The following is a 56,586-nucleotide window of genomic DNA, read 5'->3' as shown; positions in this document are numbered from 1 at the left end:
GTGCTTTTAAATTTAGTTGTATTTACGGGGCTATATAAGCGATGCTTCAGTTGTTTCTTCTCCCTATAAAAATATCAGCAGAAAGAGCAGGTGCCATAATAATACAATAGGGGTTTATACAGAAACGTAAGCCTCTATTGCATTTTACACCTAAGAAAGCTCTATCTTATATGCCCCGCTGTTGTGAAATGAAGCTCCCGGCGCTGGCTAAGAAACGATAAAGTTATACTTGCTTTATACAAAACAGCCTACTGCAACTATTGTGGTGGGCGGTTGTTGTGTTTATATTTAACAGTGGCTTTAATATATTTGGAAGCTCTTTAGTAAAAAATAAAGCTACACCTATCCTCAATCTACTAAAGCAATATTTAGTTTACAGCGATCCTAATAGTTATTTAGGTCAATAGTAGAGTTGATACATTCTGTACTTTTGGCCTTTTTATTACTTGTTTATAATCTTATTTAGCTCATCTAAGATTATCATACCGTGTTGCCTATAAAACTGAACGACAAGTTTATTAATATCAGAAACGCCATTATCATGCTTACTAAACTCTTCATAGAATTTGGTGTACCAGTCATTGATAACTTTTGGAGCCTCTAATTCCCATTTTCCTATGATATTAGCCATTATTTGTAACCCTTGATTAGCAGACTCTATTTGCATAATAAAGGGAAAAATGTAATGAGCTGCTTGGCGAACCAAAGCCAAAGATAGATTCTTATTGGGCTTTTTCCTCTGGTAAAAAAGACTCATGTTTACCATTGTACCTGCAGAATCTAGCATAAAAGCATTTGGATTAATCATAACTAACTGTTGATTGATTTTAAAGGCTTCTATGTAAAGCTTTTCAGCCGCATCCAGCGCTGTGGTTTTCTCTGTTGCATTTTCTATTTGGCGAGCTAGACTGCTTAGTGTATTCGCTAAGTTTGGTAAGAATTGTTTATTGGAGCGGGTTAATCTTCTATAAATCTTTAAGGCTCTTGAGAAAGGTTCCCCAGCGTCTGCAGCCTTGTCTTGTAGCATTTTCGAATTGCCTATGTCATGCAGCATCGCTGCCATACCTGGTAGAAAATCCTTTGATAAGCCCCTATAAATATTTAAGGCTTCATCATAGGCCTCTTCTGCTGCTGTAAAGTCTCCCTTTTGTGAAAGTAAATTACCTAAGTTATGAAGTGCTTCTGCTAAGCCTGGGTGAAAAGTTTCTGGTAGTCTTCTATAATTTTCTATTGCTAATTTAAACGCCTTTTCTGCATCTATAAATTCCTGTGTCGAAGGATTACCCAATTTTGAGAGAGTAATACCCAATTCATTCGATATTAATGCAACATCCGGTAGGAATTCTTGGCTAGTGAGAGCTAAGGAGCTATAGATTATTGATGCTTCTATAAATAATGGCAATGCTTCCTGTAACTGATTATGTTGATACAAGAACCTTGCAAAGGCAGAAAGGTTTCTACCGTTACGTGCGGCAGATAAAGACCTTTGATAGTAATCCCTTGTCTTTTCGAAACGATCAAGAAGAGTAAAATCAATCGAGGTAAGATAAGCCTTTATGAGAAACTCGTTTGCTTTATCATTTAGCTTTACATCATTTTCGCTAATTGAATTAGATAACCTTTCTTTCTGCTTAAGAAGTGCGTTTAGCTCTTCATCCATCTTTTCAGCATCTAATATTGCTCTAGCCTCGTCAAGCTTTCCTGCTTCAAAGTGTTGATTTACAAGACGTAATCGTCCAGTCGTATTGTCTGAGAAGTGTTGGTACTCATCCAAAATCTTTTTAATCCCACTTATAAAATCATCTAATTCCTTTTGAATTTGAGTACGCTCAGAATCAACCTCAATTAATTTTGTTATAAAATATGAAACTTCAGGATGACTTCGTTTTTGTTCCTGTAATTTCTCAAACTCAATATTAAGCTTATCAAGTTTAATCTTGCGGCTTTCATACTCTGCAGAGGAATAGTAAATATTAGTAATATTGCCGCTGTTGTCTCCAAAGGTTACAGATCCATTTACATTAGAGATAGGAGCTTGATTAAAGTTTTTCCTATTGTCGTTCATTACGAGATAGTATTGTTATCACCGAAAGTCACATGCCCATTTATGTCTTTGATAGTACCTGTATTCACATTTTTACTGTTATTAACACTGTGAACTTCGCCTTTTGCATCCTTAACCAACTTTGCAAGTTCAGGCACTAACTTTCTGTTCTCAGCAAGAATATTCTCAAGTACAACTTCCAACCGCCCTTGTAAGCGCGTATCATTGGGCTTTGCCTGCAAATCTTCTAAATCTTTTTGTTTATTTTGAGAAGCAAATTTGTCTTTTAGCCAGATGAATAGGTTCTTACCCGCTTCTCCTGCAAAACCTTTTCCACCCTGTATAAGATAAGGGACTAAAGTTGCTACTGTACCTGATGCTAATGCTGCAATTTCAACCATATTGATTTCCTTATTTTATACAAGATATTAAGATATTCCAATACAAACAAGTACAATTATCCTACAACTCCTAGACCCATTTGAAACCAAAAACGCCTGCCCCGGCAAACCGGAAGCAGGCGTTTATACTTGGAGCTATACTTTATACTTAAGCCGCTGGCTTCAGCGTGAAGGTACGCTCTACACTGTTGAAGGGGCCAGGCAGCACGTTGCCGTTGTTGTCTACCAGCTCTAACTTTATGGTATTTTCGCCCATCGGCAGGCCTTCCATGATGTAAGGCAACCACCTGTCGAGCATAAACTCGGTGCCATTGATGGTGGCGCGCACTTTGTTGCCTTCCGGCGACAGCTCGGTATTTACCAGGTAGAAGTCCAGCATCACACGCGCTGTATCAGCGCCCGTATACTCGCCTTTGGGGCGGCTGTAAAACATGAGGGCAGCGCTTGTGTCAAAATCCAGGTGCTGTTGCGGGTTACCTACTGTTATAACGCGCAGATCGTAGGCTTCCGGATGCTTCAGGCTCTCGTGGTAAGAGCGCGACAGGAACGAAAGAATAACGTGCTCGCCCTCCGGCATCGCTTTTGAAAAAGTGGTATTATAGTGCGCGGTGTAGGGCTGGTTATCCACGATGTTATGAATGTGCTGCCCCTGCTTCGAGTTGGCCATGTGCTCCGCATGGGAGGCATCCGTCATCTGGGTAAGCTCGTAGTTTTGCAGCTCGTATACAAATTTTACCGAATCGCCTGTTACAGTACTTCCCGCAGCTGGTTCTACCAGCGTCAGCTGTGCATCCGGAAATTTGGGAGAATCATCAAAAGCATATACCCGCAAGCCATTCTTGCTCATCACCTCTCCGGCTGGTGTTGGAGCATTTGCAGTGCTGGCGGTAGCAGTAGAGTCCTGTGCGGTGGTGGCGTCCTGGTTTCCGGCCTGCTGATTGGAATTACAGGCTGTAAAGCCCAGCATCAGGGCCGAAGCCAGGAACAAATACGTTTTTTTCATCGAATTAGGATTTAGTTAGCAATGCAGCTAAGTTAGCGATTTTATTTTTACGTATATTGCCAACTACGTGCAGATTACAAAAAAACACAGCTATTACAATATGAGCGAGATTTTGTTTGAGGAGGTTCCTTCGCTGGATTTGGCAGATTTTACCTCGGGCGATGCCGAACGGCGGGCCCGTTTTGTGCAGCAACTGAGTGATGCGTATCAGAACATCGGCTTTATTGCACTGCGCAACCACGGCCTGGACGATGAGCTGACGCAAAGGCTGTATGCGGCTACCAGAAAGTTTTTTGCCTTGCCCGACGAGGTGAAGCAAAAGTATGAAGTGCCGGAACTGGCAGGCCAGCGCGGCTATGTGGGCAAGGGCAAAGAGCATGCAAAGGGCCGCAACACCGGCGACCTGAAAGAGTTTTACCACGTGGGGCAAAACGTAACCGACAACGACCCCATTAAAGATGAATATCCGGAAAATATTTTTCCTGCAGAAGTACCAGAGTTCGAAGAAGTAACCCTGGAGGCATACCGTAAACTCGAAGCAGCGGGCAAGCAAGTGCTTAAGGCAATTGCCATTAACCTGGGCCTGGACGAAAACTATTTTGATGAGAAGGTGCACAACGGCAACAGCATCCTGCGGCCCATCCACTACTTCCCTATCGAAGATCCGGATAGTGTGCCGGCTGATGCGGTGCGTGCGGCCGAGCACGGCGACATAAACCTGATTACGCTGCTGATGGGTGCCAGCGCCGACGGTCTGCAGGTACTCCGCCGCGACGGTAAATGGATTCCGATTACGGCGCTGCCCGAGCAGGTGGTGGTAAACGTGGGCGATATGCTGGCGCGCCTGACCAACAACAAGCTTAAATCTACCATCCACCGGGTGGTAAACCCGCCGCGTGAGCTGATGCATACTTCGCGTTACTCTATTCCGTTTTTTATGCACCCGCGCTCCGAAATGGACCTGACCTGCCTGGAAAGCTGCATCGACGCCCAAAACCCGAAAGCCTACCCCGACGCTACCGCAGGCGAATACCTGAACGAGCGCCTGGTAGAGCTTGGCCTGAAAAAAGCTTAATTTTCCGTATTTGGTGTTTCGAATTTGGTGTTTAGAAGCGTGGCTATTTAACTCATTTGCGATGTATAAGAGAAACCCACCCCTAACCCCTCCCAAGAGGGGAATTCTTAAAAGAGTGATCACAATTCCCCTCTTGGGAGGGGTTAGGGGTGGGTAAATACCTTTGAAGGCATCATCACGTAAGTAAATCGCAATTTAGGCTATTTACCTATAGATTCTGGAGTTATTTGCATTAAGCTGCCAGTATTAGTGGCCTGCTACAGAAAAACAATAGAGAAAGTATGATTTATTTTGCCTGCTTACCTAAAAGGGAGAGATAGCTTTTAACTGTCGCTCCCTTTTATACTTTTAAGCCATGAGCCTGCGCCATTACATCTTCCTGAAAGACGTGTTAATGCTCGCCCTCACTGCATTCGGGGGGCCGCAGGCGCATATTGCCATGATGCTGAAGCTGCTGGTGGACAAGCGCGGCTACGTAACCGAGCAGGAACTGATTGAGCTGAATGCTCTCTGCCAGATATTACCCGGCCCCACCTCCACACAAACCATCACAGCCATAGGGTATAAAATCGGCGGCCCTAACCTGGCATACCTTGCCCTGCTGGTCTGGATTCTGCCAGCCGCTACGCTTATGGCCATCGCAGGTGTAGGTATTTCTTACCTCGAGGAAAACAATATTTCGCTGCAGTTCCTGCGGTACATTCAGCCCATGGCGGTCGGGTTTGTGGCTTATGCCGCTTACATGATAAGTTCTAAGGTAGTGCATACCAAAACGGCGGTAAGCCTGCTGGTCATCTCGGCCATACTTGCTTATTTCTTTCACTCGCCCTGGGTATTCCCTGTTTTGCTACTGGCCGGTGGCGCCGTCACGGCCCTGCGTTTCCGGCAGCACCCCGAAGAGAAAGACAAAAAGCTGGACGTGCAGTGGGCTAATTTTATACTGTATGTAGCAGTGTTTGTAGCGGCGGCGCTAGTAGGAGCATTTACTTCTTCGTTACCTGTCAGGTTGTTCGAAAACTTTTACCGCAACGGCAGCCTGGTGTTTGGCGGCGGACAGGTACTCGTCCCACTGATGTATACCGAGTTTGTGGACTTTAAAAACTATCTTACAGGCGAGGAGTTTTTGTCGGGGTATGCGCTGGTGCAGGCGCTGCCGGGGCCCACATTCTCCTTCTGTACGTTTATCGGCAACCTGGCTATGCGCCGGTTCGGAATTCCGGGACAATTACTGGGCTCTTTTGTGGCCACGGTGGGCATCTTTCTGCCGGGCACGTTCCTCATTTTCTTTGTGATTCGCTTCTGGGATGAGCTGAAGAAGTATAGAGTCGTGCGTGCATCTCTGGAAGGCATCAGCGCCGTGAGTTCAGGTATGGTAACGGCCGCTGCCATCCAGTTGTATCACCCTATCGAAAACACACCACTAAATTTCGGCATTGTCGTCGCGACGTTCTGCCTGCTCATGTTCACCAAAGTTCCGGCCCCACTGCTTATACTTACAGGTTTGCTGTTAGGCTTTGTATTGTAGGAAGATAGTCTCTTTGTGAAATAACTGGTTCCTGGCTGATGTCGTTGAAAAGCTTTAATTCAAATATGTCTCAGCGGCCTGGACGAATGATGTACCGGCAGTACTTCTATCCTGTCTTCGCCTCGGATTTCATAGATGATTCTGTAATTTCCTTCTATCAATTCTCTGACCTTTTCGTCATTCTTTTCAGGCACTATTCTTCCTGCTTTTGGCATCGTCTTCAACACATTCGCTTTGTTGAAAAGTTTTAACACAATGGAAGAAGCATAGTTCTCCGAATATCTGCTGCTGTATTCAGCTATACTGGTTAAATCATCTATGGCACGTTCTGCCCATACTATTTTAACCATTTCTCCAGCTTCTGTTTGGCTTCTTCTTCAGTATAAAGCTGGCCTGCCTGTATTTGTTGTTGCCCTTCCTCAATTTTCTGCAAAACCATCAATCTTTCGATTAACTCATCTACAGAAAACTCTTCCGGCATATCTTGTATGGTCTCTAACAATTGGGTCTTCTTCATCGTTTTGTGGATTGTTTTATAACAAGATAGGGCATTTATTTTTTAATCTCCTATTTCTTGGGTACTACCAGCTATCTCGTGTATACAAACCGACAGTGTAGAAGGGTGAAGTATGCACTTTGTTAGAACATCTAACTTTTAGCTTTTCTTTTTATCAGGGTTCTGCCTGTTTTCCTCCTGCAGATAGCTTTGTAGCGCTGCTAATTGTTTGCTGGCCCGTTTGTTCCAGATTATTTGAGCCATTTAGAATTTCTTCTTTTCATTTCTTCATGAGACACCCAGGCAGATTCGTCACCAATTTCACTCTCACTGACCAACACCTCCCGTTTCTGTTCTTCAGTCAACCCCTCCCACAGGTTTCCTTCTTTATGCTCCCTCCTGCTGGAAAGAATCATGAAGATGTCTTCCAACAACTTCTCGTCGTTAGTTGTATCAATTAACTTATGAAAATCCTCTTTTATAGCTGTCATACCTAGGTTTTTTAAAATATACGAAGAAGTTCAATTTCTATTTGAATTCAGTTTTGTCTGTGTTAATGTACTGGTCATAGCCGAAGCATGACTACTATACTTTGCTGCATAGTGTAGTTTTTATCTCAGAAATGGAGTAGCCGGAATATATCTACTTTTCAAACCGCCCTGGTTTCTTTTTACATTTACTATGATTAGGCTGATATTGAATAAATAAAGCAACGCAATAAGAAGTGCCTGTATTGAGAATTTGCTAACCAGACTTGAAACGATTCTCATTACTGATATATCGAATATCAAGTATTTGCCTCCATTGAAGATAAATACTAAAGTATATAACAGAAGCACAAAGGTTATTTCAAAGCTAATCAGCTTTTTCCCTGAATCATCTACCAACTTGATTTTGTCTTTTTTTAGTATCCACATCACCAGCGGAATTATCACACCCAACAAAGGGTGGAAAAGAAACCCTAGTCCGGCCAAGTTTAATAAAACTAAATAACTTCTATCTTCGGTAGGTGCCCATTCCAGAATTTCATCCGGATTAACACTCAAGGCTTGTGTTAATTTTCTTAAAGAATCGCCATGCGGCACCGTTTCGCCATTCTCAATTCTTTGAACTGTCCGTAAGCTTAAGGTTGATTCTTCTGCTAATTGTTCCTGGGAGAAACCTTTCCTTTTTCTTAAGGCTTTAATCTTCGATGCTAAATTCTTTTTATCCATTTCATTTTCTTTAAAGTTCATGGGCAAAGATATTTTACAGTTCTTTTAGTTCTTGTGTCACTCTCACGTCATGTTTATGACATTTGTGCCGAAATTTTTTATGCTATACAACTCATATATAAATTGGGCGAAGTACCTATATAAAAATAACTTAAAGTACTAGCAGATGCTGTCATTCCCGGAGAATCTTGTTGGCGGGCGTCAGTAAGGATTATTAAGCCGATATAAAATTCGCTAACAATATCCTTGCAGGATGACAAAATAGGTTAATTCTGCACAGATACTTATTCCATTTACTTACCTAATATAACAGATAAATGGAATATTTCTCCAGCTTATTGTTATATGTGTAGAAGTGATTTATTGTAAAACAAAAAAGGCTGCCCCAAACAGAACAGCCTCTTCTCCATATTACAAATCTCTACTTCAATATACTTAATAAATACTCGCCGTAGCCGCTTTTGCGCAGCGGTTCGGCTACACGTTGTAGCTGTGCTGCATCGATATAGCCCATGCGGTACGCCACTTCCTCTATGGCACCAATCTTTAGTCCCTGGCGCTCCTCAATTACCTGCACAAACGTGGCAGCCTGCATCAGCGACTGGATGGTGCCAGTATCGAGCCAGGCGGTACCACGGTTCATGATGCTTACTTTTAGTTTGCCGCTCTGCAGATAGGCTTTGTTTACATCCGTAATTTCATACTCGCCACGCGGGCTTGGCTGCAGGCTTTTAGCAATGGCTACCACGTCGTTGTCGTAGAAGTAGAGGCCCGGCACCGCGTAGTTTGATTTGGGCTGTGCGGGTTTTTCCTCAATCGAAATGGCCTTGTTGTTTCCGTCGAACTCCACCACACCGTAGCGCTCGGGGTCGTTTACGTGATAGGCGTATACCACACCGCCGTCCGGGTTGTTGTTGGCCTGCAGCAGTTCGCTCATACCTGAGCCATAAAAAATATTATCGCCCAGTATAAGCGCCGCTTTGTCGCTGCCAATAAATTCTTCGCCAATCACAAAGGCCTGTGCCAGTCCGTTGGGTACTTGCTGCACGGCATAGCTGAAGTTGCAGCCAATCTGGCTGCCATCGCCCAGCAGGCGCTCAAACATCGGCAGGTCATGCGGCGTGGAGATAACCAGAATATCCCGAATACCGGACAGCATCAGCGTTGACAGCGGGTAATAAATCATCGGCTTGTCGTACACCGGCATCATTTGCTTGCTCACAGCCAGTGTAAGCGGGTGCAAACGGGTGCCGGAGCCGCCGGCAAGTATAATTCCTTTCATTGTCGTTGATCGTTTTTCGTTGTTCGTTCCCCGCCCGGCAATTCCTCCCCGAACAACCCGTAGTTCATAACTGCCGCTTTTCAGCGGCTAACGTATTGCTGCTCGTAATAGCTTTGGTAATTGCCGGATGTAACGTTCTCCAGCCATTCGGTGTTTTGCAGGTACCAGTCTACCGTTTTGCTCAGGCCTTCCTCAAATGTAACAGATGGTTCCCAGCCCAGCTCATTCATCAGTTTGGATGAGTCTATCGCATACCTTAAATCATGGCCGGCACGGTCTTTCACAAAGGTGATGAGCTGGCGTGAGCGCCCCTGCGGACGTCCCAGTTTTTCATCCATCAGGTCGCAGAGCAGCTCAATCAGCTCTAGGTTCTTCCACTCGTTTACGCCGCCGATGTTGTAGGTTTCGCCCACTTTGCCTTCGTGGAAGATAACGTCGATGGCGCGGGCATGGTCGGGCACGTAAAGCCAGTCGCGCACGTTTTCGCCTTTGCCATACACCGGCACCGGCTTTTCATTTCTGATGTTGTTAATAGCCAGTGGAATCAGTTTCTCCGGGAAGTGGTTCGGCCCATAGTTGTTGGAGCAGTTCGATATTTTGACCGGTAAGCCATAAGTGTGATACCAGGCACGCACAAAATGATCGGAACTTGCTTTAGAAGCCGAATAAGGTGAGCGCGGATCGTATGCTGTCTCCTCAGTGAACATACCTTCTGCACCCAAAGAGCCATACACCTCGTCGGTAGAAACATGGTAAAACAGGTGGTCTTGTAAATTGCTGGCCCAGTGGCGGCGTGCAGTATTCAATAGGTTTACCGTACCGATCACATTGGTATACACAAAGGCAAGCGGGTCTGAAATCGAGCGATCCACGTGCGACTCTGCTGCCAGGTGAATAACGGCATCAAAATTATACTTACTGAAAGTCTCATCCAGGTAAGCCGCGTCCACAATGTCGCCCTTCAGGAAAGTATAGTTTTCCCGATCCGCCACATCTGCCAGGTTTGCCAGATTACCGGCATAGGTGAGCTTGTCGAGGTTGAAGATCTGGTAACTTGGGTACTTGTTCACAAACAAGCGCACCACATGCGAGCCAATGAACCCGGCACCCCCCGTAATTAATATTTTCATGCTATAGTATAAATTTCATGCTGTAAAAAGGCACAAGTGTCAGGATGATAGACACAAGACTCTTTAAGTATAGCGCCTTATTTATGATTTTGAATCATTAAAGTATAAAGTTCTCCTTTGTTGATTGCTTCTCTGCTGGTGCGAGCTTGCAGCTCGTACCTTTACATCTACAGGAAAAAGTACGAGCTACAAGCTCGCACCAGCAAAACGGAAGACTTTACTGTAATAACCTCAAGTTGGTACAATCCAAATTTTAACTGCTGATTCAAATAAACTGCTTCCGTTAGCGCTTTTCCAGAGACATTTGCCAGTCCCAGGCGCTTTTCATGGCTTCTTCGAGGGTGCTGGTGGTTTTAAAACCCAGTTCCTGCGTAGCTTTGGTTACATCCGCATAAATTTTAGGCACATCGCCGGCGCGGCGCTCCCCGATTTTATAGTTCAGTTTCTGGCCGGTGGCGCGCTCAAAAGCATGTACTGCCTCCAGCACCGTGTTGCCCCTGCCGGTGCCCACGTTAAAGAACTCTAAATCCGGCACCTTGTTTTGCAGCAGCCTTTCCACAGCTACCACGTGCGCTTTGGCCAAATCCACCACATGCACATAATCGCGCACGTTGGTACCATCCGGCGTGTCGTAATCGTTGCCGAAAATGGTCAGTTCCTTACGGATGCCCGCAGCCGTTTGCGTAATGAAAGGTACCAGGTTGCTTGGTATGCCCAATGGCAGCTCCCCGATTTTAGCAGATGGGTGCGCGCCGATAGGATTAAAGTAACGCAGCGCAATGCTCTTCATGCTGCTGCCGCTGTTGGCCAGATCCGTGAGAATCTCCTCACATATTTTCTTGGTATTGCCGTAAGGCGAGTTGGCCTTCTGCACCGGCGTCTGCTCGGTTACGGGTAACTTTTCAGGTATGCCGTATACCGTGCAGGAGGAGGAAAACACTAAGTTAAAAACCTTGAATTCCTGCATCACCTGCAGCAATGTTACCAGCGAGCCTACGTTGTTGTGATAGTATTTTAATGGTTCCGACACCGATTCACCCACTGCTTTGTAGGCTGCAAAATGAATCACACCGGCAATGTTCTGCTCCTGCTCAAACACCTTCCGCAGCGCAGCAGCATCCGTGCAGTCTACGCGGTGGCACGGCACCTCGCGGCCAAGTATAGCGGCAATGCCCTGCAGGGCGCTTTCCTCGGAATTCGAGAAGTTATCTACAATTACAGGTTCGTATCCTGCCTGCACTAATTCCACAACCGTGTGGGAGCCGATATAGCCCGCACCGCCGGTAACCAATATTTTTTCGTTTGCCAATGTTCTGTAAGTTAATTCCTTCTTAATTTATTTGATTTTTTAGACACGCATCAAGTATAATATACTTGATACTGACTTATCTTCCTCTTTAAAGCATATTCCTGTAGCTTATACCTCCGTGTCCGGAAAGCTGCTTTATCTAGCTGCACCACAAAGTTAAATGTTTGTATCAGACGTGCAACTTGCTTTTATTCAATTGCTTTTGCTGCTTACTACCTGGTGGCGCGTACAATGCGGTCTTTCCCGGACAGATCCTGTACCACTGTCGCCTCCGCAAACCCGGCTTGCAGCAGCAGTGCCTGTACCTGCCCGCCGTAGCGCTCGTTTATTTCGAAGTATAATTTACCACCTTCCTTTAAAAGCTGCAGGCCTGCTTCGGTTATTCTTTTGTAATATTTAAGCCCATCCGTATCGGGCACAAAAAGCGCCAGGTGTGGCTCATAAGCCAACACGTTAGGGCGCATCAGTTGCTTTTCTTCTTCCAGCACATACGGCGGATTGCTGGTAATGATGTCCAGCGAACCTGGTTTTATACGTTGCACCGGCTCAAAAATATTCTGCTGCAGCCATGTTACCGAGAGTTTATACTTGGCCGCGTTAGCCCTTGCCACCTCCAGCGCTCCTTCCGATATCTCTAGCCCGTACACGTCAGCATCTTCCAGATTGGCCGCCAGTGCCAGCGGAATACAGCCGCTTCCGGTACAAATGTCCAGCACCCGCAATCCTGATTGCCCTTTGTGTTCTTTCAGCGCCAGGTCCACCAGTTCCTCCGTCTCCGGCCTTGGTATAAGCACACGCGCATCTACGAGCAAATCCAGCCCGTAAAAATGCGCCTCCCCTAGTACATATTGCACAGGCTCCTGCTGCTGCAGCCGTTTTACTGCCTGTCGCACCTGTATTTCCTGCTCCGCTGTTACCGGCTCCTGCCAACCCAAGCGCAGTTGCATACGTGATTTTTGCAGCACATGCTCCAGCACCAGTTGCGCCACCGCGCCGTCTTCCGGCGCCGGGTATGCCTCACTTATACTCTGGCGGATGTACTGCTGCATTTCCTGCACGGTGGCCATAGCTATACTTTCGGTTGGATTTTAGATATCTTTGCAAAAGTAGCTTTTTGCGTTACGAGTTCCGAATGCTGCGTTACGAGTTGTTTATCTGCAGTCAGGCAAAGATAAAGCGGCAATTTATACATTTTGTCATCCTGTAAGGATCTTGTGGGTTGCCTAACAATCACTCACAAGATCCTTACAGGATGACAAAAAAACAGCCCATACTATTCTTCCTGGGAAAAGAGATTAATGACTTGATTCTATCTTAGAACTTTCTAACTCTCTAACTTTCTAAATCTTTAACTCCCGAACATGGCTGACGAACTATACATGCGGCGTGCGCTGGAACTGGCAAGGCTGGGCAGTGGCTATACCAGTCCTAACCCGATGGTGGGCTGCGTGGTGGTACACGATGGCCGAATCATTGGCGAAGGTTGGCACTGGCAGTATGGCGGCCCCCATGCCGAGGTAAATGCCATTGCTTCTGTAGAAAATAAAAGCTTGCTGCCCCAAAGCCGGGTATACGTTACGCTGGAGCCTTGTTCGCACTTTGGCAAAACACCGCCCTGTGCCGATTTACTCATCAGCAGCGGCGTGCGCGATGTGGTTATCTGCAACACCGATCCAAACCCGCTGGTGGCAGGGCGCGGCATCAAAAAGCTGCAGGAGGCAGGCGCGCAGGTAAAAGTGGGCGTGCTGGAGCAGGAAGGCCTGGAACTGAACAAGCGCTTCTTTACTTTCCATACTTTAAAGCGGCCCTTTATACTTTTGAAGTGGGCCGAAACGGCGGATGGCTTTGTGGCTGCTGACAACTATAAGCCGGTACAGATTAGCGGAAGCCTGGCGCAGCGGCTCGTACACAAGTATCGCGCCGAAGAGCAGGCCATTCTGGTGGGTACCCGCACGGCCCTGGCTGATAACCCGCGCCTGAACACACGCCTGTGGAGCGGCAGAAACCCGTTGCGCCTCGTTATCGACAGGCAGTTGCAACTCCCTCCACATCTGCACCTGTTCGACCAAAGCCAGCCAACGGTGGTGTATACTTACAAAAAGCCAGTCGATCGGGAGAACTTATACTTTGTGCAGCTACACGAAAACGAGCCGCTGCTGCCGCAATTGATGCAGGATCTGCACCGGCGGCAGGTGCTGTCGGTACTGGTTGAAGGCGGTACTTTTTTGCTGGAAAGCCTGCTGCAGGCTGGCCTTTGGGACGAAGCCATACTACTTAAGAGCAAGTATAAGATGCTTGGCAGCGGCATTAAAGCGCCCACGATAGCAGGCGGGCAGCTTCTGGGCATACACGATTTGAACACCGACTGGCTGCAACATTATCGTAAATTGTCTGTTGCTCTGGCGAGCGAAGCATAAATTAAGTAAAGCAGCAGAAGTAAACGTTCATTGCTATACTTTAAGTTTAAAGCCTTGAGCAGGCTTTTCGCCTCGCTGGCGAGGCCCGGGGTAGGGCCCCTCGATAAAGAGATAAACCACCCCGCCTGCGGCACCCCTCCTTGAAAAAGGAGGGGAGTGCAAAAGAAGATTGCTTTTATTCTGTTGATTTATCTAACACATCAGCACATTAAACAATTAGCACTTTATCCAAACTCAGTTATTCAAAATTAAACTCATGGCCGAATCGCTTATTATAGATGTAAACCTCAGCAAAGGGGAGAAGTATAAAGCCCTGCTTCCGCAAATCGAAGCGCTGGTTACCGGTGAAACCGATCTGATTGCTAACCTCTCGAACCTGGTAGCTGCCCTGAAACAAGGGATGGGCTTCTTCTGGGTGGGCGTATACTTCAGCAAGGAGGGGCAATTGGTGCTGGGGCCTTTTCAGGGGCCGGTGGCCTGCACGCGCATTCCGTACCACAAAGGCGTGTGCGGCGCCTGCTATACCCGACAGGAAACCATACTGGTACCCGATGTAGACGCCTTTCCGGGGCACATCGCCTGCGCCAGCGAATCCAAATCTGAAATCGTGGTGCCTGTTATCAAAAACCGAGAAGTAAAACTGGTACTGGATGTGGACAGCGATCAGCTTAACGATTTCGACGAAACAGACCAGCTATACCTGGAGCAACTGATGCAGTTGGTAGCAAGCTGGTACTAGGGTAAGATAGTAGATGTTGGATTTTAGACACTAGACTTTATCCTGTATTGAAGTCATCATCTGCCAGCTTTCTGCTAATTCCCGCTGCCGCAAGTTTTCAACTTGTGGCTATACTTGAGGCAAGCTTTCAGCTTGCATAAACTACTCTTTAGCAGTTATACTTTCGCCAGTTAAAAGCTGACTTCATTTAAACCACAAGTTGAAAACTTGCGGTAGGTAAACAAAAGGCCGCTGCAAGTATAAACTGCAGCGGCCTTTTGTGTGCTTTAAGTCTTCAGCTTTGAAGTAGCAATATTTTCACACAAAAAGTCTAACGTCTAAAATCCAGCGTCTAATGTCTTATTGTTTTACCCGAACAACGTAGGTGGGGCTGTCTTGAGCTGGGCAATTACGGTTTGACCGCCTTTTGTTTTCTGGCCTAGTTGCACCTTAATGTCGGTGTCAAGCGGCACAAATACGTCTACTCGGGAGCCAAACTTGATAAAGCCGAACTCCTCGCCCTGGCTCACCTCGTCACCCTCGCTTACGTACCACACAATGCGCCGTGCCATGGCCCCGGCAATCTGCCGGAAAAGCACTTCGGGCCCGGCTGTAGACTCTACCACGACGGAGGTGCGCTCGTTCTGCGTGCTCGATTTGGGGTGCCAGGCTACAAAGTAGTTTCCCGGATGGTACTTGAAATAAGTAACAATGCCTGAAATGGGGTTGCGCGTCACGTGCACGTTTATCGGCGACATGAAAATGGAGATTTGCTTGCGCTTGTCTTTAAAGTATTCTGTTTCCTCTACTTCCTCAATCACCACCACTTTGCCGTCGGCCGGAGCTACCAGCAGGTCTTCGTGCAAAAGTAAATTCCGGTAAGGACTCCTGAAAAACTGCAGAATCAGCAGGAAAAGTATCGCAGAAACAGCTGAGAAAATTTTATTAAAGGTATTATTTACCGCGTTGAAATTGTAGAGCAACAGATTGAGCACTATCAAAATCAGCAACGTAAAAAATAGAATCTTTCTTCCTTCTTTATGAATCTTCATCAGTCTTTTTGATTGGCCGCAGGTACTAATGTAACTTATAATAGCCCATCCGGTTACACAGATGGGCTATTATCCTGCTCCAAAAGTATAGAAACTTTTGCTTACTCTTATAAAAAATGTTGATTAGAAGCCTCCACGGTACTTATAAGTCATCGCTACTTTGTCGATAGCCACGATGTAGGCGGCAATGCGCATGGGTACTTCATACTTCTGCGAAGCGGCATACACCCGCTCAAAAGCTTCTTTCATGTAGCGTTCCGCACGGTCGTTTACGCGCTGCAGGGTCCATTTAAAGCCCATGCGGTTCTGCACCCACTCAAAGTATGACACGGTAACGCCACCCGAATTTGCCAGAATATCCGGCACCACCATAATGCCTTTTTCGTTGATGATGTTGTCGGCTTTATAAGAAGTCGGGCCGTTAGCGCCTTCCACGATCAGCCTTGCCTGTATTTTATCTACGTTGTGGATGGTGATAACATCTTCCACAGCGGCCGGCACCAACACATCTACATTGGCTGTCAGCAGGTCGTCGCTGTCCATCATCTCCGCACCCTGAAACCCCTGCAGGCGGCCGTTGTTATTGTTTTTATACCGGATAGCCTCTTCAATGTCGATGCCGTTGTCGTTCCAGTAAGCGCCGCTAACATCGCTCACGCCCAGGATCTTTACGCCACGCTCGGCCATCAGTTTGGCTGCCCAAGCGCCCACATTGCCAAATCCCTGCACTACTGCTGTCGATTTAGACGGGTCCATGCCCAGTTTGTCCATAGCAGCCAGCGCCGATACCATCACACCCCGGCCAGTTGCTTCTACGCGGCCCAGCGAGCCGCCCAGCACCAGCGGCTTGCCTGTTACTACGGCATGTACCGTAGAGCCCTTGGTTTTAGAATATTCGTCCATCAGCCAGGCCATTTCGCGCGGGCCGGTGCCCATGTCCGGGGCCGGTATATCCTGGTCCGGGCCGAAGATATCCACCAAAGAAGAAGTATAAGCCCTGGTTAAACGCTCAATTTCGCCCGAAGACATTGAATACGGGTCACAGATAATTCCGCCTTTGGCGCCGCCGTAGGGGATATCCACTACAGCACATTTCCAGGTCATCCAGGCAGCCAGCGCCTTTACCTCATCCAGAAACACATCCGGCGCATAGCGGATACCGCCTTTTGAAGGGCCCAGAATGGTAGAGTGAATCACGCGATAGCCTTCAAACACACGCACTTTGCCATCATCCATTGTAACGGGCACATTCACAATTACCTGACGGGTAGGGGACTTGAGCACATTGTACGTTTCCTCGTCCAGCCCCAGCACTTCGGCGGCAATATTGAAGCGCGACATCATCGATTCGAAAGGATTTTCCCTGTCCTTTATCGGCGCAGGCTCTTTGTATAACATCTCTTGCTATATAATAATTAGAAGTGAGTAATTAATCAGGCGGCAAAGTTGGGCATTATACTTGCAACCTCCTAAAAGCGGCAGACAAAAGTTTTTAGAATATTTTCAGGAAAGCGACAATGAAAGGAATAGCCATCAGCAGGCTGTCGAAGCGGTCGAGAATGCCGCCGTGGCCGGGCAGCAGCGTACCCGAGTCCTTCACGCCCAGGCTGCGTTTCAGCAGCGATTCAGTTAAGTCGCCCAGCACGCCGAAGACAGCCACCAACAGCGCGATGCCTATCCACTGGTATAAAGCCAGATCCGTAAAAAACAGCGACAGCACATAGCCCACCGCCATAGCCAGCAAGGTGCCGCCCGCCCATCCTTCCCAGGTTTTGCCCGGCGAGATGCGCTCAAACAGTTTGTGTTTACCAAAGCTTTTGCCGAAAATATACCCACCAATATCCGATGCCCAGATAAGCAGCATAACGCCAAGTATAGGTTGCCAGTCGTAGGTGCCTTTTAGAAAGCCCAGCAGGTGCAGCAACCCGAACGGACCCGCCACATAAACCACCCCCATCCAGGTGAAAGCAATGTTGGTAAAAGGCTGCGGTTGTTTGCGGTAGAGTTCCAGAATAAAAGCCAGGAAAAGCACCGGCAGCGACAGGTAAAGCAGTTCGCCCGGCATCAGGTCTTTTTCAATCAGGAAAACAGACACAAAGAAAAGAGCTCCCAGCCCCAGTCCCAGCCCACGGTTTGGCCTGATGCCCTGCACCCGCACCAGCCTGTAAAATTCGGCAATGCCCAGCAGGGTGAGCCCCAGGAACAGCAGAAAATACGTCCACTCGTTAAACCAAATCCCCCCTATAAAAACGGCGGCACCCAATACGCCGATAATGGTTCGCTGCTGTAAGTTGCTGAAGGTGGAGATGTGTTTGCTCATGTAAAGGGTTGTGTTTCCGGACGGTATTTAAGAGAATAAGGTTGATACTTATAGTTGAGTTACATACATCCTTGGAGAGAAATCTTTCGGTTTATACTTGCTTATACCTCATCTTCTTTTTCCTGTGGCACTTCTACCGCGGCCATTCCTTCGGGGCGCACCGGCACTGCCAGGAAACGCTGGTACAGGAAGTATAACACTGCCGCGCTCAGGACCAACGACAGCACAATGGAATACCACGGCATCGGCTCGGTGCTCTCCACATCAAAATTCGTCATTTGCCCGGTCTGCTGCAGGTATAGCAAAAACACCGTAAAACCGTTGTTCACAAAGTGAGCCACCATGGGCACCACAATGCGGCCCGACCAGAAGTATAAATAGCCGAACAGGGCGCCCAATACAACGCGCGGTACAAAGCCGAAAAACTGTACATGTATGGCCGCAAATATCAGCGCTGCCAGCCAAACAGCCACATGCATGTTGCCTGCCCAGCGGTGCAATTGCCGTTGCAACACCCCCCTGAAAACCAGTTCTTCGCCAATGGCCGGAATAACCGCAATTACCAGCAGGCCCACCAGCAACTGCGGCAGCGTACCGAAATTAGCAAGCAGTTTGGTCATCTGCCCGGCCTGGTCCTCTTCTGCACGCGCCCAATCTTCAAAGCCCTGCATAAATTCCGGAAAATGAATGCCGGCGTTCCAGTTGATGATAAGCGAGTTCAGGGGCATAATCAGCACAACCACCAGGCCACTGAGCAGCACCAGGGCAAGCGCCGGGCGCTCTTTCCAGCTCAGGTACGGGCCAAGATCAAAATTCATCGTGCGCAGCAGAAACAACGGCGCGACAATAAACATAAAGAAGGAGGTGATGCCCTGGTAAAACATCAGAGCGGCCGCAGCATCAGGCGCATCGGTGGGGTTGGCCAGCGCCTCGGCCAGCTCAAATATACTTATCCCATAGAGGTACTCGCCCAATACACTATAGAAGAAAGAGGCAATGAAGGCACCTCCTATCATAAAGGCAATCAGCAGCAAAAGCACCACAAACGGGTGCATGTCCTTCGGGATGAAACCTTTCATAGGGCGATTTAGGTTTAATTGACGTAAATTTACGCGAAAAAATAGATTTTACTTTGGTAAAGATAGCGAACATAGACTTAGGAGAGTTTCCGTTGCTGCTGGCACCCATGGAGGACGTGAGTGATCCGCCGTTCCGGAAGGTGTGTAAAGCCAACGGTGCCGATTTGATGTACACGGAGTTTATTTCGTCGGAAGGCCTGATACGCGATGCCGCCAAGAGCGTCCAAAAGCTCGATATATTTGATTACGAGCGTCCGATTGGTATTCAGATTTTTGGCTCAGAGATAGATTCGATGCGTGAAGCAGCTATAGTTTCATCACAGGCGGGGCCGGATTTGATCGACATCAACTATGGCTGCCCGGTGAAGAATGTAGCCTGCAAAGGAGCCGGCGCTGCCCTGCTGCGCGACATACCCAAAATGGTGCAGATGACGTCAGAAATTGTGAAAGCCACGCACCTGCCGGTAACCGTGAAAACGCGCCTGGGCTGGGACGATAATACCAAAAACATAGTAGAAACCGCCGAGCGCCTGCAGGACATTGGCATACAGGCGCTGAGTATACATGGCCGCACGCGCGTGCAGATGTACAAAGGTGAAGCTGACTGGCGCCTGATTGCGGAAGTTAAAAACAACCCGCGCATGAAAATCCCGATTTTCGGCAACGGTGATATCGACACGCCGCAGAAGGCCCAGGAGTACCGCAACAGGTATGGCGTGGATGGCATCATGATTGGCCGTGCCAGCATCGGTTACCCGTGGATTTTTAACGAGATAAAGCACTTTATAGCCACAGGCGAAACGCTGCCCGGGCCGTCGCTGGAGGAACGTGTGGATGTTTGCCGTCAGCACTTTTCGCACTCGCTGGAGTGGAAGGGCGACAAGCTCGGCATTTTTGAAATGCGCCGCCACTACACCAATTATTTCAGAGGCTTATCGCACTTCAAGCCCCTGCGCATGCGCCTGGTGCAATCCGAAGACATCAACGAGATCTACGACACGCTGGAGGAAATAGCCCAGACCATGAGTTACGAAGCGGTGTAGATTAGTTAGAAAGTTGGGAAGTTAAAGGGTTAGAGAGTTAAACTGCTTCACAAGACCTCGCAGCGTGCGCAGCTCCTGCGAGTGTCTGAAACTGCTGGCGATTTACCTAATGTTTTAGCTTTCTACTTTTAATTTCTTAGCTCCTGAAGCTTTACTTTTGCCCTGGCGCAAACCATACCATCTACTTTATACCTTTACCGCTATCAAAACTGCCACCACGCCTGTACAGGAAAAGAAGCCAAATGCTATACTTCCCTGGTTCCTGATCATCATCCTGACGCTCATCTGGGGCACTTCTTTTATTCTGATGAAAAAGGGGCTGGTTGTGTACTCTTCGGATGAGTTGGGAGCGCTGCGTATGGTAATTGCCTGCGCCGCGCTGCTGCCTTTCGCTTTTAAGGGTCTGAAAACCGTAGAACCCTACCGCTGGAAGTATTTGCTGGGGAGCGGTTTGCTGGGTAATTTTTTCCCGGCTTTCCTGTTTGCGTATGCCGAAACGCGCCTGGCCAGCGGCCTTGCCGGGGTGCTGAACTCACTCACGGCGCTGTTCACGCTGCTGATTGGCGCCATGTTTTTCCGGCAATCTATCACCTGGATGCGCATGCTTGGTATTTTTATCGGTATTGCAGGCACCATTCTGCTCATTTTTTCGGGCAACGGCAGCACTGATTTCAATAACAAGTACTATGGTTTATACATTGTGCTTGCCACGGTTTGCTATGGCGCCAGCGTAAACATCATCAAGCACCGGCTGCAGAACATGAAGCCGCTCTACGTATCGAGCCTGGCGCTGCTGACGGTAGGGCCTCCTGCGCTGCTCTACCTGTTCACTACCAGCTTTCTTTACAAGTTGCAACACGTGCCGGGCGCCTGGGAAGCGCTGTTATACATTGCCATACTTGCCGTGTTCGGCACTGCCATCGCCCTGATCCTTTTCAACAAACTGATTCATATTTCTACCACCATTTTTGCCAGTTCCATCACCTACCTTGTTCCGATTGTAGCGCTGCTGTGGGGCGTGCTGGACGGCGAAAGTATCCAGTTCTGGCATTATGCAGGCATGTTGGTGATACTGGCCGGCGTTTTTGTAGTGAACAGGGCCAGGTAAAATCTACAACTTACTCCAACATTGCCTCGTCCGCTACAATGTAAGTTTATAAAAATCGTGCACGATGCTGCGGGCTCCGTAGCTTTCCTTGTTGCTGATAAGTCCTTCGTTCAGGTACTGCCCCTGCTGCTCCGTAGAAATGCCAAAGTCGAAGTATGGCTTGTGCGGGTATACGTCCGTTAGCAGGTAATTCACCAGAGCATCCAGTGCCGCTGCCTCGCGCCCGGCCGGTGTGGTGCCGATGTACTGGCAGTGCGCTACGGTTTCTGTTTCATACATAATTATCCCCGCCAGCATTGCCTCTTCTGCAAAGGCCGCATACAGCCTGATGTTCCGGGGGAACAGCGAAGCCAGCTGCGTGATTTCTGCTGCCGTATGTACCGGTGCGGCTTTATACTTTGTTTGCAGCAGTTCCTGTTCCATCTGCATAAAATCAGCAAAGGCCATACTTTGTTGCAACTTGAGCGTGCCGGTTCCGGAATGTTTCAGTTTGCGTTGCCGCAGCTTGTTGTAAGGCAGCCGGTTGGCTGGCATAATTACAGATCCTGCATCGCGGCGGTAAAGGATGGCGCCACACCTGAAAAGCGCATACAAGTCCTCTTCGGCGGGTAACCGGTGATAAATGTGCGGAATGGTTTTATATCTGATTTCTGTAAAGCCCAGTTGCCGGAAGTATAACTGCATCGCCTCAAATACCCCTAGCATCGTTGTGGCCTTCATACTTTCGCTGCTGATGATGCCGCCATAGGTCAGGCCGCCGTGAGAGTGAATTTTGCTCCCCTCCTCATTTGCCGGCAGCAGCGCCACCAATTTCCCTTTCCGGTAGAACAGCAGCGAGTGGTCTGTAAACCGATGTGCGTGGTATTCCATATAATCGCGGCGCAGCAGGAAAGTACCGTTTTTGGAGCCGCGCACGAAATTATCCCAAGTGGTTTTATACTTTGCGCTATACTTTACTATCTCCACCATTGACAAGGACTTTAGAATTATGGGATGAGTAGGGTCAGGTAGCGGCGCATTAAACATGCTACGGCACAACTCGGAACTCAGAACTCACCGTTACCTGTTCAGCACAATCCGGAAGGTGGTGCCTTTGCCGGGTTCCGACCACTTTACGTACAACCGGCCATTGTGATAATTGTCGATAATGCGCTTGGCCAATGCCAATCCCAGGCCCCAGCCGCGCTTTTTAGTCGTGTAGCCAGGCAAGAAAACAGTATCCATTTTGCTTTTCGAAAGACCTTTACCTGTGTCGGTAATGTCCAGGGCTATACTTGCTTTGCCCAGCAGGTGCAGTTGCAGGGTTATACTTCCGCGGCCCTCCATGGCGTCTACGGCATTTTTACAGATATTCTCAATCACCCAGTCAAACAGCGGCACGTTTACTTTGGCTGTAATATCCGGCGAGAAATCTGACTTAACAGTAAAAATTACTTTGCTGGAAATACGGTTCTGCAGGTAACTGATGGCATTTTCGGTTACCTGCAGGATGTTTTCGTCGCGGAGTGCCGGCACCGAGCCAATGTTGGAGAAGCGCTCTGTAATTACTTCCAGCCGGCGGATGTCTTTGCCAAACTCCTCCAGGATAGGCTCATCCACAAACTTGGGACTGGCTTTGATGTACTCGTACCAGGCCATCAGGGAGGAAAGCGGCGTGCCCAGCTGGTGCGCCGTTTCTTTGGCCAGGCCCACCCATACCCTGTTTTGTTCGGCGCGGCGCGAGTAACTGAAGGCAAAGTAAGCCATCAGGGCAAAGCAGGCAATTACGATGAGCTGCACATAAGGGTAAAAGCGCAGCTGTGCGAGCAGCGCCGAGTCTTTATAAAACACATAGTTCACCGAACCTTCGGCCCAGGGTACCTCTATGGGGGCGTGCTGCGCCTTCATTTTTTTTATTTCCTGCTGAAGCAGCTCATTTGCTCTTTCCTCCGTAATGTTTTCGGGCAGATTGATGTTCTTAGAATCGAGGATGTTCTCGTGCTCATCGGTCAGGATGACGGGCACGGTGTGGTTAGACGAGAGGATTTCTTCTTCAATAAAAACGATGTTATCGTCGCTGGGCGCGTTAATCATGTAGCGCAGGCCCTTGGCATAGAGTTGCACCAGTTCCTGCTCCCGCTCCGACAACTTGCCTACGAGCACGTTGGTATAAGTAATAGTGGCGGCGCCGATGACGAGGGCAATGATAACAACAACAAGCTTTATTCTGTTCTTCTGAGAATAGATAGGAATCATGCAGTGTACACGTAATTTATTTTAAATTAGTATAAATTAAACATTAAGGGCAAGTAAGTTTTATTTTAAAAATTAGAGGAGTAAATTTGCACCTCTAGAATAACGAACGTTATTATGCTTCAGAACTTTAAAGCAATCAGCCTCTCGTACAGAAAAGCGCCGCTGGATATCAGGGAGTTGATTGCCTTAGACGAAAATTCCTGCAGGCTGTTTCTACAGACACTCAAAAGCTTTATTCAGGCTTCTGATATACTGGTTCTTTCTACCTGCAACCGCACCGAAGTATACTACAACGCCGACCTCGATTACAGCGCCGACATTGTAAAGCTGCTGGGCATTACCAAAGGCATCCAAAATATTACCCAATACCTGGATTACTTCACTATTCTGAACGAGCACGACGATGCCGTACAACATTTATTTGAAGTAGCAATGGGGCTGGAGTCGCAGGTGGTGGGCGACATGCAGATTTCTAACCAGGTAAAGCAAGCCTACCAGTGGGCGGCCGACAACGAAACTGCCGGCCCGTTTCTGCACCGCCTGATGCACACGATTTTCTTTACCAACAAGCGCGTGGTGCAGGAAACATCTTTTCGCGACGGGGCTGCCTCTACTTCTTATGCAGCCATCGAGCTGATAGCGGCCTTAACCGCAGATATTACCGACCCCAGTATACTGGTAGTGGGCCTGGGCGAGATAGGCGCCGACGTGTGCCGCAATTTAAAAGACAGCGGGTATAAGAACGTAAAAATCACCAACCGCACTTTAACCAAGGCAAAAGTACTGGCCGAGGAATGCGACATGGAGGTGCTTCCGTTTGAAGACATGGTACAGGGCCTGAAAGAAGCGGATGTAGTTATCTCTTCTGTAGCGCGCGAAACGCCTTTCTTCACTAAAGAAATGATACAGCGCCTGAACGTACTGACCTTTAAGTTTTTTATAGACCTGTCGGTGCCGCGCAGCGTGGAAGCAGAGGCGGAAAGTATACCGGGCGTGTTGGTTTACAACATCGACTCTATTCAGAGCAAAGCCTCTGAAGCCCTGCAACGCCGCATCAGCGCCATCCCGAGAGTAAAAGAAATTATTGCAGAATCGATCGAGCAGTTTAACGACTGGTCTAAAGAGATGATGGTATCGCCTACCATACACAAGCTGAAGAATGCGCTGGAGACCATCCGCCAGGAAGAAATAGCGCGTTACGTTAAAAAGTTGGGCCCGCAGGAAGCAAAACTCGTTGAAAGCATTACCAAGTCGATGATGCAAAAGGTAATCAAGCTGCCGGTGCTGCAACTAAAGGCTGCCTGCAAGCGCGGAGAAGCCGAAACACTGATTGATTTGCTGAACGACCTTTTTGATCTGGAAAGTCAGCCGGCCACAACAGAGTAATTTCCACATACTTATTTTTATAAGCCGGCGGCCCTGTTCTGATAAAGTCTTCAGAACAGGGCCGCTGGCTTTTCTGCAGCACCACCCATAGTATAAGCGCTATCGCTATAGTATGCCTGCTCTATTTATACTTGCAATCAGCGTAAGTACCCTGTTCCTTCCCGTAAGTTCCACAGCCTTTACCTGGCAGAAGCATGTACGAAGGTATAAGTATGAACCTAATACCCATTTGCAACAGGGAAGACGTTCAGGCTCTTTAACCTTTATTGAAGTATGGATTAATACGCCTGCTTCATCTCAACTAAGTATAAGCGCTTGTTCAGAAGCGCCCGGGCTATGACATCAGGCAACAGGAATCTAAAGAACTTCTGCTTTGTATTTTGCTTATTTCTTAAGTTGCCTGCATGCAAATTTGCGGGTGGCGATGCCCAGTGGTAAAGCGTCGTTAGAGGCTGTTATTTATATCACTCTTTCGCTCACATTGCCCTAAAAAGAGATGCGAAAAAATCAGGTGAACGACTGTATTTTCTTAGTGAAAAAACCGAACCCGAAATCCCCGGCGGCACTTTGAAGCGCAAAAACGGAGATTTCGGGTTCGGTTAGAGCTTTACTTTAAAGCCTGCCGGCAGGGTCCGGCACTAAATATCAATGCAACACTCTTCCAGGCAATCGATCACATCTATCAGCTTGGGGATAGCCAGCGAATAATAAATCTTGGTTCCAACCTTAAAGGAAGAGAGCACACCCTTGTCCTTCAGGGTGATGAGGTGCTGCGAGGCAATGGCCTGCGGCAAATCGAGGTATTTATAGATTTCGGTTACCGTCATTTTGTCCTCTTTGCCGAGTAAGTCCACGATAGCCAGCCTTTTAGGGTGCGCCAGCACCTTGAGCATGGCCGCCGCCTTATCTATTTTCTTTGATTCAATTCTTGATAATAAACTTTTCATACTTAAATAAATTATACCTTACAGTTTCTACATACATTAACAACCCTATTCATAATAACGTATATACGGCCTCTGCATTATTTGGCTGAACAGGGTTCAGAACAAATATTTATCTTAGCAGCATGGATACATATCATGTACTCGGCATCATGTCCGGCACTTCCCTCGATGGCACAGACATAGCGCTATGTGGATTTACGTATAAAGATAATAATTGGATATATGATATACTACATGCTACTACATTCGCATATAGTGATAATTGGATTGAATCTCTCCGGGGAGCCGAAACTACAACGGCCCGGCAGCTGGTAAAATTAGACCACACATACGGTACTTACCTGGGTCAACAGGTAAAAAATTTCTTAGAAAAGCAGCCAGTCCAGCCCGACTTTATTGCCTCTCACGGCCATACTATTTTCCACCAGCCGGAGCAGCATATTTCGTTTCAGCTCGGCAACGGCGCCTACCTCGCGGCAGCCGCACAACTGCCCGTCGTCTGCGATTTCCGTACGCTCGATATTGCCCTGGGCGGACAGGGCGCCCCGCTGGTGCCCATCGGTGACGAGTTGTTGTTTGGCCAGTATGACTTCTGCATCAATCTCGGCGGCATTGCCAACGTGTCCTATAGCCAGGGCGGCAAGCGCCTTGCTTTTGATATCGCAACCTGCAATATGCTGCTGAACCACCTGGCCAACAGCATGGGCCAGCCTTATGACGAAGGTGGACGGGTGGCACGCTCGGGCAAGCTGCTACCTGGCCTGCTGGCAGCGCTGAATGCGCCCTTATACTTTGCGCAGGCGCCGCCGAAATCGCTGGGCAAAGAATGGGTACTGGATAATAGCCTCCAAAGTATAGAGAGTTATGCCGGGACCATCGAAGACAAGCTACACACGGTTTGCCATCACATTGCTATGCAGATTCAGCAGGCATTACCGTTGCTGCACCGGCAACAGCACCGCGTGCTGCTGACGGGCGGCGGCGCTTTTAACACGTATCTGGTAGAGCTGATGCAATGCTATCTCGGCGACGCATTTGAGGTGGAGGTACCTGAGCCGGAGGTCGTAAGCTTTAAAGAGGCCCTTATTTTTGCCTTTCTGGGCGTGCTGCGCTGGCGCGGAGAGCATAACTGCCTTCGTTCGGTTACGGGCGCGGCGCACGACAACACAGGTGGCGCTATTTACCTGCCCTAGTTTATACTTCGCCTGCACGCTCTGAGGTATTTTCGTACCTTTGCCCCGGTTTTAATCAGCACGCAAAGGATGAAAGGATTACGCAGGCAATGTGAGAGAAACGCCCCGGGATTGTTTTTAAACGGAATGATGCCAAAGGCTGGGTTGTTACCAGCCCGCTGCGCATCGGCGCGCTCCGTTATACCTGATTTTGTTGCCGGTTGCGGCATGGCACGCGTGCTTGCTTACCTGATAGAGAATGACGTAGAGATGACAGACGAGGCTATTTCCTCCGATATTTCCTGCACCATGAAGCAGGCACCCGAGAAGGCGTATACACAAAATGCGCTGAAAACAGAGTTCACTAAAACATCTTTTGAAATCGCGCCTGGCCAGTTGCTCTAATTCCGTTTGTATATGCTTTGGAGAGATATCCTGAACTATGAATTCCTGGACAACACCGTAACCAATTACCTCTGGTTTGCGGGCATCCTGCTGTTCGGCTTTCTTTTTAAAACGATGCTGTCCCGGCTGCTGTCCGGGCTTATGTTCCGGCTGGTAAAGCGGTTTTCGCAGGAAGGCAACCTGCCTATTTTCCGGCGGCTGTTGCTGCAACCGCTGGAGGTGCTGCTGTTTCTGGTATTTCTATACTTTGCTTTCAAAGCGCTGGATTATCCCCTCGACCCCACAGAAGCTGCCCGGCAGAAGGACCATTTCCTGAGAACACTCACCTTCCGCACTTACCAGGTGTTTGTGATTATTGCTTTAACCTGGGTGGTGCTGCGCCTGATTGATTTTGCAGGTCATATCTTCAACCTCCGCGCCGAACACACCTCCTCCAAACTCGACGACCAACTGGTGCCTTTTTTCAAGGATTTCTCTAAAGTTCTGATCGTGCTTTTGTCGTTTATGGTGATGCTGGGCACTGTGTTCGGCGTAAACGTGGCTGGGTTGGTAGCCGGTCTGGGCGTGGGAGGTCTGGCCATTGCCTTTGCCGCCAAAGAAAGTATAGAAAACCTGCTGGCCTCATTTACCATCTTCTTGGATCAGCCTTTTGTGGTAGGTGATCTGGTGCAGGTGGCCGACATAACGGGTACCGTTGAGAAAATCGGCTTCCGGAGTACGCGTATGCGCACACTGGAAAAAAGCTTTGTGACCCTGCCCAACAAGTTTATGATAGACAAAGCCCTCAACAACCTGTCGTTGCGGACATTCAGGCGGGCAGACTTCACTATCAGTCTTACCTACAACACCACCTCTGCCCAAATGCGCGCTATTATCCGGGAGATGCAGGCATACATCGATCAGCACCCGCGCACCAACCAGGATGGCCGCATCCGGTTTAAAGCTCTGAGCGCATCTTCAAAAGATATTATGGTGTTATACTTTGTGGCTACTATGGACTGGGACGAGTACATTGATGTGAAGGAGGAAATAAACTATAAGATTGTGGAAATTGTGGAGCGGAACGGCGCCGCATTTGCCCTCCCAAGCCAGACGGTATACCTGCAGCAGCCGGCTTCGCCGGAGGCAGGCAGGAAAGGCCAGCCCCTTCAAACATCTTTCCCGGGAACTGACGTCCGGTAAGCGCAATAAAAAAGCCGGAGAAGCCCCGGCTTTTTTTCACCCTTATATTTTCAGATTTATTTAAATTCCATTCTTCACCTTAGGGCAGCTAAATAGCTATACATCAGGCTTTACCTCTTCTAAAGCTACATTACTTATGCTTGCAGCCTTGATATCATAAACGGGCAAGGCCGCGTATGGTTCTCTGGCAATTCTGAGATTTCAGATATAAGTATAAAATTATTCCGTAGACACACTAATATTGAAAGTTAAGCTCTTATGTGCTTTTTTCAATTATAACTGGGAAAGGTATATGCAGGGAAGCAGCAGCCATACCTGCATGTGAATTGGCCTTTGAAATGCCGGCAAAGCTGCTCTCTTTTCCGGGAAAAAGATGATATACGCTGCTGCTTTATACCTGCTCTTATACAAGGATACCTGCTCTCTGAAAGGCATTTCACACCCCTCCAGCAGGTATGCTTGTCTTAATCAAAGTCAAAATACTCTCCTTCCTGCAACTCTACTTTCTTCTCTTTCTGCTTTGGCTTTTTGCCGTGCAGCAAATCTTTGAGTTCCTGCCCTTCCTGTTTCAGGTCAGTTTTTATTTTCCGGCGCACCCGCTCGTTATCATAGGCCAGTTTAAAGTTGTTTTCTTTTCCTTTTAAGGTCAGGAACAGCATACTGTTGCCCGCATCAGGGTCATCGGCTACCACGCCATACACCGCGTCTTTATCGGGACGGCTGCTGCCGAACAGCGGCAACTTTATCTTGTAATCCATGTCCTGATCGAAAGTATGGGTGCCGGAAACAGATAGCACCGGAACGGATGCCAGGCTGGACCGGATATCCATTTCCGGAATATAAATGGTGCGCCGCTGAATCCAGAAGCTGTTGTGCAGTTCCGCAAAGCGCATGTTTGCCAGTTCATTCCGCTTCACAAAAGCCGACATTTTCTGCATCGGCGCAAAATTGATAAGCTGTCCGTTCCGCACAGTAGCCACTATTTCGGCCTGCAGCAGGTCTGTCTTGGGGTTCAGCTGGCTGTCGAGATATACATCGGATGTAATATTGGCGGTGAGCTGCCCGCGCAGGTGGCGATCTTCTATAAAGTCCTGGTGAAAATTCTCGAACACGTAAAACAGGCTGTCCACGCTCATGTTGCTGAGCCGCGCGGCTGTGCTGACTTTAATCTGGTTACGGGTGCGGGCATCCACAGAGCCGCGCACGGCAAAGTGGCCCCCGATGGCGTTAAATGAAATGTTAGGGGATGTTATCACTTGGTTGCGCAGCTTTACCTCTCCCTGTATGTCTTTACCCAGGAACCGCCTGAAGCGCATGCGTTTGATATTGGCGCTCAGATCGAAAGCAATGTTAGGCGATATGATAAAGCGATAGTCGGAGCCGCTGCCTTTTCGGGCTGTTTCCGGCGTATTCAGTTCTTCGCGCAGCAACTGGTCAAAATTAAGATAGTTGCTGTTGAAATCGGCCTCTACCAGCAAACGTTGCCTGTCGAGCAGCAGCCAGGCCATCATGTTCCTGAACATGCCGTTGATAACAAAATCCGACTCGCCCAGCTTGCCTTTGAAATCAGATACCGCCACATCGTTGCTCTTGAACATAAGGTTGCCATTGAGCCTGGAGACGGGCAAAGGCACTTCCTGCAGCGCCAGCGATACGTTGTGCAGCGTAATATCGCCGGTGGTGCGCACAGTGCTGTTGCCGGGCCGCGCCTTAAACTCGTTCAGGTTGCCCGAAAAAGCAATCCGCACATCTGCCAGGCCGCTGCCCTTTGGTATCTCTTTCAGCTTGGCCAGCTCCAGCACGTAGCTCACATCCAGCATTCCCTGTACATCAAATGCAATGCTGGGGTTTTGGAAGTTGCCATACTTCAGGTTGCCCGAGAATCTGCGCCCGTTCAATACACCGCTCAGTTTTTTCAGTTCCAGCACCGAGGTAGCGGCGCTGTGGGCACTGCCATTGGTAAAAGTGCCGGTCAGGTTTATTTTATCCACGCGCTGTTTGGCATCCGGATGGAAAAAGGAGGCATTGCGCGCACCAAAGTTAACGGAGATCAGCGGGTTCTTTTTGGCCGAAGTTTCGCCCTTAATGGTCCCGTTGAAGTAAATGTCGCCTTCGCTACGGTATTGGCGCATATCCTGCGTCAGGGTTTGTGGCAGCAGCGACAGCAATGATTGTATACTTGTATTTTTTCCGGTGAAGCTTAAATCAAGTATGGCAGGGCCACTGTAGCCGATGGTGCCACCCACCTCATAAGCAGCGTCTTCTACCTGCACCACTGATGGCTGCAGTTGTATGGTTTGTGCCTGCCGATCTATGGTCAGGGCAGAAGCGACAGTAACATTCTTTCCCTTGAAGTATTCGCTATCGCCGATTTTTATCGTATAGATGGTGGTATTACCGCTTGCCTCAACGTCTATACTTTCGGGCGTAATGCCCAGCCCCGCCTGCAGTGCATGCGCCTCCACTTCATACCTTTGCTTCAGCTGCCGGTCATCGTAGTGCACCCTAACGTCTTTCAGATGTATTTCCTCCAGGTCGAATGCAAAACCGGCGTCCTCGGTAGCTGTAGTGTCTTCGGCTATAATCAGGTAATTTACCTGCCCGTCCGGCAGCACCTTCACGTACACTTCGCCCTTTTCCATGTATAGCTGCTTCACGGTATATTTGCCGCGCAGCATATCCAACAGGCTGAAGGTAAAGTATAATCTGTCTGCCTTTGCCAGCGGTGCCTTGCTATCCGGCAGGCCTTCGTGCACGTTCACCTTGTCCAGCGATACCGCCACATTAGGAAACTTCTCAAACAGCGACAGCGAAATCTGCCCCACCTCTACTTTGGTTTTGATGTGCTTGTTTGCCTCCGTTACAAAAAGGGCAATAATTTTATCCTGATACGTGTGCGCTAAGGCCAATGCCACACCTGCAACAGCCAGCGGAATGGCAATTGCATAAAATAGCATTTTTTTAACAACTCTTTTCTTCACCAATCGAACGTTCAGATATTAAGCAACTTATAGAACCTAAAGGTACAGCCATAATAACAGGTGTACAAGCAGGCAGCAGGCAGAAAAAAAATTTGTCAAATATTTTTGAAATGTTTTGCGGTTAAAAAAATATGCCCCATATTTGCATCATCAAACGGGGTCATAAGGCCTCTGAGATTAAAAACCGGGGTGTTAGCTCAGCTGGTTCAGAGCACCTGCCTTACAAGCAGGGGGTCACTGGTTCGAACCCAGTACGCCCCACGAAAGGACAACTGCAAAGTTGTCCTTTTTTTATGTCTATTCCTGAAGCATCGTTGTTTTCTCCGCACTTTATACCTATAGTACCTGCCATACTTAGCAAACGCCACCAGCCCGCCAATAGTATAAACAACCCGTTGCCATACTTGCGCTGATGCCTTTTATCGCTTTGTAGCCTTATTGCGCCGCTGCTTACTCTATCGCCTTTATTTTCTTCAGAATTGCTTTCGTTATCTTCTTTCTGCAACCCGAAAAATCAGGATTGTCTGTTGTTACTTTTTTTGTCAGCCTTGTTGCGAAAAAGTAGACATTATCTTTCCTTTCCACATATCCCACCCACCAGGCTATATCTTGCCCGTCTTTTTTCGTCCAGCCGGTTTTGTCTCTTAGAATGTAGTTATCTGTTGTTTCCGAAACCATCATCTTCTTCACAATCCTGTAAGTCCGGCTTGAGAAGGGAAGCTTTTCTTCGTAAAATGCCTTTAAAAACGCAACCTGGTCGACGGGTGAAACAGCAAATGCGCCATAGTTCCAGAAGTCATCTCCTGTTTCGGAAAGATCTCCGTTGCCATAGTTGCATGCTGTCAGATAGCGTTTATAGTCTTTTCTTCCAATTCTTCGGGCCAGTTCTACATAGTACCAGATAGTTGAATTTTTATAGGCATTTTTGAGATCGGTATCTTTGTTCCAGGCATTCATTTCCGCGCCAAAAAAGGTTCTTTCAACGCCATCCCATCTAAAAACTTCGTGCTCGTCTTTCACCTTATCCAGCTCCAGGGCAATGCAGGAATTGATTATTTTGAAAGTAGAGGCCGGCAACATTTCCTTTTCAGCATCTGCGGTGTCGCTGAATAGCCATGTCCGGTTTTTGTAATCATAGATAGAAATGCTCCCCTCCACATGGCAGTCTTTAAAAGGTTGCTGCAGATCAACCTGTCCGGAAGATATTAACGGGGAGAAAAATGCCAGAATGGCGATGATGGTCATTTTCATACTTGCGGAATTTCTCAGGACAGCACGCGATGCGCTTATGCGCACGCTCTCAGAAAGCGGCTGTTATACCTTAAAGGCAGGAAGAATCAGGCTCAGCGCGGACTGGTAAAAACAACTATCGCTTCACCTGGCTTTGTAGGATAAACTCCTCATGCAGCTTTAGCACCTGTGGGATGAGCAGTTGGTGATCATCATTGTAGATAACGTGCTGGGATCTGGCTATCTTCTCTTCTTCCTCCAGTTGCCTGGCCATGATGGACCTGATATCCTTTTCGGTGCGGTGCGCATCGCGTTGCAACAGGCGCCTGATACGCAGTGCCAGCGGTGCGGATACAGCTATAATCTGGTCCATCTGCCTCCAGGATTCCGATTCATACATCAGCGCGGCTTCCTTCAGCACGTATGGCCTGCCGGCGTGCAGAGCGGCCCACTCTGTAAAATCGCGGCCCACGTGCGGATGCACCAGGGCATTTAGCTGTGCTAGCCGCTCCGGATCATTAAAAACAATGCCGGTCAGGTATACCCGATCCAGTTCGCCGGCTTGGGTAAAGGCACCTGGCCCGTATGCAGCCCGTAACTCCTGCTGCAAGGCTGCATCATGTTGCATCACCCATTTAGCCCGCGCATCAGCATCGTATACCGGCACACCTAAAAGGGCAAACATGCGGCAGACGACTGTTTTACCTACGCCTATACCACCCGTTATACCTATCTTCAGCATGGCAGACTTATTGTAAGGTTGCCTTTACCTGCTCCGGCAGCAGTGTTATGTGTCGCACTCCCGGCGGCTTCTGCACCAGTTCCGGTGCCAGTGTAGAATCCTTGGGGTTATACTTGCTATAGTCCAGCACAGCCTTAAAGGCATCACGGTTTAACAGGGCAGCAGAGTCTTCGAGCAACTGGTAGCGCACCAGCAGGAATGGCGGCTGCAGGCTCACTTTTTTGCCGGCAGGCACATTAATCAGTTCCGGCACCAGTTGGCGCTCTTCCTGCAACAGGTTTTTAACATTTACGCTTACCATTGCCTGCGAAATGTTAGCTGTCACAAGGGGCCGGTCGCCATAGTTAATGGGCACACTTACCTGGGATGATTCTGTGAGTTCCTGGTTGGGAAGCCGCAGCAGAAACGGAGATGGCAGGCTGTCTACCACAGAAGATGGCCCTACAAACGTAATAGAATCCGGTGTGATGGTAACGGGCCCCACCTGCGCATGGCGGTCCGCCACAATTTTCTGCTGCGGGTCCAGCTTTAAGGCAACAGTACGTTTTATCCGCTCATCAAAATTAAAGCGCACCGTATCTGTTGTCACGAAGTTAAGCTGCAGGCCATTCAAGGCATTTACCAGCGCGGGGCGCAGGGCCGAGCCGAGCAGGTAATTGTTGCTTGGCAGGTTGCGGATGTATATCTCAGCGGGCTGCACCTCAAAACGGAGCGATTTGCGCAGCAGTTTCCAGCCTTTACCGGTTACGTTTATTGTTACTTCCTCGGGCAGCGGCTGTACCGGAACCAGTTTTTTGTTGTTGTAGATAAACCGGATAGGGTACGTAGTTTGCGTGGAATAGCTTTTGTTGAGCGCATTGAGCAGCCAAAAGGTAGACGCCGCCACAAAGCAAAGCAGTACTACACGCCAGTACTGCTTTGTTCGGGGCCTGAATGGCCTCAATAACCATAAGACTATATTTTTTGCTTTCTCAAACGGCAAAGTCGCAGATCTTAATTCACCTTAACTGTGGCTTCCATAGATATAGAAGATTTATCGAACGTCAGGCGAACGCCTTTGTCCACCTCTACTACTATTGTGTCATCTTCTATGGCCAGCAGTTTGCCGTGCAACCCGCCGATAGTTACCACATTCATCCCTTTCACTAACTCCTCGCGGAACTTCTTCTGGTCACGCGCTTTTTTCTGTTGCGGCCTGATCATAAAGAAATAAAATACAAGGATGATGGCACCAAACATGAGTACCTGTGGCAGAACGCCGCCGCCTGAGGCAGCCTGGAGAAAAATAGTTTGCATGGTTATGTATGTATACCCTAAAAGCTTTCAGTCTTAATTTTGTCTTACAGGGCCTTCTGGGCCGGCATTTGGCACACCGCTTGACTCTACCACACCTTTCATCGATATTTTGGTAAGGTTAGGCTGCGTATTGGCACGCACGGTAACTGTAGGATATTGCTGCCCCATTTTACCGGCGCTGTTAAATTTAACGTTAATGCTGCCTGTTTCGCCGGGAGCAATAGGCTCTGTTGGCGGTTCCGGCACAGTGCAGCCGCAAGACGCAGAAGCATTCTCTATAATCAGCGGCGACTTGCCTGTATTGGTAAACGTGAAAACGTGCTCTATCACTTCGCCCTGCTTTATTGTTCCAAAATCATACTCCGGATTCTCGAAGGTGATAACGGGTGCGTTCTCAGACGACATTGCTTCGCTCGCCGACACTACATTCGGGTTATCAACGGCAGGCGCTGCTTCTGTAGCAGCGGTAGCATCAGCAGTTGTGGTATCAGTTTGACTATTGTTGCTGTCGCAGCTTGTAATAAATAGCGCCATGGCAAAACCGGCAGCTAGGATAAAATTCTTTTTCATGTTTAAAACTCTTTTACTGTTCAACATTATAGTTTTGAGATAATGTGCTGTGCAAATGCCATAGTGCCGGCATGTCCGCCCAGGTCGCCTGTGCATTCTTCTTTATTTGCCAGTGTGGCGTGCAGGGCTGCTTCGATGCGGTTTGCGTCTTCTTTCAGCCCGATGTGGTGCAGCATCATAATAGCAGACTGCAGCAAGGCCGTTGGATTAGCGATGCCTTTGCCGGCAATGTCCGGGGCTGAGCCGTGTACGGCTTCAAAAATGGCCATTTCGTCGCCGATGTTGGCGCCGGCCACCACGCCAAGTCCGCCCACCAGACCTGCACACAAATCAGACAGGATATCGCCAAACAGGTTAGTGGTTACCACCACGTCAAACTGCTCCGGCTTTGTAACCAGTTGCATGCACATGTTGTCGATGATCTTGTCTTCGTACGTGATGTGCGGGTACTCACTGGCAATTTCGCCGGCTATACGCAGGAACAGGGCGCCGGCGCTTTTCAGGATATTGGCTTTGTGTACGGCTGTTACTTTTTTGCACTGGTGCCTGTCGGCATACGCAAAGGCCGCACGCAGGATGTTTTCGCAGCCAACGCGCGTCAGGCGTGCCACAGAGTCTGAAATCTGGTGGTGTTCGTCCCACATTTCAAGGCCGGCGTAAAGGCCTTCCGTATTTTCGCGGAAGAGCACCAGGTTTACATTGTCGAAGCGCGTGGAAACACCCTTGATCGTTTTAGCAGGTCTTATGTTGGCGTACAGATCATACATCTGCCGCAACTGCACATTTATACTTTTAAACCCTTTACCCACCGGCGTAGTGATAGGGCCTTTGAGGGCAACTTTATTCTTTTCGAGCGAGGCCAGCAGCGTAGCCGGTATCAACTCGCCCATGGTATCGAATGTAGTTTGTCCAGCGTTTTCTACTTCCCAAACCACAGGTACGCCGGCGGCACTAAAAATTGCTTTTACTGCTTCTGTTATTTCCGGGCCTATCCCGTCTCCGGGAATAAGGGTAACTTGTTTCATGCTTTATATCTCTTTCCGGCTGTTGATTTCTTTTATCAGAGAGTCAACGTCGCCTAATAATTTTTCCGCCTTGTCTTTCGCATCCTGTATCACGCGCTGCCCTTCTGTTTTAGCCGAAGACAGCGAACTGTCGCGGCCATCCATCAGTTGCTCCGTCAGGTCAGAAAGGGTATCGCGGTACTTCTCCAGGCGGTAGCTTAGCCAGTTGCGCGTTTCTCTTCCTTTTTCGGGGGCAAACAGGATGCCGGCAACAGCACCTGCGGCTGCGCCAGATAAAAAGAACAGTACGTTGCTTGTCTTATTGCTCATAGGTTACGGATATGTCGGATATAAATTTTCTTTTTACAGTAATTTTCCGGGCCAGCCAATTTTCCCCGGGCCTTACTTGTTGTCAATCAGGCCGCGGCCTGATTTGCGGATGTCGCCTTTGGTGGTGAGCTCCTGTGCCATCTTGTCGAGCACGCCGTTCACAAACTGCTTGCTTTTAGGCGTGCTGTACAGCTTGGAGATTTCGATATACTCGTTGATGGTAACCTTTACAGGTATGCTGCGAAAGATATGCATTTCGCAAAGCGCCATTTTAAGTATAATCTTGTCGAGCATGGCCACGCGTTCCACGTCCCAGTTCTGTACGCTGGCGGCTACCAGGGCCTCATACTTCTCATCGTCTTTGATGGTCTGGTGGTAAAGCTCCTCAAAAAAGGCTTTATCGTCTTCCCAGTTTGCCGAGAGATCCAACAGTTGCTGGTCTTCAGCCACCTCCTCACCAAAAATTTTGATGGTTTTGTTTACCAGGCTCTTCACAATGGCTTTGTTCTCTACCCAGTTCAGATCCTGCTCTTCAAACAAAGATTGTAAGTTTTTTTCTTTAAAGATAATGTTTTTGAAAATATGTTTCACTATCTCAAAGTCGTCCTCCAGTGTGGGCGCGGGCAGCGCCAGGTAATTCAGGAAAGCGTCGTCCTGCTTGAGGATGTTCCTGTAAACGGCCCGTATTTCGCTGATATCTGATCCCCAACTGATGTTGCGCCGGATAATGTGCTGCTGGTACGATTTATTCTGGAGCAGGTGCTGCACCACACGGTTGCGCAGGAAACGTTTTACGTCAGGGCCTGTGGCTACGGTAAAACGCTTTTCTTTCTTTTCTTCCTCCTCCGCTATCAGGCCGGTCAGCACTTCCAGTATCTGCAGGGTACCCAAGTAATGGTCATAGATGCGCTCTACGGCGCCCAGCATCTGGTTGCCGTAAGTAAGGTAATCTTTTTTAAGGAGGTTCTGGTAATAAACAATGGCCCTGTTTACCGCGTCAATTATTTCCTTGTCGTTTTCCTCTGTTTCAAACTGGCGGGTTTCGTACCATTCCTTAAACAGGATGGTGGCGATTTGTTTACGGCCTTCCAGCAGTCTTTTGTCCTGCACCTCCATCGAGTTGAGATCGGGTGCGAAATGGTCGCTAATCTGGTCTAACGCCAGCAGATAATCAGAACTTTCGGCCTGCATGTAGGCATAAATGGCTTGCATGGCCTTGATTCGTAGTGTTCTGCGGTTGAGCATATTCTTATGTTAAAGAGCGTATTGTTATCTGGTAATTTTAAAAAGCGCCTGCGGCACCGGCATTTTATACTATACTTTATACTTTGCGATGTTATCACATAAGTATAAAGACACAATCAATTTATACTTTCCGTTATCTTTCGATTCCTGAAAGCTGCAGTGCCCTGCCTTCTTTCCGGCAACAGGTAACACCGGCGGCGGAAGCAGATTTCAGGCCACAAAGTTACAACTTATACTTTCTTACTCCACGCTTTCTCAGCGTAACAAAGAGAAAATACAGCGACAGATACTTTACCTGCATCCCTGATGCAAGCAACCTGCGCTAAACACAACAAGTATAAGCGGCAGCCGGCACACGTATAAGCTGCTTAATGACAGTCCTTTCTATACTTCTGATGTCTTATTTCAAGTCCCTGTCTTCTGCCGCCCGGCTGTTTATACTATAAAACAGAATGCAAAACAGGTTGTTTATAGTTCCGGTATGGCTGAACAAAGCAAAAGTGCTGCAGTTGGTGCAGCACTTTTGCTTATCATGCATCAAGTATAATTTGCTTAGTACGTAGCGTGTATCCTGGCTATGCTTGCAATACGTTTTTCGGCTAGTTTGGTAGCGGCTAACTGGGTATAAATTCCTTCCTTTTCGGCCAGGTTAAAAATATCCAGTGTGTAGCCGTAAATGCGCTCTGTCTGGGCATAAGCGCTCTCGCGGTTGTACCCGTTCAGCTCCGAGTATACGTTAATCAAACCACCTGCATTTATCAGGAAATCGGGAGCGTAGTAAATCCCCAGATCGATCAGTGCCGGGCCGTGCACCTCCTCGTTGCGCAACTGGTTGTTGGCGCTGCCTGCAATTACCCTGCATTTCAGGCGGCTCAGGGTTTCGTCGTTGATGGTACCGCCCAGCGCGCACGGTGCGTAAATATCCACATCCAGGTCGTAGATATCGTCCATGCCCACTACTTTAGTAGCGCTATACTTGGACGATACTTCCTTCAGGCGGTCTTCGTAAATATCGGTGATATAGATTTGCGCGTTTTCTTTGGCCAGCAGCTCTACCAGGTAGCCCCCCACGTGGCCCACACCCTGCACCGAAATTTTCCGGCCGGCCAGCGAATCCGTACCGAAGGCTTTTTTAGCTGCGGCTTTCATTCCCATATAGGTACCGTAAGCCGTTACAGGCGACGGATCGCCGCTGCCGCCCATCGACTCCGGAAGGCCCGCTACATGCTCGGTTTCCATGTGGATGAACTCCATGTCTTTGGTTGTGGTGCCTACATCTTCAGCCGTAATGTATGCCCCGTTCAGGTTTTTGATGAAGCGCCCGTAGCGGCGCAGCAGGGCCTCGCTTTTATCTTTTTTGGCGTCGCCGATGATAACGGCTTTGCCGCCGCCCAGGTTCAGTCCGGAAATGGCCGCTTTGTAAGTCATGCCCCTGGATAAACGCAGCACATCGTCCAGCGCCTCTGCTTCAGAGGCATAAGACCACATGCGCGTGCCACCCAGGGCCGGGCCAAGCACTGTGTTGTGAATGCCAATGATAGCCTTCAGACCAGTTTCTTTGTCGTGGCAGAAAACAATCTTCTCGTGATCGTGTTCTGATATCTGATCAAAGACTGACTTGTCTTTCTTCACTTCTACTTCTTTAAATTCGACCATTTATGCTATTAGATTAGGTGTTATATTGTATTTATGCAAGGTGAGCAATAGCTCACTTTCCGTTTCGAGCTGCAAAATTAATTCTTTTTTTGATTAATTCAATTTGTACTTTGTAACTTCACGTAAAAGTCCCCGAGGCCTTTATATTACCCTGTGAAATCACTACGCTACCTTAACAAATACCTGCTCAAGTATAAGTACAGGCTCCTGTGGGGCATTGTGTTTACCATTATTTCCAATATTTTTCAGATACTGCCGGCCCAGATCGTGCGCCATGCCTTTAACCTGATAAAGGAGGGTATCGGTCTGCATAACCTGTATGAGGGCCTCCGTCAGCAGGAGCTGGTGTATGACCTCTTCTCGAAGAGCATCCTGGTGTACGGCGTTGTAATTCTGCTGATGGCCCTGCTGCGCGGCGTGTTCCTGTTTTTTGTACGCCAGACAATTATCGTGATGAGCCGCCTGATCGAAAACGATCTTAAAAACGAAATTTACGCCCACTATCAAACCTTACCGCTCAGCTTTTACCGCAAAAACAACACCGGCGACCTGATGGCGCGCATTTCTGAAGACGTGAGCCGTGTGCGCATGTATGTGGGTCCGGCTATTATGTATGGCATCAACCTGGTGGTGCTTTTCCTGATGGTGATCCCCTATATGCTGGCCGTAAACGTGAAGCTCACCATGTATACCCTGATTCCGCTGCCTATACTCGCGGTCAGCATTTACTATGTCAACAACATCATCCAACGCAAATCAGATGAAATACAGCGCAGCCTGTCGGGTATTACCACGTTTGTGCAGGAAGCTTTTTCAGGAATAAGGGTGCTTAAATCGTTTGTGCGCGAAGACGATTCGCACAACAACTTTACCACAGCCAGCAATACCTACCGGGACAAATCGCTGGAACTGAACTTTGTAAATTCGCTGTTTTTTCCGCTGGTACTGTTTATGGTGGGCCTGAGCACGATTATCACTATTTACATTGGCGGCCAGGAAGTTATCAACGGCAGCATCACCACGGGTAATATCGCCGAATTTATCATTTACGTGAACATGCTGACCTGGCCCGTTACCTCGCTGGGCTGGACAGCCAGCCTGGTACAGCGGGCAGCAGCTTCGCAGGAGCGCATCAACGAATTTCTGCACACCAAAACCGAGATTATCTCCCGCCAGAACATCAGCAAACCGATTGAAGGCGACATCGTGTTTGAGAACGTTGATTTTGTATACCCTGACACCAACATCCACGCCCTCCGCAATGTATCTTTCAGCATCAGGCACGGCGAAACGCTGGCCGTAATCGGTAATACCGGCTCAGGCAAAAGCACTATTGCCACACTGCTGCCGCGCATGTATGATGTAACCGGCGGCCGTATTCTGATTGACGGCATAGATGTGCGCGATTATGATATCCGGAACCTGCGCAGCCAGATTGGTTATGTGCCGCAGGACGTGTTCCTTTTCTCCGACTCTATCCGCAACAACATCGGCTTTGGCCTGCCAAGTATAACCGAAGCACAAATGGAACAGGCAGCCAAAGATGCAGACGTATACGAAAACATTATGCGCTTTCCGGAGCAATTCGAAACCAAACTGGGCGAGCGTGGCATTACGCTATCCGGCGGGCAGAAGCAGCGCGTATCCATTGCGCGCGCGCTGGTGCGGGAGCCAAGCATCCTTATACTGGATGATTCGCTCTCGGCGGTAGATACTAAAACCGAGGATGCCATTCTCAACAGCCTGCGCCGCATTATGGAAAACCGCACATCCATCATTATCTCGCACCGCGTATCATCGGTAAAGCTGGCGGACAGGATTCTGGTACTTGACGATGGTGAGATTGTGCAGCACGGAACCCATGATGTACTGATCGGGCAGGACGGCCTGTACAAGGTGCTGTATGAACGGCAGTTGCAGACTGAAGACTTAGAATAGCTACCCGGCAACAGCATGTTGTTAACTTACCGTATAAGTATGCCCGCATGTATTCCGGGCGTGCCGGAATTTTTTGAGGCAGAAAGTGTTATACCTACGTATAGCATTCACAAACACTCTAAAAATTCTGTGCGTATGGCCATCGACTTACAGCAAATCGGTAAAAGATTCAGGTTTTACACCAACCTCAAAGAACTGGATATGGAGCAACTGAAATCCATGACCGGCAGGGATGAGAAAACCCTTTCCTGCATTATATCCGGCCAGTGCTACATGCTGGATGATTTGGTGGCCATCCTGAAGCACTTCCCTGACCTGAATTCGCAATGGCTTATTTACGGCGAAGGCAGCATGTTTAAACCCATGAACGAAGACGGCACCTGCCACGATCACCAGAAAGGCTGTCTGAAGAAAGATAAATCTGCATACCTCGCACAGATGAAGGACATGCTGCAGGAGTTGGATGCCGCTGAAGTTGCCCAGGGACATACACCAGACATAGAAGCCCTCAAAGCCAAGCTAGACCAGCTAAAAGCGGCGGAGTAAATTTGTTAATTCTGAATAACTGAAATCTGCTTCCTAGGATTTATAGCCAAGGTTGTTTCCATGCTGGTGCGAGCTTGTAGCTCGTACCTTTTTTCTGTATGTGCAAGGTACGAGCTGCAAGCTCGCACCAGCGAAGGAAGAGCAAGGTCTTTTAAACAGGCTTTGGCTATCGCTTTACCGGCACTTCTACCACGCCTTTGTCCTGGGCCGGAAACCATTCCACATAAAATTCCTCCAGCTTCAGGTTTTCTTCCTGTGCATAATCGAAAACAGCAGTATACAATTTCTTAGGAAGTATAGACATGTGCGCATTTGCTTCTGCACGCACTACTCTTTTTCCACCCGGCACTGTGCGCAGTTCATACCCTTCCGGCAGGTTTATACTTGTGTCGGGCACGATTATACCGATAAATGCCTTCAGGCTGTCGGTGTTGCTGTCGGGGTTGTTGTAGTAAATGCTGCCCAGCATACCTTCCAGTGCCTTGCTCTCCACTAATTTTGCCGCCTTCTGAAAAGCGTTGCCCAGCGCCTCATCTTTAACAGATCCCTCAAATGGCTGCCCGGCTACGTACAAGGTTTCTGAGGTGGCCAGGCGGACTTCCGGTGCGGTAAAACCGCCGATATAGGTATAAATCACCAGCATCACAATGGCAAAAGCAGCCATCACATAGAAGAGCTTTTTCATAAGTCGATCATGTTCTTGTACTGCATGTGGTAGAGCTGCGCGTAATAGCCATTGTGCTCCAGCAACTGCTCGTGGCTGCCCGATTCTTTTATCTCGCCCCGATCCATTACAATTATTTTATCGGCTTTCTGGATAGTAGATAGGCGGTGTGCAATCACGATGGAGGTACGTCCGTGCCTCAGCTGATCGATGGCGTACTGTATCAGTTCTTCCGTTTCGGAATCTACGCTGGAGGTGGCTTCATCCAGGATGATGATCTCGGGATTATACACCATCGCCCGTACAAAAGAAATCAGCTGCCGCTGGCCTACCGACAGCGTAGCGCCACGCTCCATTACCTGGTAGTGCAGGCCGCCCGGCAACCGTTCGATAAACTTGCGGGCGCCTACCAAATCGGCTGCCTGCCACATCTGCTCCTCGCTTATACTTTTATTGCCCAGGCTGATGTTGTCGGCTATACTTCCGGAGAACAGGAAAACATCCTGCAGCACCACGCCGATGTGATGGCGCAGCACGCTCAGGTCATACTCCTTCAGATCATGGCCATCTACCAGAATATGCCCTTTGTTGATTTCGTAAAAGCGGTTGAGCAGGTTGATTACAGAGGTTTTGCCCGCACCGGTTGCACCTACAAAAGCCACGGTTTCGCCTGCTTTTACTTCAAAAGACACGTCGCGCAGCACCCATTCTTCATCATTGTAAGCAAACCATACATGCTGAAACGATACGTTGCCGTGCAGCTTTTCAGGGGCGAAAGTGCCATTATCGGCTATCAGTTCTGTGCTGTCCAGCAGGCGCATCAGGCGTTCAGTACTCACCACGCCAAGCTGCAGCGTGTTAAAGCGGTCGGCAATCTGGCGGATGGGCCGGAAGAACATCTGGATATAAAGTATAAATGCCATCAGGGTACCCAGCGAGGTCCTGTCGTTAATAACGCCATAGGCACCATACCATACCAGCAAACCTAAACCAGCTGCACCAATAATCTCTGCTACCGGAAAGTACACGGAATAGTAGAGCACCGAGCGCACATTGGCACGCGTATGCTCTTTGTTGATTTCCATGAACTTGTCCATCTCCCGCTGCTCGTTGTTGAAGATCTGCACAATGCTCATGCCGGTGATATGCTCCTGCACAAACGAGTTGAGCCGCGCTACCGCTGTGCGCACCTCCTGGAACGTTGCCTTTATCTTTTCTTTAAAAATATAGGTGCTGATGATCATAAGCGGAAACGTAGACATGCTCACCAGCGTCAGCCGCCAGTCGATGTAAAACATGAAACCAAGTATAAACACCAGCTGCAGGATGTCGCCAATCATGGCGGCGAGCCCCTCGCTGAACACATCCGATAAAGTTTCCACATCCGACACATTGCGGGTTACAAGCGTGCCGATGGGTGTGCGGTCGAAGAACTTGAGGCGCAGATCCAGGATATGGCGGTAAAGCTTGATGCGGATGTCGCGCACCACATTCTGGCCCAGCCAGCCGGCAAAGTACGTATGCAGGTACTGCACAATGGCATGCACTACCAGCAGCACACTCAAAATCACGAACATGCGGGTCAGGCCGTCCCAGTCGTTGTTCAGGATTTCATGATCTACGGTGTACTGAATCAGAAAAGGGCGTAAAGCAGCGAGAATGGCTGAGGCAAGGGTCAGGAAAATGATAAAATAAAATGTTTTGATGTACGGCTTCACAAACGTAAACAGCCGTTTCAGCACATCAGAATCAAATACCTGACCTATGTTTTTAGGTTTATTTTCCAAGTTTATTTGTATCGGGGTTTGTAACGGTTAAGCATGTATAGCTTCCCTGCTGCCAACGCATTATACTCTGTTAACCATTTGTAAAGTTAATAGTTTTTGGACTAGGATTTTCAGGATTTGTGTGATGGACAGGATTTCTGCACAGGCTTCACAGTGTCTGCCGGACCTGTGAGCGTCTTACCTGCTACACGGCGTTTTCAAAACCTATACTTTATACTTCCTGCCTATTCTGAAATCCTAAGCATCCTGGTCAGGATACTCCACTTTCGCCAGGAACAAGCCCTCCGCAGGCGCTGCGCCGCTGGCTTTGCTGCGATCCTGGCCGGCTATAATCTGTTCAAAAGCCTTTACCGTCAGCTTGCCTTTGCCCACATCTGCCAGCGTGCCCACCACCAGGCGCACCATGCCCCGCAAAAAACGGTTGGCCCGTATGGTAAAAATCAGCTCCTCTCCCTCCTGCCGCCACCCGGCTTCATACATGGTGCAGCGGTAATGGTTGGTGTCGCCTTTTACTTTGCTGAACGTGGTGAAATCCTCATACTTTAAAAGTATGGCCGCGGCCTCATTCATTTTCTGCACATCCAGCGCACGACTGTGATACCAGGCATAATAGCGTTTAAACGGGTTCCGGGTGAGGGTGATGTGGTAATGGTAGGTGCGGGCAATGGCATCGAAGCGCGCGTGGGCTTCTTCTGAAACCTGGTATAAATTTAAGGCAGCGATATCATCAGGCAGAATGCGGTTGAGGCGGAAAACAACCTGCTGCACTTCCAGGGCCTGCACCGCATCGAAATGCACGAACTGCTGGCTGGCGTGAACGCCGGTATCGGTGCGGCCGCTACCTGTGGTGCTGATTGGCTGCCGCAGTACTTTGCTCAGGCAATCGTCCAGCACCGCCTGCACGGCCAGGGCATTAGGCTGCGCCTGCCACCCGTGATAGTTGGTGCCGTCGTAGGCTATTTCCAGAAAATAACGCATGGGGCAAAGGTAAAAATAAAACCCGCAAGCACAGTGTGGCTGCGGGCTCTAAAGCTTTTATAAATAAACCTGCCTATGCTGCCGAACCTTCCTGGCTGGTTTTGCGCTTCAGGTATCTTAGTTCGATTTCATCCATCACTATAGATGCCAGGTTAGCCAGCATTTTCTGATCGCTTTCTGCAAACTCCCGCGGCGTTTTATCTACCACACAGATAGTACCAATATTCAGCCCGTCGGAGGTTACAAGCGGCGCGCCGGCATAAAACCGCAGTCCAAAGTTACCTGACACAAGCGGATTGGCCAGCAGACAGGGTTCATTCGTCGCATCTTCAAAAATGGTCATGTCATTGCTTAGGACGGCCAGCGAACATAAACTTTCTCCGCGAGGCACACTTTCGACTCCTTCCATACCGATGTTCGCCTTAAACCACACCCGATCCACATCAACCAGTGATATCAGCGCAATGGGTACCTGAAACATATGCGTGGCCATGGCTGCAATATGGTTAAAGGCTCCCTCACGCGGGGTATCCAGTATATCGTATTCTCTTAATCTCTGTACTCTTAATTCTTCATTATCAGGTATTATGTCGATCCCAATAAACGTATTATCTGTTTTCTTATCCTCCACGCGCTTCAGTTTATATAATTAAAAGGCTTTTGCAAACCTCCAGCCAATCCCAGAAGCCTTTTAACCTCCTGATGGTTCCTTAATATCCGTGCTGTTCTTTCCTATATACTCAGATACTGCGCAGATGGATTTCTTATTTTTGATGACAATGCATCTTTCTTTCAGCATGAGCCTGCACCTGTGAGATCGCTGCCGCTACGCTTTATACTTGCTCATAAATCACCGCCACGCCCTGGCCTACGCCTACGCACATGGTGGCCAGGCCATACTTCACGTTGCCACGACGCTTCATTTCGTGCAGCAGGGTAGCCGAGATGCGGGTGCCGCTGGCCCCGAGTGGGTGCCCGATGGCAATGGAGCCGCCATTTACGTTTACTTTCGCCGGGTCGAGGTTTAACTCCCGCATACAGGCAACAGCCTGAGAGGCGAAAGCTTCATTCAGTTCGATCAAATCCAGATCGTTTATACTTAGGCCTGCTCTTTTCAGGGCTTTCTGCGTGGCAGGCACCGGGCCCATCCCCATGTGTGCCGGATCTACGCCGGCTACAGCTGCCGCTACCACGCGCGCCATTGGCGTAAGATTATAGCGTTTCAGCACCTCCTCACTTACAATGATAGAAGCCGCCGCACCGTCGTTGATGCCGGAAGAGTTGCCTGCCGTTACCGAACCGCCCTGCTTAAAGGCCGGAGCCAGCGAAGCCAGTTTCTCAACGGAAGACAAGCGCGGATGCTCATCTGTATCAAATATAAAGTCGTCGCCTTTGCGCTGCGGAACAGATACAGGTATGATTTCATCCTTAAACTTACCGGCTTCAGCGGCAGCTTTATACTTTAGCTGCGAACGGTGGGCAAACTCATCCTGCGTTTCACGTGAAATATGGTAACGCTCCGCTACGTTTTCTGCGGTTTCGCCCATCGCAAACGGGTAATGCAGTTTAGATAATTTTTCGTTGATGAAGCGCCAGCCAATGGTGGTATCGTAGATTTCGGCGGTGCGGCCAAAAGCAGTTTCCGACTTGCCCATCACAAAAGGCGCACGCGTCATACTTTCTACGCCGCCGGCCAGGTATACTTCGCCGTCGCCGCACGTAATAGCACGGGAAGCATCGATGATGGCCTGCAACCCCGAAGCACACAGGCGGTTTACGGTTATGCCGCCAACCGCCTGCGGAAGCCCTGCCAGCAGCACCGCCATACGCGCCACATTGCGGTTATCTTCCCCGGCCTGGTTGGCTGCGCCCAGCACCACATCCTCTACCAGCGCCGGGTCCAGCTTCGGGTTTCGGGCTACAATCTCTTTAAGTACCAGCGCCGCCATATCATCGGGGCGCACCGTGCTGAGGCTGCCACCGAATTTGCCAACCGGCGTGCGGAGGATATCCACTACATAAGCTGTGTACATCTGTTTTTTGTTTACAGGTCTTTGTCTACTTTTGCACTTCCTTGCAAGTTAAATCAACCTTTATATGATACAAAGAATTCAATCCGTATTTCTGCTGCTGCTGGCCCTGGCGATGGTAGCCATGTTGTTTCTGCCGCTCTGGTCCAAAACCGATGCCACCACCGGCGAAACCGTGGTGCTGACCGCCTGGAACCTGAAATCGCACTTCCTGAATGAGCAGGGCGAGATTGCAACGGCAGGTAACGTGCCGCCGCTCAGAAATACGCTGGCTATCGGGATGCTGGCTATTGCAGCGGCCGTCATCGCGCTATACGAAATCTTCCAGTACAAAAAGCGCCTGAACCAGATGAAACTGGGCCTGATGAACACGCTGGTGATTGCGGCCTTGCTGGGCACCTCTTTTTACTATGCTGCCTATGTGGGCACTGATATGGTAACGGCCAATGGCAATGGCGCCTACGAAGCCGGATTTTACATGCCGATGCTGGCACTGCTGCTCAATGCCCTGGCCAACCGCTTTATTAAGCGCGACGAGGATTTGGTAAGGTCTGTAGACAGGCTGCGCTAGGTTAATTCGCTAATTTTTTTATGTGCTGATGAATTGATGTGCTATCTTTTTGGAAATATAGCTGAGCAGGAATACACAACAGCTTAAGAAAAGCAAAAGCCTCTGAATATTTCCAGAGGCTTTTGCTTTTCTTACTTTGTGTGGGTTTAACCGATCCTTATTCTCCCGCATTTTCCTTCCTCAGGATTATACTTTGAAGAGTTACAGGCAGCGACAGCACGTATCGAAAATAATGATGAAACCGCGCCTCCTTGAAAAAGCTACCAGTAGGATACAAGTATAAAATAAACATGTTCATACTTCAGGTTTCAACCTGAAGTAGAAATGCTTCAAATTTTCAACTGGCGAATCTATACAAGATGACGCACGCCAGTTAAAAACTGGTCTCATAATAGCTCCAAGTCACAGACTTGAAGCATTACATAAAAGTGTATCCTGGAATTTAACCGGTATTCTTTGCTAATGTTTTTCCGGCAAATTGCGGCCCCATCTATGGCACATCAGCACATTAACTTACCTGCGTCCGCTATACCTTTCCAGTTCCTGCACGCTGCTGTCGTAGCGGAAGAGGTCGTAGATGTAGTAGAAGTGTTCTTTGTCGCAGACGTACTCGTAAGCAAATTTGGCGAATTCTACCTGCATGCTTTCGTAGTCAAACTGCTGCAGCAGGCGTTTCAGGTCTTCGGCCCGTATGCTGCCACTGCTCACCGCATCGCGGGCAATGCTGAGCTTGGTGTTTTCAAAATCACGGCTATCCATGGTTTGCAGCAGGCGATCCACTTCCCGCGAACTCATCAGGTTGCGGCAGTAAGCATCGTCATTATCATGGCGTGGCGCTGGATCATAGCGGTCGTGGCGGCCATAGTCTCTGTCGTGGCGGTCCGGGTAGCGCGGCATCGGCGGTGCAGGCCTGACCACAACAGGCGGCACTAAGGGCACTTCGCGGAGCAGGCGCAGGTACGCTTTGCCGCTCCGGCCGAGGGTGCGCACGCCATACATCACTTCTGCACCAACAGGCACAAATACCTCCTGCCCCAACTTATACATCCCGTGCCGGCTCCGCACTTTCAGCTCTACATAATGTTTGCCGGGCCGCAGGTTATCCAGGCGCACCAGTTTAGAGGCCGTATAGTTGATGGTCCGGCCGTTGACTTTTGCCACAAACGCTTCGCCCCGTTCGGCGGTAAGCGTAAGCACAGAAGCTTGTGCCAGCACCGGCAAAACCAGCAGCACAAGCAGGAGCGGAAGTAGATACTTTTTCATCGGAAGTATAGGTTTTAGCTTATACTTACATGAAGCCAATTATTGTGCCAGATCTGAAGAGCGTTATGTGTGGCTATCTATCCCTGGTAATAAAATTCGCCGTGGCGGCTCTTTATGGTTAGTTCGTTGCTGTTGCTTGCTTCTACACGGCCGATTATCTGTGCATCCACACCGAACGATTCAGAAATTAAAATCAGGTTCTGCGCGTATTGCTCCGGCAGGTAAATCTCCAGGCGGTGGCCCATGTTAAAGACTTTGTACATCTCTTTCCAGTCGGTGTGGCTTTGCTCCTGTATAATGCGGAACAGTGGTGGCACCGGAAACAGGTTGTCCTTGATGATGTGTACCTTGTCGGTAAAGTGCAGCACTTTGGTTTGGGCGCCGCCGCTGCAGTGCACCATGCCGTGGATGTGCGGACGGTGCTGGTTCAGAATCTCTTTTACGATGGGCGCATAGGTGCGCGTGGGCGAGAGCACCAGTTTGCCCATCTCCAGGCCGGTTTCCGGCTCCACATCTGTTAGTTTATAGTTGCCGGAATATACCAAGTCAGCGGGCAGTTCGGGGTCGTAGCTTTCGGGGTAAGAGGCGGAAAGGTATTTATGGAACACGTCGTGGCGGGCGGAGGTGAGGCCGTTGCTGCCCATGCCGCCGTTGTATTCGTCTTCATACTTTGCCTGCCCCGAAGAGGCAAATCCCACAATTACGTCGCCGGGCCGAATCTTATCATTTGAGATAACTTCGTCGCGCCGCATGCGGGCGGTTACGGTGCTGTCGACAATGATGGTGCGCACCAGATCGCCGACGTCAGCTGTTTCGCCGCCGGTGCTGTAAATACCTACGCCGTTGTCGCGGAGCATCTGCAGCACTTCTTCAGTGCCGTTGATGATGGCCGCAATCACCTCGCCGGGTACCAGATTCTTGTTGCGCCCGATGGTAGACGAAAGCAGGATATTATCGGTAGCGCCCACGCACAGCAGATCATCGGTGTTCATCACTACGGCGTCCTGGGCAATGCCTTTCCACACGTTCAGGTCGCCGGTTTCTTTCCAGTACATATAAGCCAGCGAAGACTTGGTGCCCGCGCCATCAGCATGCATTAAGGCACAGTAATCCGGGTCGCCGGTAAGCATATCGGGAATTATTTTGCAGAACGCTTTCGGAAAAAGCCCTTTGTCGATGTTCCGGATGGCGTTGTGCACATCTTCTTTGGAGGCCGATACGCCGCGGCGCAAGTATCTGTTTTCCATAGCTGGGAGGGGTTTGCCTGCAAATTTAAGAAAGGCATCGGGAATAGCGGCAGCCTGAAGTATAAAATCCGTATCAGAAGTATAATCCGGGCATAGCCTTCTATTAAGGATTTGGTACATTATAAAACCCATCTACCTGATATAAGACGGAAATTAGTACCTGACTACGGAAATTAAGGTCACTTATTCTGATACTTTAAAATTGAAGGAAATCACCTATAAGCTATTCATACCATAGGACATATATAGTATATTTGTTAATTCATCTACGTTAATCCATCTATATTAGGTAGGCTAAACGTACTTTATTACGTTTAGCAATAAGTTAGCAAGCATACAAAAAAACATATGAAACAAAATATTTTACTTTTAATTGTTCTGCTATTAGGATTTAACAAAATCTCATACTCACAAGAATTCAATAAACACCTTAATACCGATTCCCTTTTTCAAGTTATTCTAAAAGAAATACCTAAAGAAAAACGCGATGAGTTTAAAAAGACCTATGAAGAAGGAGATGAACAGTCTAAAGAATTCCTTTTATTTATGCTTTCAATGCCAAAAAGCAGTAAAAAAGGACTAATTGAGAACTATAAAAAACATTCAGTCGAGATAGAGAAGCTTAAAAAAGAATATTCAAAACTTGTTCCTGATAGTTTGATTATTTCAATTGAATTTAATGCAGAAAATAAAATCATTAGCACACCTGAAAGTATTGATTTGAAAGTTTATCGAAAGAATTCAAATGGACAAAATTCAGTAATAGAACAAGGATGGAATCTGAATAGGGACTCTGAAGAACTATCTAAAATGCTTCGATTAATTGATTGGAATCAAAACACATTAACTGAAATAAAAGCATTATTGGACTCAGCAAATTGTATTTCCATAGAAAATGGGGAAAATACTTCTATTGGCTTTGCAAGGAGTGGAATGGGTAAGTACTTTTATTTAGTATTTAACGACAATCTAGCAAAAAATGAAATTGAGAAATTTAACGACGGATGTGCTTATATTTTTTACAAAAACAACATTGTTTTAGAATATGGCGGTGGAGCTGTCGGCCCACAATGCTTTCCAGATGAATAAAATACTCCTGCTAATATGACAGCGACTGAATCACTAAATTCAAGGTTTTAGGCTCCTAGCCAGGTCCGTCAGGAGCAGACAGGAAGGTGCTCCGAAAACCGCCACAAGTCATATGCAAAGACGTTATCTAAAATAGTTGTAAGATGAGAAATCTATACCTATTGCTATTCCTATCTATTCTCTCTTGTCAGCAGAACGAACAGCAAAAAGGCGAAGTAGATGATTTTAATTTTAAAGTAAAAGACATAAGACCAAGTGGTCCATTACCCACAGGTCCATACCTTTTAGCTTTACATGAGAATAACAAACTAAATAACGGTGACTGGTATAGAGCAAAAGTGTTTTTAAAGAACTATGCATTCCCTCCTGAATATTCTGATAGTACAGTCATAAAATTTTTGCAGGATAGTGCTACTATCGAAGATATTTTGGAGAAGGGAATAAATGCTATAGTTAGAAATGACACAGGGTACGTTAAGTTTAAAGCTTATCAACCTAATCTTGGAAAAGGAGATTCTGTACTGAAGAGATGGGAAGCCGTTTTCATTAACCCTTCAATGCCAGAAAACCCAATTTACACTGTACAATCAGAATATATGATATACGGAAGGTAGAACAACTATAGATGACGACACCTATAAGTTAGCTACACTACCTTATAGCCGCCAACCGTTAGCGGCCACTGTAAAACGATACCATGCAGACAAGCCAAATGAAGCAACTACTGACAGTATTATTCCTTACTTTTTCCACCATATCGGTCTATGGGCAAAAAGCTAAACAAGGAGAAGGCAGCAGGCCCTTTATACTTGGAGAAATTCACGAGCTGCAATCAAAAGTATTAGGCGAGAAGAGGACTTTGAATGTTTACCTCCCGGACGGTTACAACCCAAATGACAGCATAAAATACCCGGTCATATATTTACTGGACGGGTCGGCTGACGAAGATTTTGTTCATATCGTAGGGCTTGTGCAATACAACAGTTTTGAATGGATCAACATCATACCTAAATCAATTGTAGTTGGCATTGCTACAGTGGACAGAAGAAGAGATTTTACTTTCCCAACAACTATAGCAGCAGACCAAAAACGATATCCTACCACAGGACATTCAGATAAATTTATCTCCTTTTTAGCAACAGAACTACAACCTTTCATCGAAAAGAAATTTAAAACGACACAATCTAAAACCCTTATCGGACAGTCATTAGGCGGGCTCCTGGCAACAGAAATATTGTTTAAGAATCCTACCCTTTTCAATAAGTACATTATCGTAAGTCCGAGTTTATGGTGGGACAATGGCGCTTTATTAAACAAGAACTCAGAAATACTGCAAGTTACTTTTAAGCAACCAACAGACATTTACATAGGTGTCGGGAAGGAAGGACTTACGCCAACGACTATCCCACGCGTGATGGAAGTAGATGCAAACGTGCTGGCAGACAAAATTAAAGCGACAAAAAGTAAAACTGTACAGGTGGTGTTCGACTATCTGCCACAGGAAGACCACGCCACCATCATGCACCAGGCCGTTTCAAATGCTTTCAGACAATTTAAAACGCTAAAGGAATAACGCCTGCTGTTTTGCTTTGCACTTTTGAAAAATTCTGGCAAGTTTACGTTTGATGCACCTATTCAACCGAGATAATAAAAAAAGTATGAGCAACATGGATAGCCATAAAAAAGAGTTAACACCGGAACAACGTGAAGAACTACTCAGCATATTAAAAGCCCGTTTTGAGAAAAACAAAAGCCGCCATAAAGGGCTTGAATGGGCTAAAGTACAGGCAAAACTGGACGCTAATACGGAGAAATTGTGGTCGCTCAATGAAATGGAAAGAACCGGCGGTGAACCGGATGTTGTTGGCCAGGATAAAAAGACGGGCGAATACATTTTTTATGATTGCACAGCAGAAAGCCCTAAAAGCCGCAGAAGTATTTGTTACGACCATGAAGCGCTGGAAGCGAGGAAAGCGAATAAACCGGAAAATAGCGCTATTCAGATGGCTACCGACATGGGCATTGAAATTTTGACCGAAGAGCAATACCGGGAGCTGCAGACCCTTGGCAACTTCGATACGAAAACATCTACCTGGGTGAAAACGCCTGCCGACGTTAGAAAGCTGGGCGGTGCCCTCTTTTGTGATCGCCGCTATAACAAAGTCTTCCTGTATCACAATGGCGCAGAATCTTACTATGCCGCCAGAGGATTCCGTGGTTCGCTGAGAGTCTGAAAATGCATGCAGCAAATTCTCAACGGAAAAGGATTAAATGATCATCATATCCTTTTCCGTTGAGAAAATAAATCCATTAATATCCTGCCTCACCTCGTGTTACATTGCGCCAAATGTACCTCCTGGTTACAATAAGATCCATGGTAAAAATCCCTGTACGCGGGTAGCCATGGGCCGTCCGTTGTACACAAGAAAAGGCAAACGCCTCCTGTAGTTTTATTTTGTCGCAAATGCCCCTTTAGAATGTCCTGATCACACCTTATGATAGTCCGGTGAATAAGCTTACTTTGTGTCAACCAAATACTTCAGGAGATATGACAACAGCTAAAACAACTAAAATTGTTTACTGGACAACAACAGGAATAATATTTCTGTTTGAAGGCGTTATGCCCGCCTTAACATCCCATACTGATCTTGCTGTAGAAGGCATCCGGCACTTGGGCTACCCGGACTACTTCAGGGTAATGCTGACGGTTTTTAAAGTTACAGGCGCTTTGGCTTTGGTGCTGCCATTTGTAGGAGGACGGTTTAAGGAATGGGCTTATGCAGGTTTCGGCATAACCATGATCGCTGCCTTTGTCAGCCATTGGGCAGTAGACGGGTTTCATGGCCAGACACTTTCTCCCCTGTTCGTCCTTGCTATTCTTGTTACTTCCTATATTTATTACCACAAGCTCTGTAAGTTGCCCCGCAGTCGTAATCAGCATGTAAAGCGTGGTGATTATGTGATTTCAAGTATGCCTCAATAGCCCCAGGACTCTGGCAAACGCCTCTCACCTCATTTACACAAATAGCTTAGCGGTTATACGATGATAGTATGCCGGCTTTACTGACTATAAAAGAGAAACAATAATGGACACAATAGAAAAAACCAAAATCACAGTAGAGGCAACCATCAATGCGCCTATTGATAAAGTATGGGAATACTGGACAAAGCCCGAACATATAACCCAATGGTATCAGGCATCCGAAGACTGGCATGCGCCCTATGCTGAAAACGACTTGCAGGAGAACAGGAAGTTTAAAACTACTATGGCAGCAAAAGATGGTAGCCTTCGTTTCGATTTCGAAGGCGTTTACACTAAGCTCCAGCCTCATAAGCTTATCGAATACACCCTCAACGACGGCAGGCAAGTGCGCATCTTATTCTCAGGGGATGACAGCCAAACAAAAGTTATCGAGACCTTTGAGGCAGAAGATACGCATCCGCTTGAAATGCAGCAAAGTGGCTGGCAGGCAATCCTGAACAGCTTTAAAAATTACGCAGAGAAAAATAACACCTTATGATAAAGCCAATTTACCCGTGCCTGTGGTTTGATGGACAAGCCCGGGAAGCAGCAGAATTTTATTGCTCCGTCTTCAAGAATTCAAAGATCATGGCAGATAACCCCATGGTGGTAACGTTTGAACTCAACGGCACAAAGTTTATGGCCCTGAATGGCGGCCCTCATTTTAAGTTTAACGAGGCTGTGTCATTTGTTGTAGACTGTGAAACGCAGGATGAAATAGACTACTACTGGAGCAAACTAACAGAAGGCGGGCAGGAAAGCAGGTGTGGCTGGCTAAAAGATAAGTATGGCGTGTCGTGGCAGATTGTTCCGACAGCTTTAGGACAACTACTAAGCGACCCTGCCAGAGCAGAGCGGGTTACCAAAGCTTTTATGCAAATGAAAAAGTTTGACATCGAAAAACTTAAACAGGCATAAACGCATTTCAACGGTTGTAAATACCCTGGCTGCTACCAGCAGTGTTGTTGGTGTAGTCTTTAACGCTGCGCCTTTCATACATCGGAGTTGGCTTTCTCATGCAGAAATACCGTTTCCATATTAAAGAAGCTATAATGATTCTGAAACCGGCTTTCCTGCTGATGTTTCAGCGGTTGTTTTGCCTTAATGCTAAGATCCAGGCCAGCCCTGACAGGCGATAACACCGGCAAGGGCTGGCCTGGCTACCTGCTATCCGTTTCTCCACATCAGAGCTCCCCGGCAAATTATACGCGGCGCTGGAGCCAGGCAGCGGCAGGACAAAGTATAAATCTCTGTTAAAAGCCAGTTGCTTTGCAGACGAAAAGCATTCAGCAAATCATACGTATTGCCCCTTTCTCCAAAAACCTTTTTACAAACACTGCGCGGTAGCAGACCAAAGCTATACTTCGCCTGCCTTTCTGAACTTCCTCTCCATTACAATGCGCCGCTATCAATAAACCCGATTGTATATTAATAAAAGTCATACCATAGAATGAGGTACATCATTTTCTAAGTGTTAGCGTTACTATACTTTTACCTTAAATTATAGTATGAATTAAGTAGGGTTAAAAAATGTACTACCTATAGTTAAATCAGGTTTTAGGCTGCCCCCCTGTTCTGCCTTTTATAAATTCGTGCTTGTCAGGCTCCGGGCTTTTGCCGGAAGGCAGGACAACCTTAAACTACAAGGCTTATTTTTAACCTGGCGGACATCAAAGGCCCCAACAGGTTTAATCTTATTGGATCACCATGATATCAAAAGCAATAAAACTGTTTATTCTGCTTGCAGTACTGGGTGCAGGCGCTCTTCTGGCAAGCCATTTTGCCCATCAGCATCCGCTCACCAGGATAAAACAGGTTACGAAGCTCGCTCTAAGGCAATTTGAATGGATAACG

At 48.1% G+C, this 56,586-nt stretch carries 56 protein-coding genes and 1 tRNA gene (1 of these 57 only partly in view); 22 read left to right on the top strand and 35 right to left on the bottom strand.

Annotated elements, in window-relative coordinates:
• Positions 1 to 442 precede the first annotated feature (442 nt).
• From I2I11_RS07940 to I2I11_RS07930, 3 genes are all read right to left on the bottom strand, one after another.
• Positions 443 to 2,065, bottom strand: a complete 1,623-nt coding sequence (locus I2I11_RS07940) for a tetratricopeptide repeat protein (RefSeq protein WP_196267141.1) — start codon at positions 2,063 to 2,065, stop codon at positions 443 to 445.
• A complete protein-coding gene (locus I2I11_RS07935; RefSeq protein ID WP_196267140.1) occupies positions 2,065 to 2,445 on the bottom strand; it encodes a hypothetical protein in 381 nt (126 codons plus the stop codon). The genes I2I11_RS07940 and I2I11_RS07935 overlap by 1 nt, the downstream gene beginning before the upstream one ends.
• 148 nt (positions 2,446 to 2,593) lie before the next feature.
• The gene (locus I2I11_RS07930; protein WP_196267139.1) at positions 2,594 to 3,448 is read right to left on the bottom strand and encodes a hypothetical protein; all 855 of its coding nucleotides are present in this window, start codon (positions 3,446 to 3,448) and stop codon (positions 2,594 to 2,596) included.
• A 100-nt stretch (positions 3,449 to 3,548) separates the two neighbouring features.
• Here I2I11_RS07930 and I2I11_RS07925 point away from each other — a divergent pair, with 100 nt between their 5' ends.
• Together I2I11_RS07925 and chrA are read left to right on the top strand one after the other, a co-directional pair.
• Complete coding sequence (locus tag I2I11_RS07925; protein WP_196267138.1) at positions 3,549 to 4,523, top strand: isopenicillin N synthase family dioxygenase; 975 nt, start codon at positions 3,549 to 3,551, stop codon at positions 4,521 to 4,523.
• Between the two features lie 355 nt (positions 4,524 to 4,878).
• Positions 4,879 to 6,048, top strand: a complete 1,170-nt coding sequence (gene chrA / locus I2I11_RS07920; RefSeq protein WP_196267137.1) for a chromate efflux transporter — start codon at positions 4,879 to 4,881, stop codon at positions 6,046 to 6,048.
• Positions 6,049 to 6,107: 59 nt separating this feature from the next.
• Here chrA and I2I11_RS07915 read toward each other — a convergent pair whose 3' ends face one another.
• From I2I11_RS07915 to prmC, 8 genes are all read right to left on the bottom strand, one after another.
• Positions 6,108 to 6,398: a type II toxin-antitoxin system RelE/ParE family toxin gene (locus I2I11_RS07915; protein ID WP_196267136.1), complete on the bottom strand. Its 291-nt coding sequence runs from the start codon at positions 6,396 to 6,398 to the stop codon at positions 6,108 to 6,110.
• Positions 6,386 to 6,565: a hypothetical protein gene (locus tag I2I11_RS07910; RefSeq protein ID WP_196267135.1), complete on the bottom strand. Its 180-nt coding sequence runs from the start codon at positions 6,563 to 6,565 to the stop codon at positions 6,386 to 6,388. Before I2I11_RS07910 ends, I2I11_RS07915 begins: the two co-directional genes overlap by 13 nt.
• A 230-nt stretch (positions 6,566 to 6,795) precedes the next feature.
• A complete protein-coding gene (locus I2I11_RS07905; protein ID WP_196267134.1) occupies positions 6,796 to 7,035 on the bottom strand; it encodes a hypothetical protein in 240 nt (79 codons plus the stop codon).
• Between the two features lie 120 nt (positions 7,036 to 7,155).
• Positions 7,156 to 7,779, bottom strand: a complete 624-nt coding sequence (locus I2I11_RS07900) for a helix-turn-helix domain-containing protein (RefSeq protein WP_196267133.1) — start codon at positions 7,777 to 7,779, stop codon at positions 7,156 to 7,158.
• Between the two features lie 400 nt (positions 7,780 to 8,179).
• A complete protein-coding gene (gene rfbA, locus I2I11_RS07895; protein WP_196267132.1) occupies positions 8,180 to 9,040 on the bottom strand; it encodes a glucose-1-phosphate thymidylyltransferase RfbA in 861 nt (286 codons plus the stop codon).
• 80 nt (positions 9,041 to 9,120) lie between these two features.
• Positions 9,121 to 10,170 carry a dTDP-glucose 4,6-dehydratase gene (rfbB, locus tag I2I11_RS07890; RefSeq protein WP_196267131.1) on the bottom strand — a complete coding sequence of 350 codons (1,050 nt, stop codon included), beginning with the start codon at positions 10,168 to 10,170 and terminating at the stop codon, positions 9,121 to 9,123.
• Positions 10,171 to 10,453: 283 nt separating this feature from the next.
• Positions 10,454 to 11,479, bottom strand: coding sequence for a UDP-glucose 4-epimerase GalE (gene galE, locus I2I11_RS07885; protein ID WP_196267130.1), 1,026 nt, complete (start codon positions 11,477 to 11,479; stop codon positions 10,454 to 10,456).
• Between the two features lie 212 nt (positions 11,480 to 11,691).
• Entirely contained in the window at positions 11,692 to 12,546 is an 855-nt protein-coding gene (gene prmC, locus I2I11_RS07880; protein WP_196267129.1) for a peptide chain release factor N(5)-glutamine methyltransferase, read from the bottom strand.
• Positions 12,547 to 12,840: 294 nt separating this feature from the next.
• Here prmC and ribD point away from each other — a divergent pair, with 294 nt between their 5' ends.
• Together ribD and I2I11_RS07870 are read left to right on the top strand one after the other, a co-directional pair.
• Positions 12,841 to 13,896, top strand: coding sequence for a bifunctional diaminohydroxyphosphoribosylaminopyrimidine deaminase/5-amino-6-(5-phosphoribosylamino)uracil reductase RibD (gene ribD, locus I2I11_RS07875; RefSeq protein WP_196267128.1), 1,056 nt, complete (start codon positions 12,841 to 12,843; stop codon positions 13,894 to 13,896).
• 256 nt (positions 13,897 to 14,152) lie between these two features.
• Positions 14,153 to 14,635 (top strand): GAF domain-containing protein, encoded by a 483-nt coding sequence (locus I2I11_RS07870; protein WP_196267127.1) that lies wholly within the window; start codon positions 14,153 to 14,155, stop codon positions 14,633 to 14,635.
• 347 nt (positions 14,636 to 14,982) lie between these two features.
• Here I2I11_RS07870 and I2I11_RS07865 read toward each other — a convergent pair whose 3' ends face one another.
• The 4 genes from I2I11_RS07865 to I2I11_RS07850 all read right to left on the bottom strand — a co-directional run bounded on the left by I2I11_RS07865 (position 14,983) and on the right by I2I11_RS07850 (position 19,065).
• On the bottom strand, positions 14,983 to 15,666 hold the full coding sequence (locus tag I2I11_RS07865) for a phosphatidylserine decarboxylase family protein (protein ID WP_196267126.1): 684 nt from the start codon (positions 15,664 to 15,666) through the stop codon (positions 14,983 to 14,985).
• 123 nt (positions 15,667 to 15,789) lie between these two features.
• A complete protein-coding gene (locus I2I11_RS07860; protein WP_196267125.1) occupies positions 15,790 to 17,064 on the bottom strand; it encodes a Glu/Leu/Phe/Val family dehydrogenase in 1,275 nt (424 codons plus the stop codon).
• 94 nt (positions 17,065 to 17,158) lie between these two features.
• Positions 17,159 to 17,986 carry a phosphatidate cytidylyltransferase gene (locus tag I2I11_RS07855; RefSeq protein WP_196267124.1) on the bottom strand — a complete coding sequence of 276 codons (828 nt, stop codon included), beginning with the start codon at positions 17,984 to 17,986 and terminating at the stop codon, positions 17,159 to 17,161.
• A gap of 101 nt (positions 17,987 to 18,087) precedes the next feature.
• A complete protein-coding gene (locus I2I11_RS07850) occupies positions 18,088 to 19,065 on the bottom strand; it encodes a CPBP family intramembrane glutamic endopeptidase (protein WP_196267123.1) in 978 nt (325 codons plus the stop codon).
• Positions 19,066 to 19,118: 53 nt separating this feature from the next.
• Here I2I11_RS07850 and dusB point away from each other — a divergent pair, with 53 nt between their 5' ends.
• Positions 19,119 to 20,108 (top strand): tRNA dihydrouridine synthase DusB, encoded by a 990-nt coding sequence (gene dusB, locus I2I11_RS07845; RefSeq protein ID WP_196267122.1) that lies wholly within the window; start codon positions 19,119 to 19,121, stop codon positions 20,106 to 20,108.
• Positions 20,109 to 20,265: 157 nt separating this feature from the next.
• Positions 20,266 to 21,216, top strand: coding sequence for a DMT family transporter (locus tag I2I11_RS07840; RefSeq protein WP_230679965.1), 951 nt, complete (start codon positions 20,266 to 20,268; stop codon positions 21,214 to 21,216).
• A 33-nt stretch (positions 21,217 to 21,249) separates the two neighbouring features.
• Here the strand turns inward: I2I11_RS07840 and I2I11_RS07835 are convergent, their stop codons facing one another.
• Together I2I11_RS07835 and I2I11_RS07830 are read right to left on the bottom strand one after the other, a co-directional pair.
• Positions 21,250 to 22,185 carry a GNAT family N-acetyltransferase gene (locus I2I11_RS07835; RefSeq protein WP_196267121.1) on the bottom strand — a complete coding sequence of 312 codons (936 nt, stop codon included), beginning with the start codon at positions 22,183 to 22,185 and terminating at the stop codon, positions 21,250 to 21,252.
• Positions 22,186 to 22,275: 90 nt separating this feature from the next.
• Complete coding sequence (locus tag I2I11_RS07830) at positions 22,276 to 23,451, bottom strand: sensor histidine kinase (RefSeq protein ID WP_196267120.1); 1,176 nt, start codon at positions 23,449 to 23,451, stop codon at positions 22,276 to 22,278.
• 114 nt (positions 23,452 to 23,565) lie between these two features.
• On the opposite strand from I2I11_RS07830, the gene hemA reads away from it, so the two are divergent.
• Positions 23,566 to 24,837, top strand: coding sequence for a glutamyl-tRNA reductase (hemA, locus tag I2I11_RS07825; RefSeq protein WP_196267119.1), 1,272 nt, complete (start codon positions 23,566 to 23,568; stop codon positions 24,835 to 24,837).
• Between the two features lie 638 nt (positions 24,838 to 25,475).
• Here the strand turns inward: hemA and I2I11_RS07820 are convergent.
• Entirely contained in the window at positions 25,476 to 25,784 is a 309-nt protein-coding gene (locus I2I11_RS07820) for an ArsR/SmtB family transcription factor (RefSeq protein WP_076421268.1), read from the bottom strand.
• A 122-nt stretch (positions 25,785 to 25,906) separates the two neighbouring features.
• Here I2I11_RS07820 and I2I11_RS07815 point away from each other — a divergent pair, with 122 nt between their 5' ends.
• The 3 genes from I2I11_RS07815 to I2I11_RS07805 all read left to right on the top strand — a co-directional run bounded on the left by I2I11_RS07815 (position 25,907) and on the right by I2I11_RS07805 (position 28,543).
• Positions 25,907 to 26,977 (top strand): anhydro-N-acetylmuramic acid kinase, encoded by a 1,071-nt coding sequence (locus tag I2I11_RS07815; protein WP_196267118.1) that lies wholly within the window; start codon positions 25,907 to 25,909, stop codon positions 26,975 to 26,977.
• A 126-nt stretch (positions 26,978 to 27,103) separates the two neighbouring features.
• The gene (locus tag I2I11_RS07810; protein WP_196267117.1) at positions 27,104 to 27,361 is read left to right on the top strand and encodes an NAD-glutamate dehydrogenase; all 258 of its coding nucleotides are present in this window, start codon (positions 27,104 to 27,106) and stop codon (positions 27,359 to 27,361) included.
• A 12-nt stretch (positions 27,362 to 27,373) separates the two neighbouring features.
• A complete protein-coding gene (locus I2I11_RS07805) occupies positions 27,374 to 28,543 on the top strand; it encodes a mechanosensitive ion channel family protein (RefSeq protein ID WP_196267116.1) in 1,170 nt (389 codons plus the stop codon).
• A 464-nt stretch (positions 28,544 to 29,007) separates the two neighbouring features.
• On the opposite strand, the gene I2I11_RS07800 is transcribed toward I2I11_RS07805, so the two are convergent.
• On the bottom strand, positions 29,008 to 31,500 hold the full coding sequence (locus tag I2I11_RS07800; protein WP_196267115.1) for an AsmA-like C-terminal region-containing protein: 2,493 nt from the start codon (positions 31,498 to 31,500) through the stop codon (positions 29,008 to 29,010).
• 210 nt (positions 31,501 to 31,710) lie between these two features.
• Between I2I11_RS07800 and I2I11_RS07795 the strand changes: the two genes are divergently transcribed.
• Positions 31,711 to 31,785: transfer RNA gene (locus I2I11_RS07795), tRNA-Val, on the top strand.
• Between the two features lie 189 nt (positions 31,786 to 31,974).
• Here I2I11_RS07795 and I2I11_RS07790 read toward each other — a convergent pair.
• The 9 genes from I2I11_RS07790 to I2I11_RS07750 form a co-directional block, all read right to left on the bottom strand.
• The gene (locus tag I2I11_RS07790; RefSeq protein ID WP_370582945.1) at positions 31,975 to 32,769 is read right to left on the bottom strand and encodes a penicillin-binding transpeptidase domain-containing protein; all 795 of its coding nucleotides are present in this window, start codon (positions 32,767 to 32,769) and stop codon (positions 31,975 to 31,977) included.
• A gap of 121 nt (positions 32,770 to 32,890) precedes the next feature.
• Positions 32,891 to 33,496, bottom strand: a complete 606-nt coding sequence (gene coaE, locus I2I11_RS07785) for a dephospho-CoA kinase (RefSeq protein ID WP_196267113.1) — start codon at positions 33,494 to 33,496, stop codon at positions 32,891 to 32,893.
• A 7-nt stretch (positions 33,497 to 33,503) separates the two neighbouring features.
• Positions 33,504 to 34,439 carry a YbbR-like domain-containing protein gene (locus I2I11_RS07780; protein WP_230679964.1) on the bottom strand — a complete coding sequence of 312 codons (936 nt, stop codon included), beginning with the start codon at positions 34,437 to 34,439 and terminating at the stop codon, positions 33,504 to 33,506.
• A gap of 50 nt (positions 34,440 to 34,489) precedes the next feature.
• Positions 34,490 to 34,792, bottom strand: a complete 303-nt coding sequence (gene yajC, locus I2I11_RS07775) for a preprotein translocase subunit YajC (protein WP_196267111.1) — start codon at positions 34,790 to 34,792, stop codon at positions 34,490 to 34,492.
• Positions 34,793 to 34,825: 33 nt separating this feature from the next.
• Positions 34,826 to 35,362 carry a DUF1573 domain-containing protein gene (locus I2I11_RS07770; RefSeq protein WP_196267110.1) on the bottom strand — a complete coding sequence of 179 codons (537 nt, stop codon included), beginning with the start codon at positions 35,360 to 35,362 and terminating at the stop codon, positions 34,826 to 34,828.
• A 26-nt stretch (positions 35,363 to 35,388) separates the two neighbouring features.
• Positions 35,389 to 36,387: an isocitrate/isopropylmalate dehydrogenase family protein gene (locus tag I2I11_RS07765; protein ID WP_196267109.1), complete on the bottom strand. Its 999-nt coding sequence runs from the start codon at positions 36,385 to 36,387 to the stop codon at positions 35,389 to 35,391.
• Between the two features lie 3 nt (positions 36,388 to 36,390).
• The gene (locus tag I2I11_RS07760; RefSeq protein WP_196267108.1) at positions 36,391 to 36,696 is read right to left on the bottom strand and encodes a YtxH domain-containing protein; all 306 of its coding nucleotides are present in this window, start codon (positions 36,694 to 36,696) and stop codon (positions 36,391 to 36,393) included.
• A gap of 72 nt (positions 36,697 to 36,768) precedes the next feature.
• Complete coding sequence (gene nusB / locus I2I11_RS07755) at positions 36,769 to 37,941, bottom strand: transcription antitermination factor NusB (RefSeq protein ID WP_196267107.1); 1,173 nt, start codon at positions 37,939 to 37,941, stop codon at positions 36,769 to 36,771.
• A gap of 552 nt (positions 37,942 to 38,493) precedes the next feature.
• Complete coding sequence (locus I2I11_RS07750) at positions 38,494 to 39,597, bottom strand: Glu/Leu/Phe/Val family dehydrogenase (RefSeq protein ID WP_196267106.1); 1,104 nt, start codon at positions 39,595 to 39,597, stop codon at positions 38,494 to 38,496.
• 153 nt (positions 39,598 to 39,750) lie between these two features.
• On the opposite strand from I2I11_RS07750, the gene I2I11_RS07745 reads away from it, so the two are divergent.
• Both I2I11_RS07745 and I2I11_RS07740 read left to right on the top strand, forming a co-directional pair.
• Positions 39,751 to 41,535 carry an ABC transporter ATP-binding protein gene (locus tag I2I11_RS07745; protein ID WP_196267105.1) on the top strand — a complete coding sequence of 595 codons (1,785 nt, stop codon included), beginning with the start codon at positions 39,751 to 39,753 and terminating at the stop codon, positions 41,533 to 41,535.
• 39 nt (positions 41,536 to 41,574) lie between these two features.
• On the top strand, positions 41,575 to 42,081 hold the full coding sequence (locus tag I2I11_RS07740; protein WP_230679963.1) for a hypothetical protein: 507 nt from the start codon (positions 41,575 to 41,577) through the stop codon (positions 42,079 to 42,081).
• Positions 42,082 to 42,247: 166 nt separating this feature from the next.
• Here I2I11_RS07740 and I2I11_RS07735 read toward each other — a convergent pair whose 3' ends face one another.
• The 5 genes from I2I11_RS07735 to I2I11_RS07715 form a co-directional block, all read right to left on the bottom strand.
• Entirely contained in the window at positions 42,248 to 42,766 is a 519-nt protein-coding gene (locus tag I2I11_RS07735) for a GyrI-like domain-containing protein (protein WP_196267104.1), read from the bottom strand.
• Complete coding sequence (locus I2I11_RS07730; protein ID WP_196267103.1) at positions 42,763 to 44,532, bottom strand: ABC transporter ATP-binding protein; 1,770 nt, start codon at positions 44,530 to 44,532, stop codon at positions 42,763 to 42,765. Before I2I11_RS07730 ends, I2I11_RS07735 begins: the two co-directional genes overlap by 4 nt.
• 237 nt (positions 44,533 to 44,769) lie before the next feature.
• Entirely contained in the window at positions 44,770 to 45,510 is a 741-nt protein-coding gene (truA, locus tag I2I11_RS07725; protein ID WP_196267102.1) for a tRNA pseudouridine(38-40) synthase TruA, read from the bottom strand.
• Between the two features lie 73 nt (positions 45,511 to 45,583).
• On the bottom strand, positions 45,584 to 46,141 hold the full coding sequence (locus I2I11_RS07720; RefSeq protein ID WP_196267101.1) for a GAF domain-containing protein: 558 nt from the start codon (positions 46,139 to 46,141) through the stop codon (positions 45,584 to 45,586).
• 202 nt (positions 46,142 to 46,343) lie between these two features.
• Positions 46,344 to 47,543, bottom strand: coding sequence for an acetyl-CoA C-acyltransferase (locus I2I11_RS07715; protein WP_196267100.1), 1,200 nt, complete (start codon positions 47,541 to 47,543; stop codon positions 46,344 to 46,346).
• Between the two features lie 64 nt (positions 47,544 to 47,607).
• On the opposite strand from I2I11_RS07715, the gene I2I11_RS07710 reads away from it, so the two are divergent.
• Positions 47,608 to 48,111 carry a DUF4293 domain-containing protein gene (locus tag I2I11_RS07710; protein WP_196267099.1) on the top strand — a complete coding sequence of 168 codons (504 nt, stop codon included), beginning with the start codon at positions 47,608 to 47,610 and terminating at the stop codon, positions 48,109 to 48,111.
• Between the two features lie 513 nt (positions 48,112 to 48,624).
• Here I2I11_RS07710 and I2I11_RS07705 read toward each other — a convergent pair.
• Positions 48,625 to 49,374 carry a proline and serine-rich protein 1 family protein gene (locus I2I11_RS07705; RefSeq protein ID WP_196267098.1) on the bottom strand — a complete coding sequence of 250 codons (750 nt, stop codon included), beginning with the start codon at positions 49,372 to 49,374 and terminating at the stop codon, positions 48,625 to 48,627.
• 77 nt (positions 49,375 to 49,451) lie between these two features.
• Positions 49,452 to 50,621, bottom strand: coding sequence for an AIR synthase related protein (locus tag I2I11_RS07700; RefSeq protein ID WP_196267097.1), 1,170 nt, complete (start codon positions 50,619 to 50,621; stop codon positions 49,452 to 49,454).
• 348 nt (positions 50,622 to 50,969) lie between these two features.
• Between I2I11_RS07700 and I2I11_RS07695 the strand changes: the two genes are divergently transcribed.
• The 8 genes from I2I11_RS07695 to I2I11_RS07660 all read left to right on the top strand — a co-directional run.
• Positions 50,970 to 51,710, top strand: a complete 741-nt coding sequence (locus tag I2I11_RS07695; protein WP_196267096.1) for a hypothetical protein — start codon at positions 50,970 to 50,972, stop codon at positions 51,708 to 51,710.
• Positions 51,711 to 51,853: 143 nt separating this feature from the next.
• Positions 51,854 to 52,324, top strand: coding sequence for a hypothetical protein (locus I2I11_RS07690; protein WP_196267095.1), 471 nt, complete (start codon positions 51,854 to 51,856; stop codon positions 52,322 to 52,324).
• An 83-nt stretch (positions 52,325 to 52,407) separates the two neighbouring features.
• Positions 52,408 to 53,283, top strand: coding sequence for an alpha/beta hydrolase (locus I2I11_RS07685; RefSeq protein ID WP_230679962.1), 876 nt, complete (start codon positions 52,408 to 52,410; stop codon positions 53,281 to 53,283).
• A gap of 94 nt (positions 53,284 to 53,377) precedes the next feature.
• Complete coding sequence (locus I2I11_RS07680) at positions 53,378 to 53,944, top strand: DUF4256 domain-containing protein (RefSeq protein ID WP_196267178.1); 567 nt, start codon at positions 53,378 to 53,380, stop codon at positions 53,942 to 53,944.
• A gap of 314 nt (positions 53,945 to 54,258) precedes the next feature.
• Positions 54,259 to 54,693 (top strand): DoxX family protein, encoded by a 435-nt coding sequence (locus I2I11_RS07675; protein ID WP_196267094.1) that lies wholly within the window; start codon positions 54,259 to 54,261, stop codon positions 54,691 to 54,693.
• A gap of 103 nt (positions 54,694 to 54,796) precedes the next feature.
• Positions 54,797 to 55,231 (top strand): SRPBCC family protein, encoded by a 435-nt coding sequence (locus I2I11_RS07670; protein ID WP_196267093.1) that lies wholly within the window; start codon positions 54,797 to 54,799, stop codon positions 55,229 to 55,231.
• On the top strand, positions 55,228 to 55,650 hold the full coding sequence (locus I2I11_RS07665) for a VOC family protein (RefSeq protein ID WP_196267092.1): 423 nt from the start codon (positions 55,228 to 55,230) through the stop codon (positions 55,648 to 55,650). The genes I2I11_RS07670 and I2I11_RS07665 overlap by 4 nt, the downstream gene beginning before the upstream one ends.
• A gap of 789 nt (positions 55,651 to 56,439) precedes the next feature.
• On the top strand, positions 56,440 to 56,586 hold the 5' end (the start) of the coding sequence (locus I2I11_RS07660) for a PQQ-dependent sugar dehydrogenase (RefSeq protein WP_196267091.1). The gene runs 1,341 nt beyond the window's last position; 147 of the gene's 1,488 nt are visible here — the first part of the coding sequence; it begins with the start codon at positions 56,440 to 56,442; its stop codon lies off the right edge, out of view.

Source organism: Pontibacter rufus (genome assembly GCF_015694705.1).
Classification (GTDB): Bacteria; Bacteroidota; Bacteroidia; order Cytophagales; family Hymenobacteraceae; genus Pontibacter; species Pontibacter rufus.
Note: the sequence above shows the minus strand (reverse complement) of the source record. Positions and strands in the feature narration are given on the sequence as shown.

What these genes read in the sequence shown, in the direction of transcription:
- I2I11_RS07705 (WP_196267098.1), bottom strand. Translation starts at nt 49,374, where the DNA reads ATGAAAAAGTATCTACTTCCGCTCCTGCTTGTGCTGCTGGTTTTGCCG.
- I2I11_RS07915 (WP_196267136.1), bottom strand. Translation starts at nt 6,398, where the DNA reads ATGGTTAAAATAGTATGGGCAGAACGTGCCATAGATGATTTAACCAGT.
- I2I11_RS07850 (WP_196267123.1), bottom strand. Translation starts at nt 19,065, where the DNA reads ATGAAAGGTTTCATCCCGAAGGACATGCACCCGTTTGTGGTGCTTTTG.
- nusB (WP_196267107.1), bottom strand. Translation starts at nt 37,941, where the DNA reads ATGCTCAACCGCAGAACACTACGAATCAAGGCCATGCAAGCCATTTAT.
- prmC (WP_196267129.1), bottom strand. Translation starts at nt 12,546, where the DNA reads ATGGCCACCGTGCAGGAAATGCAGCAGTACATCCGCCAGAGTATAAGT.
- I2I11_RS07900 (WP_196267133.1), bottom strand. Translation starts at nt 7,779, where the DNA reads ATGAACTTTAAAGAAAATGAAATGGATAAAAAGAATTTAGCATCGAAG.
- I2I11_RS07905 (WP_196267134.1), bottom strand. Translation starts at nt 7,035, where the DNA reads ATGACAGCTATAAAAGAGGATTTTCATAAGTTAATTGATACAACTAAC.
- I2I11_RS07735 (WP_196267104.1), bottom strand. Translation starts at nt 42,766, where the DNA reads ATGAAAAAGCTCTTCTATGTGATGGCTGCTTTTGCCATTGTGATGCTG.
- truA (WP_196267102.1), bottom strand. Translation starts at nt 45,510, where the DNA reads ATGCGTTATTTTCTGGAAATAGCCTACGACGGCACCAACTATCACGGG.
- chrA (WP_196267137.1), top strand. Translation starts at nt 4,879, where the DNA reads ATGAGCCTGCGCCATTACATCTTCCTGAAAGACGTGTTAATGCTCGCC.
- I2I11_RS07930 (WP_196267139.1), bottom strand. Translation starts at nt 3,448, where the DNA reads ATGAAAAAAACGTATTTGTTCCTGGCTTCGGCCCTGATGCTGGGCTTT.
- rfbA (WP_196267132.1), bottom strand. Translation starts at nt 9,040, where the DNA reads ATGAAAGGAATTATACTTGCCGGCGGCTCCGGCACCCGTTTGCACCCG.
- hemA (WP_196267119.1), top strand. Translation starts at nt 23,566, where the DNA reads ATGCTTCAGAACTTTAAAGCAATCAGCCTCTCGTACAGAAAAGCGCCG.
- I2I11_RS07665 (WP_196267092.1), top strand. Translation starts at nt 55,228, where the DNA reads ATGATAAAGCCAATTTACCCGTGCCTGTGGTTTGATGGACAAGCCCGG.
- I2I11_RS07935 (WP_196267140.1), bottom strand. Translation starts at nt 2,445, where the DNA reads ATGGTTGAAATTGCAGCATTAGCATCAGGTACAGTAGCAACTTTAGTC.
- I2I11_RS07870 (WP_196267127.1), top strand. Translation starts at nt 14,153, where the DNA reads ATGGCCGAATCGCTTATTATAGATGTAAACCTCAGCAAAGGGGAGAAG.
- I2I11_RS07830 (WP_196267120.1), bottom strand. Translation starts at nt 23,451, where the DNA reads ATGATTCCTATCTATTCTCAGAAGAACAGAATAAAGCTTGTTGTTGTT.
- I2I11_RS07940 (WP_196267141.1), bottom strand. Translation starts at nt 2,065, where the DNA reads ATGAACGACAATAGGAAAAACTTTAATCAAGCTCCTATCTCTAATGTA.
- I2I11_RS07790 (WP_370582945.1), bottom strand. Translation starts at nt 32,769, where the DNA reads ATGACCATCATCGCCATTCTGGCATTTTTCTCCCCGTTAATATCTTCC.
- coaE (WP_196267113.1), bottom strand. Translation starts at nt 33,496, where the DNA reads ATGCTGAAGATAGGTATAACGGGTGGTATAGGCGTAGGTAAAACAGTC.
- I2I11_RS07750 (WP_196267106.1), bottom strand. Translation starts at nt 39,597, where the DNA reads ATGGTCGAATTTAAAGAAGTAGAAGTGAAGAAAGACAAGTCAGTCTTT.
- I2I11_RS07680 (WP_196267178.1), top strand. Translation starts at nt 53,378, where the DNA reads ATGGATAGCCATAAAAAAGAGTTAACACCGGAACAACGTGAAGAACTA.
- I2I11_RS07760 (WP_196267108.1), bottom strand. Translation starts at nt 36,696, where the DNA reads ATGAGCAATAAGACAAGCAACGTACTGTTCTTTTTATCTGGCGCAGCC.
- I2I11_RS07770 (WP_196267110.1), bottom strand. Translation starts at nt 35,362, where the DNA reads ATGAAAAAGAATTTTATCCTAGCTGCCGGTTTTGCCATGGCGCTATTT.
- I2I11_RS07685 (WP_230679962.1), top strand. Translation starts at nt 52,408, where the DNA reads ATGCAGACAAGCCAAATGAAGCAACTACTGACAGTATTATTCCTTACT.
- I2I11_RS07700 (WP_196267097.1), bottom strand. Translation starts at nt 50,621, where the DNA reads ATGGAAAACAGATACTTGCGCCGCGGCGTATCGGCCTCCAAAGAAGAT.
- I2I11_RS07715 (WP_196267100.1), bottom strand. Translation starts at nt 47,543, where the DNA reads ATGTACACAGCTTATGTAGTGGATATCCTCCGCACGCCGGTTGGCAAA.
- I2I11_RS07710 (WP_196267099.1), top strand. Translation starts at nt 47,608, where the DNA reads ATGATACAAAGAATTCAATCCGTATTTCTGCTGCTGCTGGCCCTGGCG.
- I2I11_RS07815 (WP_196267118.1), top strand. Translation starts at nt 25,907, where the DNA reads ATGGATACATATCATGTACTCGGCATCATGTCCGGCACTTCCCTCGAT.
- I2I11_RS07695 (WP_196267096.1), top strand. Translation starts at nt 50,970, where the DNA reads ATGAAACAAAATATTTTACTTTTAATTGTTCTGCTATTAGGATTTAAC.
- I2I11_RS07690 (WP_196267095.1), top strand. Translation starts at nt 51,854, where the DNA reads ATGAGAAATCTATACCTATTGCTATTCCTATCTATTCTCTCTTGTCAG.
- I2I11_RS07675 (WP_196267094.1), top strand. Translation starts at nt 54,259, where the DNA reads ATGACAACAGCTAAAACAACTAAAATTGTTTACTGGACAACAACAGGA.
- I2I11_RS07860 (WP_196267125.1), bottom strand. Translation starts at nt 17,064, where the DNA reads ATGTTATACAAAGAGCCTGCGCCGATAAAGGACAGGGAAAATCCTTTC.
- I2I11_RS07765 (WP_196267109.1), bottom strand. Translation starts at nt 36,387, where the DNA reads ATGAAACAAGTTACCCTTATTCCCGGAGACGGGATAGGCCCGGAAATA.
- I2I11_RS07800 (WP_196267115.1), bottom strand. Translation starts at nt 31,500, where the DNA reads ATGCTATTTTATGCAATTGCCATTCCGCTGGCTGTTGCAGGTGTGGCA.
- I2I11_RS07820 (WP_076421268.1), bottom strand. Translation starts at nt 25,784, where the DNA reads ATGAAAAGTTTATTATCAAGAATTGAATCAAAGAAAATAGATAAGGCG.
- yajC (WP_196267111.1), bottom strand. Translation starts at nt 34,792, where the DNA reads ATGCAAACTATTTTTCTCCAGGCTGCCTCAGGCGGCGGCGTTCTGCCA.
- I2I11_RS07865 (WP_196267126.1), bottom strand. Translation starts at nt 15,666, where the DNA reads ATGAAGATTCATAAAGAAGGAAGAAAGATTCTATTTTTTACGTTGCTG.
- I2I11_RS07670 (WP_196267093.1), top strand. Translation starts at nt 54,797, where the DNA reads ATGGACACAATAGAAAAAACCAAAATCACAGTAGAGGCAACCATCAAT.
- I2I11_RS07805 (WP_196267116.1), top strand. Translation starts at nt 27,374, where the DNA reads ATGCTTTGGAGAGATATCCTGAACTATGAATTCCTGGACAACACCGTA.
- I2I11_RS07855 (WP_196267124.1), bottom strand. Translation starts at nt 17,986, where the DNA reads ATGAGCAAACACATCTCCACCTTCAGCAACTTACAGCAGCGAACCATT.
- ribD (WP_196267128.1), top strand. Translation starts at nt 12,841, where the DNA reads ATGGCTGACGAACTATACATGCGGCGTGCGCTGGAACTGGCAAGGCTG.
- I2I11_RS07810 (WP_196267117.1), top strand. Translation starts at nt 27,104, where the DNA reads ATGATGCCAAAGGCTGGGTTGTTACCAGCCCGCTGCGCATCGGCGCGC.
- I2I11_RS07925 (WP_196267138.1), top strand. Translation starts at nt 3,549, where the DNA reads ATGAGCGAGATTTTGTTTGAGGAGGTTCCTTCGCTGGATTTGGCAGAT.
- I2I11_RS07740 (WP_230679963.1), top strand. Translation starts at nt 41,575, where the DNA reads ATGCCCGCATGTATTCCGGGCGTGCCGGAATTTTTTGAGGCAGAAAGT.
- rfbB (WP_196267131.1), bottom strand. Translation starts at nt 10,170, where the DNA reads ATGAAAATATTAATTACGGGGGGTGCCGGGTTCATTGGCTCGCATGTG.
- I2I11_RS07835 (WP_196267121.1), bottom strand. Translation starts at nt 22,185, where the DNA reads ATGGTGGAGATAGTAAAGTATAGCGCAAAGTATAAAACCACTTGGGAT.
- I2I11_RS07910 (WP_196267135.1), bottom strand. Translation starts at nt 6,565, where the DNA reads ATGAAGAAGACCCAATTGTTAGAGACCATACAAGATATGCCGGAAGAG.